General features: G+C 45.6%; 43 protein-coding genes (1 of these 43 running past the window's edge). 16 read left to right on the top strand and 27 right to left on the bottom strand.

Annotation, left to right across the window (positions count from 1 at the left end; all coding sequences use genetic code 11):
• Window positions 1-77: 77 nt before the first annotated feature.
• Window positions 78-560, bottom strand: coding sequence for a MarR family winged helix-turn-helix transcriptional regulator (locus AB4351_RS15740; RefSeq protein ID WP_004737459.1), 483 nt, complete (start codon window positions 558-560; stop codon window positions 78-80).
• 123 nt (window positions 561-683) lie between these two features.
• Between AB4351_RS15740 and AB4351_RS15745 the strand changes: the two genes are divergently transcribed.
• The 5 genes from AB4351_RS15745 to AB4351_RS15765 all read left to right on the top strand — a co-directional run bounded on the left by AB4351_RS15745 (window position 684) and on the right by AB4351_RS15765 (window position 6,507).
• Complete coding sequence (locus tag AB4351_RS15745; RefSeq protein ID WP_372126505.1) at window positions 684-1,577, top strand: DMT family transporter; 894 nt, start codon at window positions 684-686, stop codon at window positions 1,575-1,577.
• Window positions 1,578-1,720: 143 nt separating this feature from the next.
• The gene (locus tag AB4351_RS15750; RefSeq protein WP_372102154.1) at window positions 1,721-2,644 is read left to right on the top strand and encodes a LysR family transcriptional regulator; all 924 of its coding nucleotides are present in this window, start codon (window positions 1,721-1,723) and stop codon (window positions 2,642-2,644) included.
• 171 nt (window positions 2,645-2,815) lie between these two features.
• Entirely contained in the window at window positions 2,816-4,498 is a 1,683-nt protein-coding gene (locus tag AB4351_RS15755; RefSeq protein ID WP_372126506.1) for a hypothetical protein, read from the top strand.
• Window positions 4,499-4,571: 73 nt separating this feature from the next.
• Window positions 4,572-5,225 carry a hypothetical protein gene (locus tag AB4351_RS15760; RefSeq protein WP_372126507.1) on the top strand — a complete coding sequence of 218 codons (654 nt, stop codon included), beginning with the start codon at window positions 4,572-4,574 and terminating at the stop codon, window positions 5,223-5,225.
• Between the two features lie 367 nt (window positions 5,226-5,592).
• Window positions 5,593-6,507 carry a DMT family transporter gene (locus AB4351_RS15765; RefSeq protein ID WP_017061581.1) on the top strand — a complete coding sequence of 305 codons (915 nt, stop codon included), beginning with the start codon at window positions 5,593-5,595 and terminating at the stop codon, window positions 6,505-6,507.
• A gap of 108 nt (window positions 6,508-6,615) precedes the next feature.
• On the opposite strand, the gene AB4351_RS15770 is transcribed toward AB4351_RS15765, so the two are convergent.
• Genes AB4351_RS15770 through AB4351_RS15780 form a run of 3 tightly spaced genes read right to left on the bottom strand, consistent with a single transcriptional unit; the run spans window position 6,616 to window position 9,231 of the window.
• Complete coding sequence (locus tag AB4351_RS15770; protein ID WP_372126508.1) at window positions 6,616-7,797, bottom strand: MFS transporter; 1,182 nt, start codon at window positions 7,795-7,797, stop codon at window positions 6,616-6,618.
• On the bottom strand, window positions 7,787-8,935 hold the full coding sequence (locus AB4351_RS15775; protein ID WP_372126510.1) for a phosphotransferase: 1,149 nt from the start codon (window positions 8,933-8,935) through the stop codon (window positions 7,787-7,789). The genes AB4351_RS15770 and AB4351_RS15775 overlap by 11 nt, the downstream gene beginning before the upstream one ends.
• Window positions 8,936-8,946: 11 nt before the next feature.
• Entirely contained in the window at window positions 8,947-9,231 is a 285-nt protein-coding gene (locus AB4351_RS15780) for a GNAT family N-acetyltransferase (RefSeq protein ID WP_004732803.1), read from the bottom strand.
• Between the two features lie 274 nt (window positions 9,232-9,505).
• Here AB4351_RS15780 and AB4351_RS15785 point away from each other — a divergent pair, with 274 nt between their 5' ends.
• Entirely contained in the window at window positions 9,506-10,252 is a 747-nt protein-coding gene (locus AB4351_RS15785) for a flagellar brake protein (RefSeq protein ID WP_017061578.1), read from the top strand.
• Window positions 10,253-10,444: 192 nt separating this feature from the next.
• Here the strand turns inward: AB4351_RS15785 and AB4351_RS15790 are convergent, their stop codons facing one another.
• Window positions 10,445-12,805 (bottom strand): Lon protease family protein, encoded by a 2,361-nt coding sequence (locus AB4351_RS15790; protein ID WP_017061577.1) that lies wholly within the window; start codon window positions 12,803-12,805, stop codon window positions 10,445-10,447.
• A gap of 240 nt (window positions 12,806-13,045) precedes the next feature.
• On the opposite strand from AB4351_RS15790, the gene AB4351_RS15795 reads away from it, so the two are divergent.
• Together AB4351_RS15795 and AB4351_RS15800 are read left to right on the top strand one after the other, a co-directional pair.
• Window positions 13,046-13,540, top strand: coding sequence for a hypothetical protein (locus AB4351_RS15795; RefSeq protein WP_017068585.1), 495 nt, complete (start codon window positions 13,046-13,048; stop codon window positions 13,538-13,540).
• Window positions 13,541-13,552: 12 nt separating this feature from the next.
• On the top strand, window positions 13,553-15,181 hold the full coding sequence (locus AB4351_RS15800; RefSeq protein WP_372126512.1) for an ABC transporter ATP-binding protein: 1,629 nt from the start codon (window positions 13,553-13,555) through the stop codon (window positions 15,179-15,181).
• Window positions 15,182-15,381: 200 nt separating this feature from the next.
• On the opposite strand, the gene AB4351_RS15805 is transcribed toward AB4351_RS15800, so the two are convergent.
• Window positions 15,382-16,395: a LacI family DNA-binding transcriptional regulator gene (locus AB4351_RS15805; RefSeq protein WP_372126514.1), complete on the bottom strand. Its 1,014-nt coding sequence runs from the start codon at window positions 16,393-16,395 to the stop codon at window positions 15,382-15,384.
• A gap of 96 nt (window positions 16,396-16,491) precedes the next feature.
• Window positions 16,492-19,590: a GH116 family glycosyl hydrolase gene (locus AB4351_RS15810; protein WP_372126515.1), complete on the bottom strand. Its 3,099-nt coding sequence runs from the start codon at window positions 19,588-19,590 to the stop codon at window positions 16,492-16,494.
• Between the two features lie 64 nt (window positions 19,591-19,654).
• Here AB4351_RS15810 and AB4351_RS15815 point away from each other — a divergent pair, with 64 nt between their 5' ends.
• Entirely contained in the window at window positions 19,655-20,602 is a 948-nt protein-coding gene (locus AB4351_RS15815; protein WP_372126517.1) for an aldose 1-epimerase, read from the top strand.
• Between the two features lie 129 nt (window positions 20,603-20,731).
• On the opposite strand, the gene AB4351_RS15820 is transcribed toward AB4351_RS15815, so the two are convergent.
• From AB4351_RS15820 to AB4351_RS15870, 11 genes are all read right to left on the bottom strand, one after another.
• Window positions 20,732-23,146 (bottom strand): GH36-type glycosyl hydrolase domain-containing protein, encoded by a 2,415-nt coding sequence (locus AB4351_RS15820; protein ID WP_372126518.1) that lies wholly within the window; start codon window positions 23,144-23,146, stop codon window positions 20,732-20,734.
• Between the two features lie 93 nt (window positions 23,147-23,239).
• On the bottom strand, window positions 23,240-24,331 hold the full coding sequence (locus AB4351_RS15825) for an ABC transporter ATP-binding protein (RefSeq protein WP_009846155.1): 1,092 nt from the start codon (window positions 24,329-24,331) through the stop codon (window positions 23,240-23,242).
• Complete coding sequence (locus AB4351_RS15830; protein WP_108207057.1) at window positions 24,331-25,680, bottom strand: GH1 family beta-glucosidase; 1,350 nt, start codon at window positions 25,678-25,680, stop codon at window positions 24,331-24,333. The genes AB4351_RS15825 and AB4351_RS15830 overlap by 1 nt, the downstream gene beginning before the upstream one ends.
• 17 nt (window positions 25,681-25,697) lie before the next feature.
• Entirely contained in the window at window positions 25,698-26,546 is an 849-nt protein-coding gene (locus tag AB4351_RS15835; protein ID WP_017077012.1) for a carbohydrate ABC transporter permease, read from the bottom strand.
• Between the two features lie 46 nt (window positions 26,547-26,592).
• Entirely contained in the window at window positions 26,593-27,579 is a 987-nt protein-coding gene (locus tag AB4351_RS15840; RefSeq protein WP_009846152.1) for a carbohydrate ABC transporter permease, read from the bottom strand.
• A gap of 66 nt (window positions 27,580-27,645) precedes the next feature.
• Window positions 27,646-28,893: an ABC transporter substrate-binding protein gene (locus tag AB4351_RS15845; RefSeq protein WP_017083012.1), complete on the bottom strand. Its 1,248-nt coding sequence runs from the start codon at window positions 28,891-28,893 to the stop codon at window positions 27,646-27,648.
• 18 nt (window positions 28,894-28,911) lie between these two features.
• The gene (locus tag AB4351_RS15850) at window positions 28,912-29,919 is read right to left on the bottom strand and encodes a LacI family DNA-binding transcriptional regulator (RefSeq protein ID WP_009846150.1); all 1,008 of its coding nucleotides are present in this window, start codon (window positions 29,917-29,919) and stop codon (window positions 28,912-28,914) included.
• 446 nt (window positions 29,920-30,365) lie between these two features.
• A complete protein-coding gene (locus AB4351_RS15855) occupies window positions 30,366-32,384 on the bottom strand; it encodes a methyl-accepting chemotaxis protein (RefSeq protein WP_372126521.1) in 2,019 nt (672 codons plus the stop codon).
• Window positions 32,385-32,584: 200 nt separating this feature from the next.
• Window positions 32,585-33,925, bottom strand: a complete 1,341-nt coding sequence (locus tag AB4351_RS15860; protein ID WP_017061564.1) for a carbohydrate porin — start codon at window positions 33,923-33,925, stop codon at window positions 32,585-32,587.
• Window positions 33,926-34,298: 373 nt separating this feature from the next.
• Window positions 34,299-36,359 carry a prolyl oligopeptidase family protein gene (locus AB4351_RS15865; protein WP_372126523.1) on the bottom strand — a complete coding sequence of 687 codons (2,061 nt, stop codon included), beginning with the start codon at window positions 36,357-36,359 and terminating at the stop codon, window positions 34,299-34,301.
• An 11-nt stretch (window positions 36,360-36,370) separates the two neighbouring features.
• The gene (locus AB4351_RS15870; RefSeq protein ID WP_372126525.1) at window positions 36,371-37,288 is read right to left on the bottom strand and encodes a LysR family transcriptional regulator; all 918 of its coding nucleotides are present in this window, start codon (window positions 37,286-37,288) and stop codon (window positions 36,371-36,373) included.
• A gap of 234 nt (window positions 37,289-37,522) precedes the next feature.
• On the opposite strand from AB4351_RS15870, the gene AB4351_RS15875 reads away from it, so the two are divergent.
• The 3 genes from AB4351_RS15875 (at window position 37,523) to AB4351_RS15885 (ending at window position 43,845) form a co-directional block, all read left to right on the top strand.
• The gene (locus AB4351_RS15875; protein ID WP_065583580.1) at window positions 37,523-39,217 is read left to right on the top strand and encodes an L-lactate permease; all 1,695 of its coding nucleotides are present in this window, start codon (window positions 37,523-37,525) and stop codon (window positions 39,215-39,217) included.
• A 201-nt stretch (window positions 39,218-39,418) separates the two neighbouring features.
• A complete protein-coding gene (lldD, locus tag AB4351_RS15880; RefSeq protein WP_065583579.1) occupies window positions 39,419-40,558 on the top strand; it encodes an FMN-dependent L-lactate dehydrogenase LldD in 1,140 nt (379 codons plus the stop codon).
• Between the two features lie 431 nt (window positions 40,559-40,989).
• Window positions 40,990-43,845: an FAD-binding and (Fe-S)-binding domain-containing protein gene (locus AB4351_RS15885; protein WP_372126552.1), complete on the top strand. Its 2,856-nt coding sequence runs from the start codon at window positions 40,990-40,992 to the stop codon at window positions 43,843-43,845.
• 121 nt (window positions 43,846-43,966) lie between these two features.
• Here AB4351_RS15885 and AB4351_RS15890 read toward each other — a convergent pair whose 3' ends face one another.
• The 7 genes from AB4351_RS15890 to AB4351_RS15920 form a co-directional block, all read right to left on the bottom strand.
• Window positions 43,967-44,209, bottom strand: a complete 243-nt coding sequence (locus AB4351_RS15890; RefSeq protein ID WP_372126527.1) for a hypothetical protein — start codon at window positions 44,207-44,209, stop codon at window positions 43,967-43,969.
• 152 nt (window positions 44,210-44,361) lie between these two features.
• A complete protein-coding gene (locus tag AB4351_RS15895) occupies window positions 44,362-46,098 on the bottom strand; it encodes an ABC transporter permease subunit (RefSeq protein ID WP_372126529.1) in 1,737 nt (578 codons plus the stop codon).
• A gap of 4 nt (window positions 46,099-46,102) precedes the next feature.
• Window positions 46,103-47,614: an ABC transporter substrate-binding protein gene (locus AB4351_RS15900; RefSeq protein WP_372126531.1), complete on the bottom strand. Its 1,512-nt coding sequence runs from the start codon at window positions 47,612-47,614 to the stop codon at window positions 46,103-46,105.
• A gap of 83 nt (window positions 47,615-47,697) precedes the next feature.
• Window positions 47,698-48,549: an ABC transporter ATP-binding protein gene (locus AB4351_RS15905; protein ID WP_372126533.1), complete on the bottom strand. Its 852-nt coding sequence runs from the start codon at window positions 48,547-48,549 to the stop codon at window positions 47,698-47,700.
• Window positions 48,546-49,304 carry an ATP-binding cassette domain-containing protein gene (locus tag AB4351_RS15910; protein WP_372126535.1) on the bottom strand — a complete coding sequence of 253 codons (759 nt, stop codon included), beginning with the start codon at window positions 49,302-49,304 and terminating at the stop codon, window positions 48,546-48,548. The genes AB4351_RS15905 and AB4351_RS15910 overlap by 4 nt, the downstream gene beginning before the upstream one ends.
• Window positions 49,305-49,505: 201 nt before the next feature.
• Window positions 49,506-50,840 carry an MATE family efflux transporter gene (locus AB4351_RS15915; RefSeq protein WP_372126537.1) on the bottom strand — a complete coding sequence of 445 codons (1,335 nt, stop codon included), beginning with the start codon at window positions 50,838-50,840 and terminating at the stop codon, window positions 49,506-49,508.
• A 246-nt stretch (window positions 50,841-51,086) separates the two neighbouring features.
• Entirely contained in the window at window positions 51,087-51,956 is an 870-nt protein-coding gene (locus AB4351_RS15920) for a GyrI-like domain-containing protein (RefSeq protein ID WP_137002080.1), read from the bottom strand.
• Window positions 51,957-52,071: 115 nt separating this feature from the next.
• On the opposite strand from AB4351_RS15920, the gene AB4351_RS15925 reads away from it, so the two are divergent.
• The 4 genes from AB4351_RS15925 (at window position 52,072) to AB4351_RS15940 (ending at window position 55,618) form a co-directional block, all read left to right on the top strand.
• A complete protein-coding gene (locus AB4351_RS15925) occupies window positions 52,072-53,220 on the top strand; it encodes a PLP-dependent aminotransferase family protein (RefSeq protein ID WP_017100901.1) in 1,149 nt (382 codons plus the stop codon).
• 314 nt (window positions 53,221-53,534) lie between these two features.
• Complete coding sequence (locus tag AB4351_RS15930; RefSeq protein ID WP_017067892.1) at window positions 53,535-54,524, top strand: rhodanese-related sulfurtransferase; 990 nt, start codon at window positions 53,535-53,537, stop codon at window positions 54,522-54,524.
• A gap of 215 nt (window positions 54,525-54,739) precedes the next feature.
• Window positions 54,740-54,997, top strand: a complete 258-nt coding sequence (locus tag AB4351_RS15935; RefSeq protein ID WP_009846137.1) for a YdcH family protein — start codon at window positions 54,740-54,742, stop codon at window positions 54,995-54,997.
• 96 nt (window positions 54,998-55,093) lie between these two features.
• Complete coding sequence (locus AB4351_RS15940) at window positions 55,094-55,618, top strand: N-acetyltransferase (protein WP_102321382.1); 525 nt, start codon at window positions 55,094-55,096, stop codon at window positions 55,616-55,618.
• Here AB4351_RS15940 and manA read toward each other — a convergent pair.
• Both manA and AB4351_RS15950 read right to left on the bottom strand, forming a co-directional pair.
• Window positions 55,615-56,820: a mannose-6-phosphate isomerase, class I gene (manA, locus tag AB4351_RS15945; protein ID WP_372126539.1), complete on the bottom strand. Its 1,206-nt coding sequence runs from the start codon at window positions 56,818-56,820 to the stop codon at window positions 55,615-55,617. The two genes, AB4351_RS15940 and manA, sit on opposite strands and share 4 nt — an antisense overlap.
• 283 nt (window positions 56,821-57,103) lie before the next feature.
• On the bottom strand, window positions 57,104-57,671 hold the end of the coding sequence (locus tag AB4351_RS15950) for an MFS transporter (protein ID WP_372126541.1). 773 nt of this gene lie beyond the right edge of the window; 568 of the gene's 1,341 nt are visible here — the last part of the coding sequence; its start codon lies off the right edge, out of view; the stop codon is at window positions 57,104-57,106.

Here is a 57,671-nt window from a genome sequence, read left to right on the forward strand (position 1 = left end):
CCATGCTCGGCGCACAAAAAGAAAACCGAAGCATAAGGCTTCGGTTTTTTAATGAATCTAAAAAGAGATAAGTGAACCTACTCGTAGGCACTCAACCAAGTTTTTAAAAGTTGGTTAGTGTTTTTCTTCTGGCTAGCCGATAAAGACTTAACCAGCTTTTTCTGCATTTCGACATGCTCAGTCATCATCTCATCAATCAGAACTAAACCATCTTTGGTCAATTTCACGCTGACGCTGCGTCGATCTTCTTTACTGTGCTCACGGCTGATTAACCCTTTAGCTTCCAGTTTATCAAGACGATTAGTCATCGCACCTGATGTCAGCATCATTGACCCAATAAGCTCAGAAGGCGTTAGTCGGTATGGCTTTCCAGAACGTCGCAAGGTCGCCAATACATCAAACTCGCCCAATTTCATGTCGTATTTTTTATGAAGGTCGGCAACTTGCGTCTCCATATACTTGGCAATACGCATAATCCGGCCCATCATTGCCATAGGCTCAGTTTCTAATTCGGGCTTTTCCTTTGCCCATTGCTCTACAACGCGGTCGATAGCATCCATTTGCAATCTAGCTCCGTTATTAGTCTGATTACTTTAAACTAGTTTAACATAAAGATACTTTACAACCACTAGTTCTCAGTATACAGTTCACACGATAGTTATCTTAACGTAAAGATATTTTAAATGAACATATTATTAGCAATGATCCCCGCGTTCTTTTGGGGAACAACCTATGCAGTGACGCAATTTACGCTACAGGAGTGGCCACCATTATTATTGGGTGCTTTGCGTGCGTTACCTGCTGGTTTGTTATTGCTAGCAGTAAAACCAACACTGCCTAAAAAAGGCGAGTGGCAAATCATTTTCACACTGGGCCTTATCAATATCGCGACCTTCTTTGGCTTGATCTTCGTGATGGCGCTAACGCTGCCTTCGGCAATCTCTGGCGTGGGCATGATCTCCGTGCCGGTGTTCGCGATGATCTTCCACTGGGTAGTGAAAAAACAGCGCCCGCATCTGATTCAAGCCCTTTCGGGTATTGGCTTGATCACCTTAGCGTGGATACTGTTTAACCCAAGCCAAATTGCTCTGAACCCAATCGGTTTAGGCGCAATGTTTGCCGCAATAATGTGTATTGTCATCGGCAGCAGCATTACCAAGTCACTGGGTAACCGCATGCACTGGTGGAAGGTATTAACATGGCAACTGATTCTGGGCGGTACGATTTTGTCTATCGCGTCTGGCATTCATGCATTCATCGATCCGCAGCCTTATATTAATGCTGTCACTCATTTCGATACTCGCAACGCTATGGGTCTATTGTGGGTGATTGGACTGAACACAGCGCTGGGTTACGGCATGTATGTGTGGTTGCTACAACGTATGTCGGTGGTTGATTTCACCTTCGGCGGTATTGCAAACCCAGTTGCGGGCATCTTGACCGGTATGGTGTTAATGGGTGAATCATTTACTCCAGTCCAATATTCACTAATGACTGGCATGATCGTGATGTCATTGATGCCGCAGCTTATCCTTGCAGTAAGACAAACCAAACAAGTTAAGCCTGTTACGCAATAGAATTTACATATAGTAACGACCTACACAAAAACCCGCCAAGTGCGGGTTTTATTTTACCGACTTCACATCTATATAATATATCTATTTGTTCTCTAACGACGCACACCTTATTATGAATTCAATCATCAATTCAGGCGTTCGATATGGCAAAAGATCTCTTCTCCAACTTAGACTTAAATCTTCTTCGCACTTTTATCATCTTGCATCAAGAACGAAACATGCGAAAAGCAGCTGAACGTCTCTTTGTATCTCAACCAGCGGTCAGTAAAGCCCTACAAAGGCTGCGTGACCATTTTGACGATGAACTGTTTGTAAAAACACACCATGGCTTGCGCGCGACTGATCACGCGACAATGTTAGCGGAAAGCATTTCACCAATCTTGGATGATCTTTCTTCAGCACTCAATAATAGTAATGAATTCAACCCTAGTGAACTACGCGGGCCCCTCAAGTTAGCGTTATCTCCTTTCCTCCTTAGCTCACTATCAAGTAAGTTATTCAAAGCAATTCGCTCTCAAGCTCCGCATGTTCAAGTTCAGCTATTAAGCTGGTCTAAAACAACGATGGCTGACATCATTAATGATGAGGTGCTGATTGGTTTCAATTATGAAATTAACCACGCCCCCAAGGAGCTCTTACAACAACCGATAGCCCAAGACAGTTTTAAAGGTTACTTGAGAGAAGGCCATCCTTATCAGAAAGATTTTATTGAAATCAAAGATGGCGTTAAGTTTGAGCTAGCTACAGTTATTGCGATAGATTGGAACTCTCATCAAACACTTGCAGAAAAAATAATGAAAATCAAAGGACTAGAAGCAAGAATAGGCTTCCGTTCAGAGCTGCCATCAGCGGTTATTGATGTAGTACAAAACTCCGACATGATGTTCCCTGCCTCGAAATTTTTAGGCATAGAGAAGAAAACCTCCTTACGGGCCATCGACATCTTATTTGACAACAAGGATATCAACCCTATCGTGTGTGCATACTTTCACCACAAACATCGTAACAGTCCTACAACTCTATGGCTTAAGAAGATATTGGATAACCTTCTCAATAATAACCAGTAGTTATCACCCTCTTTACTCTGTTTCATTAATAACTAATCGTTAAGGCCTCTATTCTTTTAAGGAATTAGAGGCTTTTTTATTCAGTCCATATACTTCTCTCATCGGCTAGGAACGCCACATAACACTGCAAGAAGCAAACCTTGTTCCTATACAATTATTTGAGAGTAAACCATGAAACTAAAACTACTAAGCACTGCTATCGCAGCGACATTCCTTGCTGGCTGTTCTTCTTCTGGTAGCAGCGATAACGGTACAAGTCCTGAACCACAGGTTGGCGTTGCTGATGTTATTTACAACGAAGAACTACGAACAGCATATATCATCGGCGATGAAGGTAACAATGCTGTAGTGATTGGAGATGGTGAAGGTAACGCTGTAGTAGCTGTAAATGGTGAAGTATTCACTATCCAAGGTGATGTTGTTGTCGACGCGAATGGCGATATCGTTGGCACAGTGGTTACAGACAATAGTGTTGCGACCGTTTATATCAACGATAAATCATATACATTAGCTGTTGAAAATGGCCGATTGATCATCGAAGGTTCAGTGTTAGACCCAGAATTTGGTGATGACGAATGGGGACCTTCTGCTGGCAATGAATTCTTTGCTAATTACATGATTGTAGACGACCTTGGAATGCCTGTAGCGCTTATCGAAGGTGACAACGGTAACTACATGTGGGTCATCCAAGGAGAGGATGCTTATTACCTTAACATCAACGGTTCAGATGCTAAACCAACTCACAAAATCGTAGATGGTGAAGTGCTAACGATGTCTGGTGAAAGCACTGGGATCACGGTAGAAACTCATCGTACTGATGGTCAAATTACACATTTAACATTCAATACTCCTCGCGGTGAAGAAATTATTATTCGCCATGAAGACGGCCGTTTAATCGCTACTGTTTTTGGCCACGGTCATGAACACGAAGGCCCTGATTCCGCGCCTACTTACGGTGATATAGATGACGTTTTAGGCACAACTATCATTACTCTAGACAACGATGAGACACTGATTTTAAAAGATGGTGTTTTATACCACCCAAGTTCAGATAGCGGAGCTGTGCTCAATGCTGATGGAACAATCACTAATATGGATGGCGAAGTTATCGCTCACGCTAAAATGCAAGAGCTCGGTTTTGTTGTAAGCTTAGAAAATGGCGCAGAAATTACGTTCCGTAATGACGATGGACGCCTTTTCGCTGCAATAACTGGCAAACCAAATATTGAGAACCCAATTGAACGTCCAGCTCCAATAAACCCTATTGAAGGTGAAGCGTCTAACGAATTACCAACTATTGGTTATGACCTCGATGGCAATACTCTTACTGTCACTCTTCTAGATGGTACTGAAGTCGAGATCAAAGATAATGGCGTAACTGGTGGTGTAATTGTTGGGCCAGAAGGAACAAAAACAGTTTCAAAAGCAACTATGGACGCTTATAAACAAGCAGCTGAATTACTATCCATTGATGAGCAAAAAGCTCTTGTTACTGTGTTCTTAGTAAACCAAAGTGGTGACGTTATTAATGACGACGCTCGCAGGGCTCTATGGCAAACTCAAAAAGACTCTACGTTAGCTTGGGCTAAGCAGTCACCAGAAAATACAGCTAAGATGCTACACATCATTGCTATTGAAGTCGATGAATTAGGGAAAGCTCCATACTCTCTAGGTTACTACCTGTTGACCGGCAAGAAACAAAGTATTGATGATATTAAAAACACGGCACAGGATAAAGTAAGAGGCCTTTCAGATATCCAGAAGCAAGAGTTAAAAGGTAAGATTCAATCTCTTTCTCAAGAGCAACGTCAGCAAATTAAACAAGCAGTAAAAGACCGCGCTAACCGCAGCTAATAAAAAATAATAAATATAAAAGCAAAGGAGCCGCTTATTAGCGGCTCCTTTTTATTTGAGAGTTGAGAACACGATGAAACGACTATTGATCACTTTATTGATGCCCTTCGCCATATATGCAAACGACCATCAATTACAAACATTAAGCTACCACGAGCCGAGTTTAAGTTTTCAAACAGCTAAAGCTGGAGACAACTGGATAGGTACAGTATCCGGCGTAATTCAAGCAACTGAAGAAGTGAACATCAGTGCCGAAATAGATTCTGAAGGATATTTAGAACTAGGTACAGGCTATGGCGTAATGCTAGGTGATTACTACACAGAAGCTTTCATCAGCTATGGTCGTACCGATTTTTTTGATATTTATGATATTGGCTTATTCAGCGGAACAGCTCTAACCAACAACATAATGGTATTTGGTAACACATCCCATGAATGGCGAAAATTCCCTTTATTCGATTTAAGTGATGCGAGCCGAGAATGGAAAAGTACCATTGGGACCAGTTACTCTCCCACACAGTTTATGAACTTTGCTTATTCATTCAGTCATGACCGCCAATTAACGGGGTCAAAAGGTTATTACAACAGCCAAGACGTCACTTTTACGCTGAAACCCAAATGGGTGGAACCGTATGTGAAATATACATTCGGTCAAAAGCGCGTTAGTCCAAGTGACCGTACCCGTTCTGATGGCATCGTTGAGCTAGGCTTCAACCTTCGTTTTTAGTTTACCGTTTCGTGTGGTAGCTCTCACCCCTTTATAGTCTGATTAAATAAAGGGGCTTTTTGCCTCGTACTAAGTCTTTAGTACCAATCAAGAATAAAACAATCACCTTAAATAATGTTCTCACTTCGGCCTCAATTTCAACCTTCTATCTCCCACCAACCCCTCAAAAAGAACAATAACTTTAACTCACCCTGCCTTTGTGAAAATAAATTATTAAAAAAGATTACATTAGAGATTTAATTTCTATATTTCATTTCAATTAGAGATAAAAAGACAAAAACTTTCTCCGACGACCTACTTATACTGTGCCACGTCGTTAAGGCGCCACAAGCTTATGATTTAAAATAATTATTAATGAGTAGTCACCATGAATTCGAAGTCTCTAACTATCTTGCTTTTTGTCTCTGTTTGCTTAATTTGGGGAACCACTTGGTTCGCTATGGAAGTAGCATTGCATTCTATCCCACCTATTTTTGCTACTGCGTTACGCTTTTTACTTGCAGCACCTCTGCTTGCGGTATTAGCGAAAGTCTTCAACCAACCACTGCTGTTCCCTAAAGGTAAGCGCCAATGGCTGCTTATTGTTGCGTTGATGTATTTCGCGATTCCGTTTACGTTGATGATCTATGGCGAGCAATACATCTCTTCAGGTTTAGCGTCGATCATCTTCGCCAACATGCCTGTGGCTGTGATGTTGATGTCTGGCTTATTCTTAGGTCTACGACTAGCGAAGCACCAGATATTCGGGTTGATCGCTGCTGTTGTGAGCCTATGTCTAATCCTTGGTAATGAAATGCAGATGGGTGGCGATGACTACCTAATTGGCACGGTTTGCTTAGGCCTTGCTGTTGCGATTCACGCAGTGATGTATGTGCTGGTTCAAAAGCACTGCAAAGGCATTGAAGTACTAACCTACAACGCCGTACCGAGCCTAATTGCAGCTCTATTCTTGTTCGCTGTTTCAGCTATAGGTGAAAACGTGAATATTGAATCTTTCACTTGGGATTCAATCTCTGCTGTGGTTTACCTAGGCTTTGTGGCGAGTGTTGGCGGCATTGTTGCTTACTTTAAATTAGGTCAGGTTTCGACACCTTTCCAAGCATCTATCTGCTTCCTAATCTTCCCAGTGGTTGCGCTGCTGATCTCTTGCTACATCAATGGTGAGGTTCTATCTGAACAGTCACTTGTAATGATGATTCCTCTACTTTGCGGCATCTTACTGACCAAAGCACCAAAGGGAATCTTCAAGCTGCGTACCGAATTAAAAACCGTAAGAAACTGATCCGCGTGAAACCTATTTTGCGGATTAGATATACATATCCCACATAAACAAAAAGCTCCAATATCACTATTGGAGCTTTTTGCTTATTTCATAATATCGAGACCAACATTAACGCCAGCTAAACATTCGCACTTCATTACCTTCTTCAGGTGTCTTAGGAATGTTTAAAGACAACGCCAAAGAAACCGCCGCCATCGCAGCACCAATATAGAAAACCGTTGCAGGAGAAGACAACCAAATCACACCAAACACCACTGGAATAACGACCGCTGCAATATGATTGATGGTGAAAGAGACACCAGCAGTTGATGCCATGTCTGCCGGGTCTGCGATTTTCTGGAAGTAAGTTTTGATCGCCAGCGCCAATGCAAAGAACAGGTGATCGATCACGTAAAGTGCCGCCGCCCATTCCGCGCTTTGCACCAAACCATAACCGACAAACACACCAATCAAGCCAACATACTCGAAGATCAACGCTTTACGCTCGCCAACCACACCGATAAATCGACCAATGCGCTTCGCAAACAAGAAGTTAAATAGGTAATTAACCAAGAACAACAATGTGACGTCGGCAGCCGAGTAACCAAACTTCTCTACCATCAAGAAGCCTGCAAACACAGTGAAGATTTGTCTTCTCGCACCGCTCATAAACGTTAGCGCGTAGTAGAGCCAGTAACGCTTTCGCAGCACCAACTTCTTATTCTGTGGCGTCTTGGTTTGAAATTCAGGGAAACCAAAGGTCATCACCAATATCAGAATAAAACCAATACCCCCAGTAATACCGTACACCCATGCAAAATCGAGCTTGAGCTGTTCTAACATCACCCAAATTGAGCCATAAGTGATTAATGAGGCCAACGCGCCAACGGAGATCATTTTACCCAGCATCTCGGGCGCTTCTTCTTTACTCAACCATTGCAGTGACAAAGACTGCTTGAGCGTTTCAAAATAGTGAAAGCCCGTCGACATTAAAATGGTAGTCAGCAACAATCCAGTGAGTGAGGGGAACAGACCCGTAATCGCGGTGCCTACAGTGAGCATCGCCAGCGATATCAACATGAAGCGTTGCTCACGAATGAATGCCAACACAAACACTACGGTAAACGCTAAGAAACCCGGGATCTCACGCACACTTTGCAGCAAGCCAATATCCGCACCATCAAAGTTCGCCTCCTCAATCACGAAGTTATTAAGTAAAGCCATCCAGCTCGAAAACGCGATCGGTACAACAATCGAAATCAGTAATAAAAAGTTTTGCGGCGTTTTCCAACTCGCGGTTCTATCGAACATTGACGGACTCCTGTTCGTCTAATTGAGTGAGCACTCGTAAGGTCAACTGCTCAGTATAAGGGTTAATCTTCCAATGCTCTGGGCTCCAGCCTTTTACGAAACGTTGGAAATCGGCCCACGCCACGTAAAACATTGGTCGCCATGCTGCTTCTACCTCATCAAATGAAAGGTGTGACTGATAGTACGCCAATGCCTCTTTCAAGTAGTGGAAGTAAGCATCTAGTACTTCTGATTCAAGCTCTGCGCAATCTTGTGGCCTAATCGCGCTGCTCATGAACAAGGCGACGTCTTTCATCGCACAGCCGTAACCCACATATTGGAAATCGACCGCAGCTGCTCGCTCGCTTTCAGAATCAAAACAAAAATTGGCGAGCTTGGCATCGCCATGTACCAAGGTTTGATATGGACATTCTTTTAGTAAACGGTCGATGTGCTTGGCTTGGTTCTTCAATGGTAAATCAGCCAAGGCATTGAGCTCATCAGGACGTGTATCTAGATGCCAATAAGTACCGACTTGCCACAATGATGACAACTGCTCTTGATTGATATTGATATGCTTTGCGTGAAAGTTAGCGAGCCATTTAAGGCAAGCATCGCGTTGTTTTTGCTCTTCTCGTGTGTAACTAGGTGCCTGATAGTCAGAAGCAGCAAGAACATCAAAATGAGAGGTTAACGGAAAACCTATATCCGCTAAGTCTTGCATCACAATCAGCCACTCATTCTCTTCTAGTTCACATTGCAGCCCAACAGGCACAGGGCAACGCTCATCCCATTGCTGAGTGAACGACTGATACCAAGCCGTCTCAACTTGGTAAGAGTGCACCTTTCGCTGATGAGATAATTTGGTATTCCAACCCTTTGGGTGTTCAGCTTTATCTGGCAACGCGACATGTTTAACAATCACACTCTTGAGTTCCGCACTGCTTTCTTGAGAAAAGACTAAGCGAACTAACTCGCCATATCCACCCCATAGGCGTTGAATCACTTGGACATCAAACCCTTCATGACAACCCAGCGAGGTCGCTATTTTTTGATAAAGCTCATTTTGATAAAACTCTTGTTGATAAAGCTCTGGCTGATTTTGACTTGAACCCGCTTCAGGTTGAGCTCGATTATTCGACGATATTGATTGAGACATATTACTCGTTGTTATGCTTTATCGGATAGAAGGTGTGACCACTGTGGCTGCCTATTCATGTAGTGAACCACATAGCTACAAACCGGCACAATTTTGAAGCCCGCTTGTTCAATTTCAGGCAATACCGATTCCATCATCACCTTCCCAAAGCCCTTGCCTTGCAGTTCATCAGGAATGCGTGTCGACGTGATATGTAGTACATCTCCGTCCTTTTGATACTTAACGACCGCGAACTGGTTGGGTTCTAACTCTACCGTGATCTGGTTCACTTCTTGATCCCATTTTACTGCCTGCATTCTCAACTCCTGCAAATAATTGATACGACAAACAATAAAAGTTTGAAGTATGAGTTCCTTGTAATAGACTAGCGCAAGTGCATATAAATAAAACTAAGTACTTACAAACACAGCAAATAATTCAGTGCAATCGGCTTAATATAAAATCAGCAATGATAAAAGGCACTCTATAAATCTATGTGAGTACGTCCACTAAATCTAGCACGTAATAACCCCTTGTTAGCAAGTTACCAATATAACTAACAGACGCATGTTGGCGCATGGAGAACATATAATGAACGCACCCCTGAAGAAGCCTTTGGAGCATAATCAGGCACTTCAAGACCCTCGTAATCGCACCGTTTCCACTATCAATAGCACTGATGCACTGGCCATGATTGAGCACGGCAGTGAGCTGACATTACATGTCTCGACTCCCGTTGGCACGAAGTTTCTCGCCACCACCAAGTTTATCGGAACGCACAGTGATAACTGTATTGTGGTTGAGGTTCCCGAGGTATCCAATGAAGATCTGAACTTTTTCTTTCAAGAAGGTTTTTGGATGACCGCTCGTGCGTATTCTCTACGAGGTGAAGGCGCGCTTATCCACTTTAGAAGCCAAATTCACCATAAGATTGGTGAACCCTTCCCTATTCTAGTGCTGTCTACACCAAGCACGATGCAAGTGACACAGCTACGTAAAGAAACACGCTATGAAGTGAATCTGGCTTCAAGAATCATCTTCAACGACCAGCGAGCAAACTGTGAGATAAGAGACTTATCGAAAAGTGGTTGTCGTTTCGTTACCTCACCAACCTCTCGTGCGATTCAGATTGCCGATCGCGTGTCTATTGAGATAACCCCTGAGAACTACAACGGACCACTGATTCCGCCATTGCGAGGCATCGTCTGCAATCTACAGAAATCGACACACTACGCTCGATACGGTGTCGAATTTGATGATATTGGCCGAGCTAACGCCAAACACTTGTTGGCAAAACTGAAGTTCGATGGCACCAAGCTTTGCTTACGAAATGGGTAACGCCTTTTAACACGCGACTTTCACCGAATACAGCAAGCTGACCAAATACAAATAGCTCACTGGTAAACCAAATCGTAACCAACAAAAAAGCCATCGACTCTAGAATCGATGGCTTTTGCGTTTTAGCTGTTTATCTGTTTGTTTATCTATCTATTTAGCTTAGCTATTAAACTGTGTATCTAGATATTCAAACTATTTGCGCAGTGCGTTCAGTTTAGCTTGAGCGATACCAAATATAGTATCAATTGGATAACTACCCTCATCACTCGCCTCACCTGCGGCTTTGCCTGTGAACAGTTCAATCGCTTCTGTTACATGGTCAATCGCCCAGATATTAAACTCGCCCTTTTCAACCGCTTTCACAATATCGCTACGCAGCATCAGGTTGTGAACATTTGAACGCGGGATGATCACCCCTTGTTCGTTTGAACGCCCTTTGATTTCACACACATCAAAGAAACCTTCAATTTTCTCGTTCACACCACCAATTGGCTGAGACTCACCAAACTGGTTCATCGAGCCTGTAATTGCGATATCTTGACGGTTTGGTTGCTTAGAGAACGCTGACACCACCGCACAGAACTCAGCCATACTCGCACTGTCACCATCGACGCCACCATACGATTGTTCGAAGGTGATGTTAGTGGTGAGCGGGACTTTGGCTGTCTTGCCAAATACGGAAGAAAGGTAAGCCGACAAGATCATCACGCCTTTTGAGTGAATGCTGCCACCTAAGTCTACGTTTCTTTCGATATCAATCACTTCACCATCGCCGTAAGCCGTGGTGGCAGTAATTCGGTTTGGCGCACCGAACATGTGATCGGTGGTGCTTAATACAGACAGAGCATTCACTTGCCCAACCGCCTGACCATCAACATGGATCAGTGTTGTGCCGTTGGTAAACGTCTCCATCACACTGTCTTGCAGTCGTCCGACACGCATCTGTTGGTTAGATAACGCTTGGTCAACGTGCGTTGCACGAATCAGGTTCGATTTTGAGCCTCTCGCCACGTAGTTTGATTCACGAAGCAGATTAGCAATGTGAGCAGAGTGCAGAGACAATTTACCTTGGTCACCCGCCTGACGAGAGCTGTGCTCAATGATGCGAGCGATCGCTTTACGGTCACAATGCAGCATGTTGTTGTCGTGCACGATGCTCGAAATAAAGCGCGCGTAATGCATTTCAGAATCGGGAGTACGCTTCATCTCATCTTCAAAATCGGCCGTTACACGGAACAGTTCACCAAACTCTGCATCGTAGTGTTGCAGCAGTTGGTAAGTTCGGTAATCGCCAAACAGGATGATCTTAACATCCAATGGAATCGGTTCTGGATCAAGCGATACCGCCCCCGTTAAGGTCACCTCTTTTTCTAATGAAGTGAAGCTCAATTGACGTGAACGCAGTGCTCGTTTCAAGCCTTCCCAAACGTACGGCTGCTCAAGTACCTTCACCGCATCCATCAGTAATACGCCACCGTTGGCTCTGTGTAAGCTACCTGCGCGAATCAATGAGAAGTCAGTAAAGACAGTACCCTTGAACGTCGCCGTTTCTACATAGCCAAACAGAGAGTGATAATTTGGATTCTCTTCCACCACGATCGGCAGAGTCTCCTCCTTTTGGCTCACAATCACATTAACCTTGTAGCGACGCGGCATTTTCTTATCCAAAGAGGCCGTTGCAACTTCTGCTTGCTCCGTGCTCTCTTCTAAGAAGATGTCAGCGTTGTCGACAATGTCTTTACGCAGTGCCGTTAGGTACTTTTTGATGTCTGGATATTGGCTGTAATCCTTCTTCAATTGCTTGATGAAGTGCGTGATCACATCTCGCGCCGTATCATCATTCAGCTTTTGAATTTTCTCAGTGTACGTCTCTTCAAGTTCCGTCAGTTCACGAGAGATGGTTCGTAGGCCGACTTCCAATCCATCAATGGTTTTATCGAATTGATCTTGCTCTTCCGGCGAAAGCAGATCAAAGCTCTCTTCGGTATGAAGATCATCGCCATTCATTGCCACAAACTGGTAATCACCCTGAGTGGTGATCGTCAGGTTAATGCCCTTGTCTTTCGCTTCTTGGCTAATGCTTTCTAACGCGGCTTGTTGCTTAGCTGCTAATTGGTTTTTAAGCCTATCAGCACGGCTAAAGTACATCTCGTTATCAAACGCTAGAGGCATACCTTTCAGCAATTTACGCATTAGCTTTTCAATATCTTGCTTTAAGCTGCTGCCAACGCCACGAGGTAATTTCAGTACCTTAGGTGTACGAATATCTTCAAAGTTCGCGATATAACACCAATCAAAAAGCTCCTGCACTTCTTGAGGGTGACGGTTCAGATAGCGCAAGATCATGGTGCGTTTACCCAGACCATTTCGCCCTATCGCATAAATGTTGTAACCCTTTTCCTTGATTGACATCGCGAACTCAACGGCTTTTTGTGCCCGTTCCTGCCCGACGATTTCGTCAATTGGAGCCAGTTCTTTGGTCGACTTACATGGTAGCTTATCTAAATCCGCTACCTGATACAGCTGTTCTGTATTGAGTCTTTGCATCGCCATCGCCGCCTCCTTAGTCCTTCATTACTTGGGTGTAGATAAAATCAGTGTAGATGTAATTTCCTACAAATTTAGTGACTTACGCTACACAGCTGTTCAACTGAACAAATAACACACAATTTAAGCCATTTTTAGGAATAGCTCGTCATTTAATTCACCAACTTAACATGTGAATGATTTTAATTTGCAACTGATAATAAATATCATTAACATTTTCTGATATTATAAATTGAGGATGTGGATATGGAAATTGAACGATGCTGGATGCACTACCTAAAAGCTGAACAGTTAATGGAACAAGGTCACTGGCCTGAAGCACAGCGCCTGTATGGTGATGTTCTAACCTCACTTCCTCATCACATCCAAGATGCAGCATACCAAAGCGATATTAAGCCTTGCCAATTTGCCTGCCTGCTTGCCGGGTTGAGAGACGCAAGTGTCGCTCAATCAGAGATACTCAACCGATTAGGTCAGCATCAACAAGCCTTCGATACCTTGAATCAATCTTACGCTCTGATGCAATTTATCTCTCTGGAGAACACTGAGCTGATTCAACGTACCTTTGGGTTATTAGAAAAGCAGAGCGAAGGTTTGCTCAATCACCTGATCGCTTTTTGCAGCGCTCAGCGCAGTTCGCATTGGATGCTCGAACTAGAACAAATTCAACGTGCTCATCACCATTTTGGGCAACTTAAAACAACGTCAGAAGTTCAATCTTCACCTAATGTCTTAAATTGATAAGGATATATCATGTCGGACCGGGCTCTTCTTAAAGTCAATAACCTCTCCGTTAGCTTCAAAACCAACGATGGAATCGTTGATGCGGTGAAAAAGGTTAACTTTACCCTTAAATCCAGCGAAACCTTGGCCATTGTTGGTGAATCAGGTTCTGGTAAATCTGTGTCTTCCAACGCGCTTATGCGCTTGCTTCCTGATAACGCGATTATTGACGCTCAATCTGCAATAGAATTTGAGGGCCAGTCGATACTTGAAAAGACCGAGCGTGAAATGCAGTCAATTCGCGGCGACAGAATTGGCATGATATTCCAAGAGCCAATGACATCACTGAATCCATACCTGCGAGTGGGAACGCAAGTGGCTGAAGCCATTATGTGTCATCGTAAGGTATCAAAATCAGAGGCAAAACAACGAGTGCTCGAGCTGTTTGAGCTTGTTCACTTACCTATGCCAGAGCAGGCTTACAGCAAATACCCGCATGAATTTTCGGGCGGTCAGTTACAGCGCATCATGATCGCGATGGCACTGATTAATGAACCTGACATTCTGATTGCTGATGAACCAACCACAGCATTAGATGTAACAGTTCAGGCGGAAGTGCTCTCTTTAATCAAAGAGATTCAAAGCAAGATGGGCATGGCGATTTTGTTCATCACCCATGACCTTGGTGTAGTGAAACACTTTGCTGATCGCGTACTCGTGATGTGTAAAGGTGAACTCGTCGAAGAAGGGATCACTCAAGCCTTGTTCGAAAACCCTAAACACGATTACACACGTATGCTGATTAACTCGATTCCGAAAGGCGCTAAGATTCCTGTCCATGAATCAGCCCAAGAATTGTTAAACGCTGAAGACATACGGGTCCAATTCTTGGTTAAATCGCACTTTATCAAAAGTAAGAGTCAGTACTTCGAAGCTGTAAAAGGCATCTCATTGACCCTTAAACAAGGTGAAACGTTAGGCATTGTGGGTGAATCTGGCTCAGGCAAGTCAACACTGGGACGAGCGTTAATCGGTTTACTACCAAGTACCGGACGCATTGTTTATAAAGGCCAAGATGTCAGTTTATTAACCGACAGAGAACGTCATAAGCTCAAGAAAGATGTACAGATGGTGTTCCAAGATCCTTATGGTTCTTTATCACCACGCATGACAGTTGGGGAAATCATCACCGAAGGCTTAACGGTGCATCAACCTCATCTATCCAAGCAAGAACGTTTAGAAAGAGCGCGCAAAGCATTGATTGAAGTTCGCTTAGAGCCGAATTCAATAAACCGTTATCCACATGAGTTCTCTGGCGGGCAAAGACAACGTATCGCGATTGCTCGCGCACTGATTCTAGAGCCCTCTTTCATTTTGCTGGATGAACCGACTTCAGCACTCGATCGCTCAGTACAACTGACCGTGATTGACCTGCTGAAAGACATTCAAGCCAAGCACAATATCGGCTTCCTGTTCATCAGCCACGATCTCTCGGTAGTGAAAGCACTGTCGGATCGTGTTTTGGTGATGCAGAAAGGGGAAGTGATGGAAGAAGGCTCTGCGGAAGATATTTTCAACAACCCGAAAAATAACTACACCAAAAAACTCATCGCTGCGTCATTCGATTTAGAAAATAAATCTAAAAAAAATGCAGCGTAAAGGGAACTAATCAACATTAACAGCGTCTTATAACTACATTCTGAAAAAGCATCTAATGGATTGCAATCTAGAATGGATATAGCAAAACTGGTTTGGCCGCCAAAAGAAAAATGTCGCATGGATGCGACATTTTTCGTTTCTGAAGGGAAATAATTCATCTCGAAGTGTCATTCCCTGGCATCAAATCACTTCATGGCATACTAACGATACAAAGACTTGGTCGACTCTCTCACAATCAAATCAATCGGTGGCAATCGAGCCTCATGCCTCTCGCCAGATAACAAGTTCAAGATCGACTGAGCACACACTTCACCAATCTCTTCAATCGGCTGTCTCAGCGTCGTCAGGGCTGGCGTGAAATACTTAGAGGTCGGCAAATCATCAAAGCCAATCACAGACACATCTTCTGGCACTTTATAACCGTGGTCAGACAGCGCCTTAATCGCACCGTAAGCCGTTTGGTCATTTGCAGCAAACAAGGCGGAGAAGTGAACCTTAGATTCAATCAACTCTACCGTTTTCTCGTAGCCAGACTCACTACTGAAATCACCCTGTTTAACGAGTTTTGGCATCACTTTTATGCCCGCCTCTTGAAGTGCTTTCTTATAGCCTTCAAAGCGATTTCCCGAATCAGGTTGACTTGAAAGCCCCTTAATATGAGCAATATTCACATGCCCTTGTTGCAGTAAATGTAAGGTTGCCATGTAGCCGCCCAACACGTTATCAATGTTGATGGAGCGGACGTTATTCTCAACAAAATCGTAGCCAACCATCACGATAGGAATGTCTTGTGCATACTTGGTAATCTCTTCTTGAGTAATGCTTCCTGTCACGATGATCATGCCATCCACGTTACTTTTTGCGAGATACTCCAACGCGTGCATTTCTAACTTTTTTTGCCAATGCCCGGTTGCTATCACTAACGAATAGCCTTGAGCTATCAGGGTTTTCTCCATGTCATTGAGAATACGGCTGGTATAAGGGCTGTCAGGGTGTTGCACCAACACACCAATGGTGAGTGAACGTCGGTTGGTGTTTTCTTGCATTTGGAAGTTAGGTTTGTAGCCCGTGTCTTTAATGGCTTGCTCAATATTTTGGCTTTTATCGTCAGACACATAAGTGGTTCGATTAAGAAAACGAGAAACTGTGCTGGGAGAAACACCAGCCAGTTTTGCTACATCGTATACTGTTGTTTTTTTTGTTTTAGTGCGCATCTCGAACCCCTAATCAAGTGACATTCGGGGAGCTTTAAGCTCCCCATCAGTTTCAACCTGCATACCACTGCTTTAGCTGAAAATCGTGTCATTAAGTTAATACAAGTAGGCGAAGATCATCCCCGGTCTAAAGTAACGACCAGCCGTATATTTCAAGCCAGTACTCAGTAACCATTTGTGTAAGCCTGCCAGCTTTTCTAACGGAATTTCACCGCTCACCATTTTAACAAAATTATCAGTATCTTTCGTCAATGTTGGATTGATCCGACCGTCAGACAGCACACAGTTTTGACATTTAAGTACACTTAGCCAGTTTTTCGCATCATTTTGCGTCAATTTAAAGGCTTCTATAAGATATTTCTCATTGACAGACACAGAGCAATTGAACCCTTCTGGCGCTGCAAATGGAATTTTTGAATAGTCATAGAGTGCGGTATACACGGTATCCATCAATGTTTCTGCTTGCTGGTTTTTACCTGCCAGACTCAACGCCGTTGCGACACTAAACTGCACACCAATCCATACATCTTGAGCCTGAAATGCCTCATGCGGCGAACCATCGGCCAACGTCATATTCGCAACCCCAAGCTTAGGGCTGTTAATTTCGAAGTTATGCTTATAAACATAGTCTAGTGCGCGTTGGATGTTCTCTTGCGGGAAAATACCTTCTAAACCGATGAGCTTTAGGTAGCTGTCAGCCAATAAAGCATCGCCAAAGCTGTTGTCTGAATCAGGTACTAAATCTAAGTAGTCTTGTGTAAAGGCTTGAGGCGCGGTCTCGCTCAATAAGCGCTTCTTAGATACTCTTTGAGACACCTTGCTGATGTTGATGGAGGTATCGGTCTCATTGAGATAGGTATTGAGCGTGTTCTTATCGGCAATCGCATCGCCCGTCAAAGTTAGGCCTAAGGTTTCCAGAGCTTGGTAGCCTTCACCCGTTAGATGCTTGGCTTGAACTGGCGTCACGAAGAAGTGGTAGTAACCCTCTTTGTCATCCCACAAGCTTTGCTCAACCGTGGCTAACGCCTTTTTAGAACGCGTTAAGTAACCGCTAGCTCGCTCGCTTTCACCCATCAATTGTGCAAGTTCGCTCGCGGCTTGCAGGCCAGCAACCCACAGGCTCGCACAATAAATAGAGATGCCGTGAGAAGCTAGGTTATCAAAGGTATCGTCTGTGCCTCGGGTTAGTGGTAAATCGTCACCCTCAGCGATCAAATTCGATAAGAAATCGATGCATTCAGTTACCGCTTGCCAGCACTCATTAACCACAGAGAGATCTTGGGTGTTTTGATAATGGCGGTACACCATCAGAATGTATTTCGGCGCTAAGTCCTTCCACTCTTTCACATTGTGCCAACTGTAAGCATCGGGCTGAATGTCGAATGGGCTGCCTAAGTCGTGGATTACCGCACCTCGAATAGCACGTACACCTTGGTACTTTTCATCAATCAATTCGGCATTAGGCGTCGCTTCGTATTCCCAGTAGCGGCGCTGAGTGAAGTCTTCCGCCAAAATGGCCTTCGAGAACGCTTTCATCACGCAGCCATCAAGCTCAGGCAGCAGATAAAGCAGCGAGAACGAGCCGTAGAAATACACATCCAGAGAGTTAAAGAATGGGTAGTCGACACACTCTTTAACCAAGAATTTATCTTCTTTATCCCATACCGTTGATTCGGCTAGGAAGGACAATGAGTTCATTGCCATCGTCGCATAACGCAATGCCGATTCTGGCTTCGATATCTTGCTTTGAGCTTGCTTTAGGAAAGCCGTTTGTTGCTCGACGATCTGTTGCTCAATCGCTTCTAGCTCTGGTAATACATCTTCTAACATCGGCAGAGCTGGCTTCGCTTGCGGGTAAAACTGCGTGTAAGCCTTATCTGAATGCCAGCCATTAAGCATGACTTTGCTGTGAGCCATCACCTGTGCAAAACGCAGGTCAACAGACTCGCCAGGTTCCAATTCAACCTGAACCACCACCAATGCGCTCAATGCTTCACGCCCCGTGTAAATTCCTGTTTGGAATTCCGCGTTGGTACGGCCTGTTTTCAGTGCGAACTCTGTTTGCTGAGCTGTCTTAGAGGTATAAAGCGTTGGTTTGACAGAAATCGAAACCTTACCAGATTCAGTCAAATGGTTATCTGCTTGAACACCAAACACCACTTCGCCTTCAATATCACTTTGATAAGGCGATTGGCTAGACAATTGAACACCCGTAAAGCTGCCGCTTTCACCCTTTAAGTTAACCACTTCATGCTGCTGAGCAATCGGATTTTGAGACAAGGTACATGCCGAATCCTGAATGCCATCACGGCCTTTTTGGTAGGTAGAGCCAATCAAGTTTTGTAGCGGCTGAGCAAGCGTAATCACGCGTGGTTGCGATGAGTTATTGGTTAATTCGAAGTGATTCCAGTGCATCGGTAAAGAACATAGGCGTTTGTTCTCTTTAACGATCGGAGAGACTACCTTACGCTTTATATTAATATCTTCGAAGCTACTGTATTTATATTCAGCCAGTGGATACAAAGCTTGATATTCTATATCCTTGCCATTAACACTATCTATATCACGGCCATTGATATTATCCATATCATTATTATCACCCGCAGTAAGTGATAATAATCTCGTTGTATCATTTATTAATAAACCATTAAAGAAATCTAAGGCTACATATAATTGACAAATAGTTGAACCTGAATCTTCTTCAATCAACAATTGAGTCTTATTTGAAAATTCAACGTTCCATTTTGTAAAGTTAGTTTTATTTTCTTGGTAGAAGCGACCATTTTTTAATGCTGTTTGAATGAGACTAATCGCATTCGACATTTCTCTACTTTCAATCTTTTTTCCATCGAACAAAGCCGGATAAAAGTTCAGGTGAACGCTTAGCTCTTGTTCATTAAGAACTTGCAGCGTGTCGATGGTTGGCACATTCATCACTGACGCATAAAAATCATTAAAATTAATAACTTGCTCTGAACAATCGACAAAGATTCCCGGAATAAAGCTGAAGTTAGGCGTGTTGCCGTTTGGTGTGAGTGTAAATGTGTTACCAATTCCGCCGACCGCCATACCGGTATTTTCTGGTGTAGTCGAAATTGGCGTGTACCAAGGTTGAATAAATTCAACTGCATCACCTTTTTTACACAAGTGTTCTGAATTTCCTGAGTAGCTCGTATATGGAATTTTATTATTCATTTTAAAACCGCCATTGAATATTTTTTTCTTCTTGTTAATATCTTTTAAAAATGGAGACATCAACATGTTTAAAATTATAAATGAAAAATTTGGAAATATTGACTCTGTCACATTAATAAACCACCAACATGGTATAGAACTTCAAATAATCAATGGATTTGGTGCTGTTATTAATAAGTATATCGTAAATAACAGTCCATTCTCTTTTATTTGTGGTTATCAGAATTATGATGAACTGATCAACCAACATCCGTTCTTTTCCCGCAGTGCTAAATTATTCCCTTTTCCAAATCGTTTAAACTTAGGTCGCTACAGTTTCGACAACCAAAACCATCAACTCCCAGCTAACTTCCCTTGGTCTGATCACGCCGTACATGGCTTGCTCTACAACCAACCTTTTTCAATCAAAAACAGCGCAGCCAATGAAAAATCAGCCAGTGTGACGCTGCAATATCAGACATCATCTTTACACCCTGCTTTCCCGTTCGCTTTTAACCTTGAAGTCACCTTCACTATCGACACAACGGGTAGACTCTCTTCCTCAACGACCGTCTCTAATCTGGGTGATTCAGCCTTCCCATTCGGTGATGCTTGGCACCCTTACTTTTCACTCGGCACTGAGCTAGCACAATGTGGACTCGCTATGTCGCCTTGCACTGAGGTCGTACATGAGAACGACCTACCCAATGGTGAAAAACAGGCTTTTGACCGTTTGTCTTTGGGTGACTCCCTGACCAGTCAAAGCCTAAACCACTGCTTTGAATTTGATTCGAAGGCAACCAACCAACTGACTTTGACACACTCAGATTCATCAGCCGCAATTCATTATCAACAAGATGCAAGCTACCCATTTGTTCAGCTATACACGCCGACGAGCGAACAAAGTATTGCAATAGAACCAATGACTTGCCCTGCTGATGCATTCAATAACCAAATAGGCTTATTGACGCTTAGCCCGAACCAATCTCAGACCTTTACTTGGCAATGCCAAGCCACCTATCAGCCAACATAAAGAAAGCAAACTAAAGCAACTGCTGTATGCGAAATCAGCCCCCAGAGAACGCATTGCTAACGAAACAACTGCAACGAAAGAAGCAAACTAAAGAAGCAATAAAGGGCGCATAAAGCGCCCTTCTCTTTGTTAACCTAAAATCACCTCGATGGTGTGCTCACCAGAGGTAAACACTGGCGCTTTATTACCTGAAATCAGGTCACCATTGACCTTCATCTCAACCACGCCCTTACATACGTTATTCGGGTTCGTGACATGAATATAATAAGTCGCACCACGGAACTGACGACGAACTTTGAACTCTGGCCACTCTGCCGGAATACAAGGGTCCACCAGCAAGCCATCAATTTCAGGTCGAACACCTAGAATCCACTGCGTACCTGCCACGTATGTCCAAGATGAAGTACCCGACAGCCATGCATTACGACCTAGGCCGAACTGTTTATGTTCGTCGCCCAAGATGTTTTGCGGGTAGCAGTATGGCTCCGATTCAAAGGTATCAATATCGTCGTTCTTAGAAGCCGGATTAATTTGACGGTAGTACTCATAAGCACGCTCGCCGTTGCCCATTTTCGCTTCCGCGATCATCACCCATGGGTTTGAATGCAGGAAGATACCGCCGTTCTCTTTCGCACCCGGTGGATATGTCGAAACGCCACCAAGTTGTGGATCAAAGCCGTTGTAGCCTGGAGTTGAAAGCTTGATACCATTGGTCGTGTTCAGCTTGTTGTAAACCGAATCTAGCGCTTGTGTGGCACGTTCTTGTGTCGCGAAACCAGAAATCACAGGCCAGCTTTGACCGTTAGTGTAGATCTGCCCTTGTTCATTCTTGTGAGAACCAATTGGCAGGCCTTGCTCATCAAAGTAACGCACAAACCATTCGCCATCCCAACCGCACTCATTCACTGTGCTCTGCATTTGTTGGTATTGCTCTTTGAACTGAGCGGTCAGCTGTTCCTCACCGCGTAACTCACAGAGGTCGAGCATATCAAGCAGGGCTTTACCGTACATGTTAGCGACCATCATCGACTCAGCACCCGTTGGCAGGTTCACCGTGTCATTCCAGTCTGCAAAACCTAATAACGGTAGGCCGTGCTCACCCGTATTGGTGTAGGTAAACTCGATCGCGCGACACAAGTGATCCCAAACGGTGCCTATTTCCACAGGGTTGCCCGCTTTGTCTTTTTGATAGAACGGAATCACTTTGTTCAAGAAATCAGCATTGCCTGTCTCTTTCACATATTGAGTGACTGCGTAGATGATCCACAGATGATCGTCGCCGTAGTAATCCGGACGATCTTCCTCTTCACGTGAGTCACCCGCGTTCGCTTCCATGGTTGATGGGAAGAACTGGTGCATCGCAGAACCATTGATGTTTTGCACTGGTAGTAAGCGCTCAATGAACTCACGCGCCTCTTCTGGCATATGAGTAATCACGCCCAACGTATCTTGCGAAGAATCACGGAAACCGATGCCACGTGCGCCATAGCCAAGCTGGTACAGAGACAGGTAACGAGACCAGTTTTTAGTGGTGTGACACTGACGTGGGTTATGTACGTTAAGCATCGAGTTCATAGCAGGGTCTGGCGTTTCAACCTGAACCGCTTGTAGGTAACCATCCCAATGTTCAGCCAGTTCAGCGAAAGCTGAATCAACCACTTGATGGTCACGATATTTAGCCAGCAGAGGAAATGCAGCTTCTAGGCTCTGTTCTTGCGCGATTTGTACGACCGTACGTTCTGTCTGCTCTGGAGATAACCAACCCAAACGCAGGTTCAGTGCGCCAATGTTGTCGCCACGCAAACACTCGGTGTTGCCTAATTCATCATTGTTTAGTGCTTCTGGCGCTGCCCATGTGCCGTAGCCCAAATTACCTAGGAACGATTGGCGATCACCATCAAAAGACGTTGCAGGGCGATCCGCTGTCATCAGATTTACCGCGTAGTCACGCTTCATGAAAGCATACTGCTCAAGCACGGTGTGACCCGATTCTTGTTGGTGTGCTTTTAGCGTCATGGTTTGTGGAACCCAGTCTGCATTGAGTAGTTGCTTAAGTGCATCGAAGTGTGTGAATTCGTACACAGGCACCACATCAACATGCAGTGCTTTGTCTGAAATGTTGGTGACTTTGATGTCTTGTAGCAGTACTTGGTCAGCTTTTGGTACAAAGAAAGTCGCTTCACAACGCACACCAAAAGCTTCTGCAATGATGGTGGTGTAAGACAAACCGGTGTGGTTTTCAAACTTATCTAACGGCTTTAAAGTTGGCGTGTAGAAAGGTGAAAACACCTCTACATTGCCCGCTTCATCACGTACCTTGAGGTACATCGTCGAGCCTTTGAAGTCTGAGTTTGGCAGTTGAGCAATGTACTTAGTGATACGGTTGAGTGCAGGATCGCCCTTACACAACAACACGCCACCGTTGCTATCAACAATGCCACCGAAATCTAATGTGCCGACATAGTTACACCATTTGATCGGCGTACACGGTGTGGTTGCTACGTATTCTTTGCTTTTATCGTCAAAATATCCGAATTTCATCATCACTATCCCTAGCCCCTCCCAAATCAGGAGGAGCCAAAACAATTTGTCGTAAGTTGGTTGGTGTCAGCTCAATGACTGATTTAAATTGATTGGCTAGCTCGCTAGCGAGTTCTCACTCAGAGCATCGAACAAGTGGAAAGCATCCAAATCCAAGTAAAGCGTCAGATCTTTTACATCCACTTCAGCCGCTTGGGTTTCAACCATCAGCGGTTGACCGCCAATTTCTGTTTTCAGAAGAATGCTTGCGCCCAGTAATTCCTTGTCTTTGATTTTCACAGGGAATGGCAGCACGCGGTCGTGGTCAACTTGCTCGGCACGTAGGTGAATGTCTGTTGGACGAACACCAAAATGCAGCGCTAGGTTTTTAGACGCCAGAGACTTAAAGCGCTCAGGCAGTGGGATATGAACATCGCCAATTTCAACGAAGTACTCGCCTTCTTTTTCAATCAGTTTTGCTTCCAACATGTTCATTGACGGGTTACCAATGAATTGCGCGACAAACTTGTTTGCAGGACGCTGGAACACCTCGGTTGGTGTACCAACTTGAGCAACATAACCGTCTTTCAGGATCACGATGCGATCCGCCAGTGTCATCGCTTCGATCTGATCGTGGGTTACGTAGATCGTGGTGGTTTTAAGCTCGCGGTGTAGGTGTTTGATCTCTTCACGCATCACGCCACGAAGTTTTGCATCTAGGTTAGATAACGGCTCATCAAACAAGAAAACCTTAGGCGTGCGAACCATCGCACGGCCCATTGCCACACGTTGACGTTGACCACCAGAAAGCTCTTTTGGCTTGCGGTTCAGTAGTGGATCAAGCTCTAGCATTTTCGCCGCTTTTAGCACTTCTACGTCGATTTCTGCTTTTGGCATGCCCTTCAGTTTTAGCGCAAAGGCGATGTTCTCGTACACCGTCATATGTGGGTACAGAGCGTAGCTTTGGAATACCATCGCCAAGTCACGGTCTTTCGCATCGACTTTATTCATCAACTTGCCGCCAACCACGATGTCACCAGAGCTGATGCTTTCAAGGCCAGCTAGCATGCGTAGCGTTGTCGATTTACCACAGCCAGATGGGCCAAGGAAAACCACGAACTCACCGTCTTCAACCGTAAAATCAAACTCTTTGACGACTTCAACATCACCGAATGATTTTTTGATGTTCTTAAATTCTACTTTAGCCATTATCTGTTCTCCTCAGCGCGCTCTAGCAGCATATTTCGGTACGCAATTGCGCTCTGTTTCAATGTTCTTTCTTGGGTGGTGTAGTCAACATGGACAATGCCAAAACGCTGGCAGTAGCCAAATGCCCACTCAAAGTTGTCCATCAGGCTCCAAGCGAAGTAACCATCAACTTTCACACCCGCTTCAACCGCGTTGTGAACCGCTTCGATGTGACCTTGGAAATAACGAACTCGTTGGTCGTCCATCACTTGTCCATTAACGCGCTCGTCGTTGCCTGCAGCACCGTTCTCGGTGATGTAGATAGGTGGCATATTTTCGTAACGAGCATCCAGTCTTACCAATAAATCGGTTAAACCTTGTGGGTTAATTTCCCAGCCGATGTAAGTGTGTTCAGCGTCAGTCTGTTTTACTGATTCAATATCCCCGTTCTCGTTGAAGCGAGCGACATTGCGTGTGTAGTAGTTGATGCCGATGTAATCGACAGGTGCGCTGATGATGTCTAAATCACCTTCAAGGATCATCGGCATGTTCATCGCTTGGCGCTCAACGACCAGTTGTGGGTATTCGCCCTTCAATACTGGGTCGATGAACCAGTGGTAGTTCTCCGCTTCGCAGTAATCTGCTGCCCCTTGATCTTGTGGCGTCAGCGGGTAAGCCGGGGTCGCGTTGAATACCACACCATGCTTCGCGTGAGGTGCATTCTTGCGAAGGATCGGCATTGCCAAACCGTGTGCCAGCATTAGGTGGTGAGACGCTAGGTAGCCCTCTTTTTCGCCCTTGATACCTGGCGCATGTTCGCCCCAGCGGTAACCTAGGAATGCAGACACAAACGGTTCATTCAGCGTGGTGTACACATCGATGTTGTCACCAAAGTATTTACTCACCACTTCTGCGTATTCTGCGAATTTGTAAGACGTTTCGCGGTTTAACCAGCCACCTTTATCTTCAAGGTATTGCGGAAGATCCCAGTGATACAGCGTCACATATACCTTCATGCCACGAGCATGACACTCATCGATGATCTGACCGTAAAACTCTAGGCCTTGCTGGTTCACGACACCGTCTTGCGGCAGGATGCGCGGCCATGCAATAGAGAGACGGTAAGCATCAACGCCTAAGCCTTGAATCATCTCGATATCTTGTTTCCATAAGTGGTAGTGGTCACACGCCACATCACCATTGTCGCCGTTATCGACCTTACCCGGCGTCTTACAGAAAGTGTCCCAGATAGACGGTGTACGACCGCCCTCTTCAACGCCGCCTTCAATTTGGTATGAAGATGTCGCGACACCGAATACAAATTCCTTACTGCGTAACTTTGAATCACTTGGAAGTTGATATTTATTCATTGTTATAACCCTTAAACCTAACCTTTGACTGCGCCGGACGTTAAACCACTGATCATCTGTTTCGATGCGAACAAGTAAGTAATCACGAGTGGTAAAATAGAAATTGTGGTGCCTAGCATTACCGCGCCCCATGGCGTATTCGGAATACCTTGAACACTTCGAAGCGCTTGCGTAATAACATAGTTATCTGGGTTGTTTAGCACCACGAGAGGCTGCATAAACATGTTCCAGAAGAAAACGAACTGAACGATAGCCAGTGTTGCTAAGGCAGGCTTCATCAGTGGCAATACCACACTCCAATACGTTCTGAACTCACCAGCACCATCCAATTTCGCTGCTTCAAGTAGCTCTTTGGGAATCGATGCAATCACGTGCTGACGCATCAAGAAGATACCAAATGGTGTCGTGGTGAACGGTAGCCATACCGCCATGTGGTTATCCAGCAAGCCTAAGAATTTCACGATCATGAAGTAAGGGATCAAGCTAAGTACCGGCGGAATCGCCATTGAGCCAACCAGCATGCCGAACAACACGTTCTTACCGCGGAACTTAAACACAGCAAACGCGTAGCCACCCATGCTACAAAACAGCAGCGAGATGGTGGTGCCTAAGAAAGCCACGTAAATCGAGTTAAACATCGCTTTCCAGAACGGCATGATTTCAAGCAATTTGGCGTAGTTAATCGCCAGGCTATCGCCAATCGCAAAGCTAATGCCCGTGCCGAAAATTTCAGAACGGTCACGAGTTGATAGCAGTGCCGACCATACAAATGGAAAGACTGTAATCAGCGCTGAAACAACCAGTAAGATGCCTAACATGACCATCAAGATCTTAGTCAGAATGTACATGCTGCGTTCGCTTGGCATCAGTCCACTTAGTGGTGAGGTATTTGTCTTAATTGATGTCGACATCTTAATGTTCCCCTAAGCCTTTCTTACCGAAGAGTAAAAATTGAACCAATGTACAAGTCGCGATGAGTGCAAACAGTAACCATGAGATAGCGGATGCTGTGCCCATTTCTAGCCATTCCCAACCCACTTTGTAGAGGTACATCGAGATAGTTAAACCAGATTGGCCAGTACCGCCTGTACCACGTGTTAGTACGAACGGTTCTTCAAACATTTGCAGGTTACCGATGATGGTCATCGTGATAGCAAAGAAGATGAATGGACGAATCATTGGTAGTGAAATGTTCCAGAAGCGGCGGAAGGCATTGGCACCATCCATACGTGCAGCTTCTAAGATGTCTTTAGGAATCGTCATTAAACCTGTGGTGTAAAGGACGATGTTAAAACCGGTGTATTTCCAGAAAACCATGATTGCGATAGACGGCTTCACCATAGTGGCATCGTCTAACCAACGGATGGGTTGGAAATCGTTAACCCAAGCGAATGCCCAACCAAACAGCGTGCTATCGGCTAGTGCCATTAGCGTTTGGTTAATAATTCCTGAGTTAGGAGAGTACATATTGAAGAAAATCAGTGACGCTGCGACCGTTGATGTAATAAACGGTAGAAAGTACGCCGATGTTAGCCAGTGACGCATACGGTCACCCATTGAAACCAACATGTAAGCCACTGGAATAGCGACTAAGTGCTGAGCCACGCCTGAAGTGATCGCTAGCCAAAGCGTGTTCTTCAATGAACGCCATAGCCATGGGTCCGTTAAAGCAATGTGATAGTTCTCAAAACCAACGAACTCCATCGCATCCATGCCTCTTACCGGGTTCCACTCGTGGAACGACAGGTAAACAGAGAACAACAGCGGGAAGATCCCAAATACAGAAAAAATGATCAGAAACGGCAGAAGAAATCCATACGGTGTAAGCGCTTTCAAATTTAGACGAGAAAAAAGGCTTTTGTCCGCAGGTTCTATCGTTGTGCTCGCTGTATGATTCATAGTAACGACCTCTTAAAAAGGAAGCGCGTTATCCACGCTTCCTCACTTACTTAAAGTAAAAACAAATTAAAGATTACGCGTGCGACGCTTGATTAGACGCTCTGCCTCTTTAAGCGCTGTCTTGATGTCTTTGCCTTCATCAAGTACTTCCATCAAAGCGTTCTCTAAGATAATAGAACGTGCAACGTGGTCGCCTTGTGCTGGAGAGACGGGTTTGATGTTTTGCGCCACTTCAGCAAAAAGAAGACGGGCTTTTTGTCCACCGAGGAACTCCATCTCTTCTTGGAAAAGCTCATCGTCATACGTGGTGATGTTCGCTGGGAAAGCAGCAATCGTTTCGAAGTGTTTAAGCTGTACTTCACGATCCGTCGTCATGTATTCAATAAGCGCCCAAGCTTCATCTGGGTTGTCTGATTGAGTTGGAATTGAAAGGAATGAACCACCCCAGCTGCCGTAGATACCATCAGGTAGGTTTTCTACTGCCCACTTGCCTTTAGTTTCAGGTGCAATCCAGTTGTTTAGGTGACCAAGAAGCCAAGCGCCAGAAAGTTGAGTTGCAAATGTGCCGTTGCGGAAGCCTTCGTACCATTCGTTAGACCAAGCCAAAATGCGGCCGTCTAAGCCTTTGTCGCGAATCTCTTTTGCTACTTCAAAAGCGTGAACAAAACGCTCTGATGTCACCACTGGGTTGCCATCTTTATCGAAGTACAGACCTTCACCTTCAGGAACCGTCGTGAAGATGATCGCTTGTGCTACGTCTGCCGCTGAAGCAATAAGTTGTACGTTTTGCTCTTTCAGTTTTTCACCAGCAGCGATGTATGAATCCCAATCTTTGATTGCTTCTTCTACATCAATGCCCGCTTTTTCGAATACGTCGGTACGGTAGTACATAACACCTGGACCTAGGTCGACAGGAATGCCGTACATGTCGCCGTCAGCGCCTTTACCTTGTGCCCATGCGTATGGTGCGAATCGTTCTTCGTATTTATCTGCACCGTAGTTTTCAGACAGGTTAACTAGGCCGCCAGATCCAACAAATGGACCAATTTTCTCAACGTCGACAACAATCACATCACCGGCACCAGAACCCGTTGCAAGGTTCGTTGTGAGTTTCGTGTGGTGGTCACCGTGGTTGTTCATAAGGTAATCAACTTTGATACCCGTTTCCTTTTCGAAATCAGGCAGTAATACCTTCAGGCTGCTATCGAAATCAGGGAAACCGTCGAAACGAATTTCTTTGTCTGCTGCATTTGCAGCTGTTGTACCTAATCCTAAAGCAACCGCGCATGAAAGCGCTAAGGTCTTAAATTTCATGTTCTATCCTTAATATTTTTATAGGGTAACTGGTAAATCCGATACCGAGTTTCTAGTGACCAACGTCGGCAGCAATTTAAAGTTCACGTCATGTTTTATTTTTTTTAGCTTCTGTAGAGTGAGCTGTACTGCTTCAACGCTCATCTCTTCAATAGGGAAATTAATGGTGGTCAAACTAGGGGTCAGATAGCGCGCGAAGATGGTGTTATCGAAGCCCACCAGTGATACATCTTTCGGAACAGACAGTCCCTCTTGATGCAACACCTCGAAGGCGCCAAATGCCATGTGATCGTTTGAAGCAAATACCGCCGTAAAGTGGCATTTTCTGTTGATCAACTTCTTCATGGCGCTGATGCCTGTCTCTTCAGTAAATCCCGCCTCAGAGACTAAGGCTTCATCGTATGGCACACCGGCTTCTTCCAGTGCCTTGCGATACCCCTGCAAACGCCCCCTAGCGTCGGCTTTATCTAAAGGCCCGGTAATACACGCGATATCTGTATGTCCCTTTTGCAAAAGATATTGAGTAGCGAGTAGCCCCCCGACTTCGTTATCAATATCAATGCAACTCATCGCCATTTCTGGGATGAAGCGGTTAATTAAAACCACAGGGGTCCCCTGTTCTTCCAATTCAATTAAATAGTCATCACTGAGCAGTTGAGTATGAAGAATCAAAGCATCGACACGACGCCCCAACAGAAACTCCACCGACTCGCGCTGCCCTTGTTCGGTGTTCGAACCCGCTGTAACCACTGCGTGGTAACCGAAGCGGCGTAGGTTTTCCTCTATGCAATGCAAGATGCCTGAATAGAAAGATCCGCCCAGTTCTGGAACAACAACACCCACACTTCCGGTACGACTTGAAGCCAAAGCCTGAGCGATAGAGTTCGGGCGATAACCCAGCTCTTTGATCGCCTTTTCAACCTTTAACTTCTTGTCGTGGCTCACTCTACTGGTGCCGTTAATCACTCTAGACACTGTCGCTTGAGACACACCTGCATGCTCTGATACGTGTTTAATTGTTGCCACTCGAACCTCGATACTTCATTAGCTTGTAACCGCTTACAAAACGATTATTAAGAAATTACGTTTTAGTTGAAGTGAGTGTCATCACACTAAACTTGGAGGTAAAAAGGCTGGATTTGGAAATCTTGAAAGCGCTTACAGATTCACTTCACACCATGAAACTGTTTCATGAGATTCTTGCTCACCTTATCAAAACAGCACTCGGTTACTTGCTCCCAAAGTGCTAACAAGCATGCATAAACTCCGTTTTCAAAAAGCACGATTCGGTGATGAACCCGCAACAGGCGGTAATATACAGAGCAAAATTGACCCTATTATTTCAGTGGCTATGCGAAATTGTATGGGAACATTTCATAGGCACTTCTAATTCTCTTTCCAGAACCCGAAACTTGAAACAACAACGCCCAGCAAAGGCTGAGCGTGAAACATTGAAAAACTTAGAGTCGCCTTTAAACCTCGTTTTCTGATTGCTCCGCGAGCTTAAACTCTTGAGTTAGTGAGAACTGCTGCTGCGACATGGTTTCAAGCTGTTGACCATGAGAAAACAAAACCTGAGATCGTTGTGAGTTATCTTCAGCCAAGATGTGTATCTGGCTGATATTTTGAGTGACTTGAGAGGCAACCACTTGATGCTCTATCGTCGCGGTCGCAATTTGATGACTTCTTTGCTCTACTTCGTTGAGAAGATCAGACACCGTCGATATCGAGTGATTCACTTCGCCCGTTTGCTCAACACATTGAACCATCCCCACCACACATTGATTGATTTGTTCAACCGCCAGTTTAGAGCTAGTTTGCAACTGCTCGATCTTGTTGTGTATCTCTTGCGTCGAGGCATTGGTTTTCGCTGCTAACACTCGAACCTCATCCGCAACCACAGAGAAACCACGCCCTTGCTCTCCAGCTCGCGCCGCTTCTATTGCCGCATTCAACGCCAGTAGATTAGTTTGCTCAGAGATCCCAGATATCACATCCAAAATGGAGCCAATGCTGGCACTTTCGCTTTCGAGCTGGCCAATGGTCGCTGTTGATTCTGCTAACTTACGCTCTAAACTGCCCATTAACTCGACGCTTTTATCCATGGTCTTCTGACCAGCACAGGAACTCGACACCGCTTCGGTTACAAGCGTTAGCGTTTGATTAGCGGCTTGAGTTATTTCGGTCACCGAGCACTCGATCTGCTCCATAGCTGTTGCCACCATCACGGTCTGATTGGTTTGGTCTTGCATCGCCTCGCTCAATGAACGGCTCGTACTTTGATTCTCTATGGACGCCTCTTTTAAGCACGTCGACGAATAACGCATGTTCTCAATCATTTGAGTCAGATGACTGATCACTAAGTTGACCTTGTCGCTCACTGAGCCAAACTCATTATTGGCTTGATACTGCACCATCGCGCTCAAGTCTTTATTGGCAACTTGGTCGAGTGCACTTTGTAGCAGCTTGCTTGGTTTACGGATACCTTTGGCAATATTCAACCCGATCAACAGAGCAATAAGCACGGAAGCAAGTGCAATAAAACCCTGCATCACAAGGGCTTGCTGTGAAGAGCCCATCGATTTGTGATACAGGCGTGTCGCGGTGTCTTCAGCGTACATTGAAAGCTCATCAAAGTGACTTAACTGTTGATCGATTAGCTGTTCAATTTCCTGCTTTTGAAGGGAGATAGACTCATCGAGTTTGACGGTTTCTTTATGGGTAGCGACTGAGCCACTGGCTGAAAACGCGTGTGAAGCGAGCAACGATAAAGACTGTTTACTGCGGCGCAGCAAAGATGAATCCAGATTATCTAAACCTGCGACCGCTTGTTCGAATCGCTCTTTGCGACTTTGTAGGCGACGCTCTACCCCACGAACCTCCGAAGATGTTTGCAGTGAAAACGCTTCGTTGGCTTCCGCGGCAATCAAACTCAATTGCACCAACAAAGCTTCGACTGCCTTTTGTGTCTGCTCTGAATCTGCACTCGCGAGTTGATTCACCAAAGTATTATTGAGCTGTCCAACCACAGATTGAAATTGCGCTTGTCCCATCGAACCGAGATCTTTGCTATCCAAATACTCAACATAAAGCTCTAATACCTGCTCTATCTTATCGATAGTCAACAAACCTGTTTGAGTGATGTTGTTAAGCATGGCTTCCATTTGTGAACCAGCTACGCCCTTACCTTCGAACCAGTTCAATTGCTGCTGATATAGCTCGATGTTGTTTAAGACGGTTTGTTTCAGTGGCTCAAGTTCATCAATATAGTTAGCGGATAAGTAGGGTGTGGTGCTGCGATTAATGTCCAGAAATCGGATGGTTAACGTTGAAGATTGAAGTATTAATGGCGTAGCTTGCTGGGTGATGTTTTCGATTCGAGTGGTGATGTCTTTATTGCTACTGATGCTTAACCATGCAGAACCCAGCATGATCACAATCAGTACGAAGAAACCTAAATAAACTCGAGACACGATGGAAGAAAGTCTCATAGTAAATCCCTGATCTAGTGGCGAAAAAAAGGGCACAAAAATGTGCCCAAGAATGGAGTTAATTGAAACGTGCCCTAATCAATCTGCCTTTAGGGCTAAAATGGACAGTATTTACGTACTATTGAAAAGCATGGATATTCGAAAGCATGGCTCTTTGAAAATATGCCGAATTCAAAGAGCCGCTCTTTCTATATCGGTGATTACCACCAAGCTTCAAACATTGCGCCGAACGACAATGTGTCAACATTCGTTGTCTTCACTGTGTTGCCTTTGGTTTCTACATCACCCACGGTTGTGTAGAAACGAAGCATTGGACGGCTCCAAGGTAAGCCACCTAGAGAAACGTTTTGAGAAAGCGTTACTTTCCATGCGTTCTCTTCACCGTCGTCATCGTAATCAACCATGCCGTAGCCCGCTTCTAACCATGTAGAATGAACATCATCCCATTGGTACTGTGGACGAACGATACCCGCGTATTCAGTATTCTCACGATCTAAGTCTGAGCCAGAGTTGTCTTTGTAAGACACTAAGTAATCAATGATGAACTGTTCAGATGCAGCGTAGCTACCCTCAACACTTGCATAAAAAGTCTGGTAATCACCTTTAAGGTCATATACCGATGAATCGGCACCGTCACCGTACTTAACAACCAACTTGTTAGACTCACCCAAGCCTAATGTTGCACCTACTAGGTAGGCCGTTTCATCACTGACTTTTTGTCCTTGAGTCACGACAGGCTGCATTGAATCTGTCACTGGATCGTATACGTACTCAGTCGTCGTAGACGTATCCGCTTCGCTCGATGCAAAACCGTAGTTCGCGTAAAAATCCAGATTACCAATACCTGCGTCAATACTGTGTAGCTTCGCTGTCACGGCGTATCGGCCATTGTCATTTACGAGGCCGCCTTTCACTTGGCCAACAAAGCCCATATCTAGCTTGGCACCGCCGAAATCTAGGTTGTTAAAACCAGCACCTTGACCATCGTGTGTCATCCAGAAGTAATCGTTCAAACCTTGTTGCGGACGTTGATGGAAGTCACGACCAGCCCACATGTAAAGCTCAGGCTGGCTTTCAAATACATTGGTTACACCAGCGTACATTTTTTTCATGCTCAGGCCACCGTCATCAGCCCATGCGTCTGCTTCCCAGTGGTCAGCCATGAATACGATGTCCCAGATAGCGCCGTTGTCAGCTTGGAAAAGCTTAGCTAACTGAACTTCACCACCATTCGCTTCGTTACCTAAACGACCAACAGAGCGGCCTGTTGTACCGATGTCTACATAACGCTCATCACCACTTTTGTAGTGAGCGCCGTAGCGAGCGTAACCAGAGAAGACGATACCGTCTGGCACAGTTGTTTCTGAAGTTAGAACCGCTTGTTGCTGATCATCAACATACTTGATGTCCCCAACTTGAGATTCCAACTCTTGGATTCGTTGCTCGAGAGCAGCAAGATCCGTTTCTGCAGCAAAAGAAGAGAGTGAAGCAAGCGAAGCCGCCACTGCGACCGTTATTGGCAAAAGCTTAAATTTTTGCATTGTAATTCCCTATTATTTTTTTGAGTTTTCATCGAACAGGGAAATATTAAGCAATGAAAGCGTTGAAAAGTTGGTCGCTGTTCACACTGATAAATTAGGTCGAGAGCCATGAAACTTTTAGAAAAGTCATACCCAAAACTATTAATTTAATATCAGAAACTTAGGACGGGAAACGCGTGAAATATCAGCTTGAAATCGCTTTCATTTCATCAGTATTGGTGGCGGCTATCACGGAAAACAGTGTGTGAAAGTGAAGGAAATATGACGCAGTTTTGATTGGTTTTCATATATATGAAAAGCCTCAAAATCTAAGGTAGATTTTGAGGCTTCTTGGTCTGAGTAAAATACCCAGTTATCTAGAATCAAGCATTCGTTAAAGTGAATCTAGAGACGCAACCCCCATATTGAACAGAGTAAATGCGTAGATATCGGCGGTGAGATCGATCGCTTTGCTGAGCGGCATTCCGGCGCCATGGCCCGCATTAACATCAATACGAATCATCACGGGCGCACTACCTTCATGCTTATCTTGCAGCTCTGAGATGAACTTATAAGAGTGAGCAGGCACTACGCGGTCATCGTGATCAGCGGTCGTCACCAATGTTGCTGGATAATCCGTGCCACGCACCACATTATGAACCGGAGAATAGCCAAGCAGATATTCGAACATCTCTCTGTTCTGCGCGGATGTGCCATAGTCGTACGCCCACCCTTCGCCAGACGTGAATGTGTGGTAACGCAACATGTCCAACACACCAACCGCAGGTAAAGCCACTTGGAAAAGCTCTGGCCTTTGAGTCATACAAGCGCCTACCAGCAAGCCTCCGTTAGAACCGCCGCGAATCGCCAACTTATCGCTACTGGTGTAGTTTTCTTCAATTAAGAACTCGGCAGCAGCAATGAAGTCGTCAAAGACATTCTGCTTTTTCTGCTGAGTTCCCGCTTTGTGCCACGCCTTACCATACTCACCACCGCCACGCAGGTTCGGCACCGCATATACGCCACCCAGTTCTAGCCAACTGCCAACCGTGCCCGAGAAAGAAGGCGTTAGGCTAACGTTAAAGCCACCATAGGCGTACAACATGGTTGGATTATTGCCATCTAACACTAATCCTTTCTTATAAGAGATAAGCATCGGAACCTTGGTGCCATCCTTCGAGGTATAGAAGACTTGTTTAGACTCAAATTGATCCGACTCAAACGGAGACTCAGAGCGTTGGTAGATTTCAGAATTGCCTGATTCGACATCGAAAGAGAAAATCGTTGGCGGCGTTACATAGTTGGTAAAGGTGTAATAAAGCTGAGTTTGCTCGTTTTTTCCACCTAAGCCACTGGCCGTTCCCAGCCCAGGCAAATGAATTTCACGAACTAGGTTACCTTGGTAATCCAACTGCTCAATCTTAGACACCACATCCACCATGTAGTGAGCAAACAAGTGGCCACCACCCGTGCTGATATCCAATGGCTGTGGCTTTTCAGGGATGATTTCGAGCCATTTCCCATCGCGAGTACCAAAGCTCACCACCTTGCCATTAGGCGCATCAAGATTCGTATATAGAATGAAGGTCTCATCTTGGTTATCGATGAGATAAATGTCGCTATCCACATGATCAATCAGCGTGTTCAGCTGTTGTTCTGGTGAGTTTAAATCGATATAGAACAGTCTATTACCCGATGTCGACTCTCGCCCTAGAATGATCAAGTAACGGTCGTCTTCGGTGGTATAGCCTGATACATAGCGGTGCTGCTCAGCGTTGTTCTCACCAAAGATAACTTTGTCGCTAGCTTGCTCTGTACCCAACTCATGGAAGTACAGCTTGTGTTGCTCAGTACGAGCAGAGAGTTCACTGCCGTCTGGCTTGTCGTAACTAGAGTAATAAAAGCCGCGATTACCCAACCAAGAAATACCAGTAAATTTGGCGTCAGTGATTTCGGCTTCAAGCTGCTGTTTAGTCTCGGTATCAATCACGAAGATCTTGCGCCAGTCGCTACCACCTTCAGAAATGCTGTACGCCACTAAGCTGTAGTCTTTAGAAAACGACACCGAGCCTAGAGATGTGGTGCCGTCTTCCGAGAAGGTATTCGGATCTAGGAATACTTCAATCGACTGACCTTCTTTCTGACGATAAAGAATACTGTGATTCTGCAGTCCATCATTCTTATAGAAATAGGTGTAATCACCTCGCACAAACGGCTGTGAGCTCTTTTTGTAGTCTTGCGCTTTCGCTAATCGCTCTCGCAGTTCTGCGCGATACGGGATTTGAGCGAGGTAATCAAACGTGATTGCGTTTTGACTCGCCACCCACTTCGCGGTCTCGTCACTTCTGTCGTCTTCTAGCCAACGATATGGGTCTTCGATTATCTGACCAAAGTAGTCATCGCTGACGATCTGTTTATTGGTGATTGGATATGGATACTCTTTTAAATAGCTCATCGTGATCCTTATTAAAAATAGTGAGAAATCGTCAAGTAGCGCGTTCTGATATGTTCAATCAATAACTTAATCTTGTTTGGTGGCTGGCGAGTAAAAGGGTACACCGCATAAATTCCCAACTTTTTGCCTACCAAATCAGGGAAGATATCCACCAGCTGACCATTGCGAATGTCGTGATAAACCAGACAACGTGGTACGTACGCCACACCATGCCCACCCAGCGCCGCTTTTCTTAACGCGGTCGCATTGTCAGTCGAAAAAGAGCCCGCAACACGCACGATATATTTGTCATTGTCGGTACAGCCATCTTTACTATGCAGAAACTGCCATTCGCTAGCACCCGTTGTTTGATAGGCGTATTGCAAGCAATTGTGCTGCACTAAATCTTTAGGCAGCATCGGCTTACCGTTCTTAGCAATATAAGACGGCGAAGCGCACACCACCCATTGTGAATCCAATATATGACGAGCAATGAGGCTTGAATCTTCCAAGTAGCCGGTTCGAATCACCAAATCGAGACCATCCTCAACCAAGTCGACAAAGCGATTATTCAGAGACATATCGACCGTTAAACCTGGGTGCATATTACAAAACTCGGCCACAGCGTCTGCGAGAATCAAATCTCCGGAGATAGTAGGCACTGACATTTTGATATGACCACTGACATTTTCACCATAGCCTGAAACTGCGTCCATAGCCTCTTGAGCTGCCTGCTTCACATTTTTGGCCCCGTGTAACATTGCCTTGCCCGCCTCAGTCAAGGTCAATTTACGCGTGGTTCGATATAATAATTGCACGCCAATCTCTTCCTCTAAACGCGCAATTCTTTTACTAACTACCGAATTTGTAAGGTTATTTTGCTCTGCCACCTTACTGAAGCTGCCTAGTTCTACCACCTGTGAAAACAGGATCAAATCGTCTGCTCGCATCTGATTATGCCAATTTTGGAATTAATTATTTTCATTATTTCCCTATATCAATAAAAAATAAAGGGGTAAATTCACGCCAAATTAACAAAACAATTACAAAAACAGTCATTCCAATTACAAGATTCGCCTAAAGAAGGTTCCCGTTTAGAGGCCAAAGCGATTCAAATAATGACAAACCATAACGTGATCTTTACTTCAAACATGAACGTTTGAAAACAGTACGAGGAAGTACCCATGAGTGAAACTCTACTAGCCCTATTGGCATTTTCACCAATAGTTGTTGCAGCGATTCTGCTGGTTGGCCTTAACTGGCCTGCAAAAAAAGCGATGCCTGTGGCATTTGCCTTAACCGTTGCTATCGCCCTACTTGCTTGGGACATGTCTGGCACTCGCGTGCTGGCTTCTGTATTCCAAGGCTTCGGCATTACAGTGTCGGTTCTCTGGATTGTGTTCGGCGCCATCTTCTTATTAAACACTTTGAAACACACCGGAGCTATCACCACCATCCGCAACGGATTCACTGATATATCCGCTGACCGTCGTGTTCAAGCAATCATCATTGCTTGGTGTTTCGGTTCATTCATTGAGGGCGCATCTGGCTTCGGCACACCCGCTGCAATCGCCGCTCCCTTACTCGTTGCAATCGGCTTCCCAGCATTAGCTGCGGTACTGATGGGCATGATGATTCAATCTACGCCGGTATCGTTTGGCGCGGTTGGTACACCTATCATTGTTGGCGTAAACAAAGGTTTGGATACGCACAACATCGGTGAAAGCCTGATTGCCAATGGTTCAACATGGGATGCTTACCTACAACAGATCACATCAAGTGTTGCGATCATCCACGCCTGCGTTGGTGTGATGATTCCTGTATTGATGGCGATGATGCTGACTCGCTTCTTCGGTAAGAACAAAAGCTGGACTGAAGGTCTTGATATCCTGCCATTCGCACTGTTCGCAGGTGCCGCTTTCACCATTCCTTACGCACTAACGGGTGTTTTCCTAGGTGCTGAGTTCCCATCACTGATTGGTGGTTTGGTTGGCCTTGCGATTGTTGTAACAGCAGCAAAACGCGGCTTCCTAGTACCTAAATCAAAATGGGATTTTGAGAGCGAAGACAAGTGGCCTGCAGAATGGCTAGGTTCTCTGAAAATCGACCTTGACGACAACAATCAAGGCCATAAGAAGATGAGCATGGCGATGGCATGGGCACCATACGTGCTGCTAGCGGTGACCTTGGTTGCGAGCCGCGTGAGCCCTGAATTCAAAGGCCTACTGAAGAGCGTTAGCCTATCGTTCAGCAACATCCTTGGTGAAACCGGTGTGAGCACTGCGATTCAGCCTCTGTATCTACCGGGCGGTATCTTGGTCTTCGTCGCGCTGGTTGCTGTTCTCATGCAATCTCGCAGCGCAACGCCACTGGCTAAAGCCTTCGGTGAATCGAGCAAGACTCTGATTGGCGCAGGCTTTGTGTTGGTGTTCACCATCCCAATGGTTCGTATCTTCATTAACTCTGGTGTGAACGGCGCAGATTTAGCAAGTATGCCCGTAACCACGGCAAACTTCGCAGCTGACCTCGTTGGTAGCGCATTCCCAGCATTGAGTGCAACGGTTGGTGCGTTAGGTGCCTTCATTGCAGGTTCGAACACAGTTTCAAACATGATGTTCAGCCAGTTCCAATTCGAAGTAGCGCAGACTCTGACTATCTCTAGTGCCGTGGTTGTTGCTCTACAAGCCGTTGGTGCAGCAGCAGGTAACATGATTGCGATTCACAACGTGGTAGCGGCATCAGCAACTGTTGGCTTGCTAGGACGCGAAGGTGCAACCCTACGTAAGACAATCATTCCAACGTTCTACTACTTGGTGATGACAGGCATCATCGGCCTAGTGGTTATCTACGGATTCAAAATGACCGACGCACTTATGTAAACCATAAGTCGTTCAAAAGCACTTGGCGTTAATACTCAATTCCCCGACAGCGACACCGTCTAATAAGACAGTTGATGAGTTCCGGGATGGATACTAGAGCACATCAACACCCATGGGTATTAACGCCATTTTCCCGAATTAAAGCAGCCCAAACCAAGCTCTCAAAGAAGAGCAACATCCCAAGAATTTAGGACTGAAATTATGATCATATCCGCATCGACTGATTACCGCGCCGCAGCAAAAGCGAAATTACCACCGTTTCTTTTCCACTACATTGATGGTGGCTCTTACGGAGAACATACCCTACGTCGCAACACCGCCGATCTTGCAGAGATCGCGCTCAAGCAGCGTGTCCTCAACGACATGTCGGACCTAAATTTGGAAACCGAACTATTTGGCGAGAAGCTAGCGATGCCAATCGCACTGGCGCCTGTTGGTTTAACGGGTATGTACGCAAGACGCGGTGAAGTACAAGCAGCAAAAGCCGCCGACAACAAAGGCATCCCTTTTACCATGTCGACCGTGTCGGTATGTCCGATTGAAGAAGTTGCACCTAAGATTGAACGCCCAATGTGGTTCCAACTTTACGTGTTAAAAGACCGTGGCTTCATGAAGAACGTTCTTGAACGCGCTAAAGCCGCTGGCGTCACAACACTGGTCTTCACCGTGGATATGCCCGTACCCGGCGCTCGCTACCGTGACATGCACTCAGGAATGAGTGGTCCAAATGCAGCAGTACGCCGCGTATTCCAATCTATGCGTCATCCTAGCTGGGCAGTTGATGTCGGCTTACTGGGTAAACCACACGACCTAGGCAACATCTCTACTTATCGTGGTTCTCCTACCAAGCTGGAAGACTACATCGGTTGGTTAGGTGATAACTTCGACCCGTCGATTTCATGGAAAGATCTAGAGTGGATTCGTGATTTCTGGGACGGTCCAATGGTCATCAAGGGCATTCTTGATGAAGAAGATGCAAAGGATGCGGTGAGATTTGGCGCAGACGGCATTGTGGTTTCAAACCACGGCGGCCGCCAGCTTGACGGCGTTCTATCAAGTGCCAAAGCGCTGCCTTCGATTGCTGACGCAGTTAAAGGCGACACCAAAATTCTGGTCGACTCTGGCATTCGTACTGGCTTGGATGTGGTTCGAATGATGGCATTGGGCGCAGACTGCACCTTGCTTGGCCGTTCTTTCGTTTACGCATTAGCAGCGCAAGGACAAGCCGGCGTTGAGAATCTACTCGACCTTTACGACAAAGAGATGCGCGTTGCGATGACATTAACAGGCGCGAGGACAATCAAAGACTTAACTCGTGAATCTTTGGTGGGGTTAGATTAAATCTCCACGATTCAGACTCATGCTTTGGTCTACTTAGGCTGAAGTTCAATCGGTGTCACAGCAATTCCACTACCGTTGTGACACCGTTTAAGCACTGGAAAATAAAATAAAAAGCTAGGGCGTGTTGATCTTTCGAGCTGATTTTTGCAGCGAGTTGCTGGGTATTTATACAAGGCAGAGGCGTCGATGTGTAGCTAGCCTACATGAGAAGCCGATAACGTAGTAGAAATGGTCAGCAAACGCTGCCCGAAGGGTTCGAGCTGGGCGCCCCCGCAAAAAGCGTTTTACTCTTTGTTGAGGGGGATTTGCTTAGAGTGACTAGGCTACTTCCCCTTCGCCGCGATTAAAACGCTTTTATCTCGAACAAAATTTAACCGCGAAAGTTCAACACGCCCTGATCAGTGCCAAATAAGAAGCACAAGGAAGCAATGATGGAGACAAACACATCCCATGAGCGAGTAATAGACGCACAAGCTTATCAGCAGCTTGAAGCGATACTGGCTCAAAAAATAGAAACGGAACGCATTGTCACGCAAGAGGCAAAGCGATTGGCCTACGGCACCGATGCGAGTTTTTATCGCTTGGTGCCGAAAATGGTTCTAAGGCTTAAAAACTTAGACGAAGTGATATTCACCATTCAAAGCTGTCGCGAACTCGGCATTCACTTTACCTTCCGCGCCGCAGGCACCAGCCTGTCAGGACAAGCGGTTTCAGACTCGGTGCTCATCACCCTTACCGACGACTGGCGTGGTCATGAAATTGTCGATAACGGCAATCAGATCATTCTTCAGCCCGGTGTGATTGGTGCTGATGCCAACAAATACCTCGCCCCTTTCCAACGTAAAATCGGCCCAGATCCAGCTTCAATCAATACCTGTAAAATCGGTGGCATCGCGGCGAATAACGCCAGCGGCATGTGTTGTGGTACTGCGCAAAACTCGTATCGCACCGTTGAGAGCATGAAAATCGTATTGAGTGATGGCTCCCTGCTTGATACGGCTGACAACGCAAGTGTTGAGGCATTCAAGCAATCACATAAAGACCTGTTTGAAGGCATTGTCGAATTACATCAACAGACAGCGTCAAACCAAGAACTTGCAGACAGAATCCGCCACAAGTACCGCCTCAAAAACACCACTGGCTACGCTCTGAATGCCTTGGTCGATTACCACGATCCAATTGAGATCATCAAACACCTGATGATTGGCTCAGAAGGCACGCTAGGCTTCATCGCAGAGATCACCTACAACACCGTTATCGAACACCCGAACAAAGCTTCGGCTCTGTTGGTGTTTGCTGACATCGAACAAGCAAGTAAAGCCGTTACTACGCTATCAAAAACACCAGTTGCTGCCGTTGAATTGATGGATGGCAGAGCACTGCGTTCAGTGGCTGATAAACCGGGTATGCCCGCCTTTATGCCTAGCTTGGATTTAGAAGCCGCGGCTATTTTGGTTGAATCACACGCCAGCTCCCAGCAGGACTTAGATTTACAATGTAAATCAATTTTGGATGCATTGACTGAATACACAATTGTTGAATCAGTCCCTTTCACGTCCGATCCGAAGACAGTCGCGACTCTGTGGGGCATCCGAAAAGGCATGTTCCCAGCAGTTGGAGCCGTTCGTGAAGTTGGCACAACCGTTATCATCGAAGACGTGGCTTTCCCTGTCGAAAACCTCGCTAACGGTATTCGAGAGCTACAAGAGCTGTTCGACAAATACGACTACAGCGAAGCGATCATTTTTGGTCACGCCCTCGAAGGCAACCTGCACTTTGTATTTACTCAAGGCTTCGACAGTCAAACAGAAATCGATCGCTACGGCGGTTTCATGGACGATGTTGCCGAGCTGGTTGCGGTGAAATACCAAGGTTCTCTAAAAGCAGAGCATGGTACTGGTCGTAACATGGCGCCTTATGTGGAATTGGAATGGGGCAAAGACGGCTATGCCTTGATGCAACAGATCAAAGCGCTGTTTGATCCAGAAAGACTGCTCAACCCCGGCGTTATCATCAACGACAACCCGAATTCACACATCACCAATTTGAAGCCAATGCCTGCTGCCGATGACCTTGTCGACCGCTGTATCGAGTGTGGCTTCTGTGAGCCTGTTTGTCCGTCTCGTACCTTAACTCTATCGCCACGCCAACGTATCGTGCTGTACCGCGAGTTACAACGCCGCCGAGCTGCGGGTGAAGAGATAGAAGCAAGCGAACTAGAGAAAACCTTTGAATACCAAGGCATTGATACCTGCGCCGCAACCGGCCTGTGTGCCGAACGTTGTCCAGTGGGAATCAACACCGGTGATTTGATTAAAAAGCTTCGTATTGCCAAGTACGAGAAATTTACGCCAATCGCTAAGTGGACAGCGGATCATTTCTCGACCACCACTAAGCTGACCAAGGCTGGCCTCAAAACCAACCAAGTGGCGAGTAAGGTTCTGGGCGCCAACACGGTCGGCAAGCTTACCAATGGCCTACGCTCAGTGACCAAAGGCGCGACACCGATTTGGATGCCAGAGATGCCGCAATCCAACAATCACTCCCTCACGGCTTCACCAATGACAGCCGAAACATCGAACAACGCGAAGAAAGTGGTTTACCTCCCTTCGTGTGCCAGTCGAACCATGGGGCAACAAAGTGATGCGGGCGACCAACGTCCTCTTACTGAAGTGACCATGTCTTTGCTCAACAAGGCAGGATTCGAGGTAATTCTACCGAAGAAGCTAGATGACCAATGCTGTGGTATGCCTTACGACAGCAAAGGAATGACCGACTTAGCACAGTCGAAGGCTCAGCAGTTGGAAGAAGTGCTATGGCAAGCCAGTCGTCAGGGTGAATACCCAATATTGATGGATACCAGCCCATGTGCTAAACGCAGTATTGAACAGTTCACCAAGCCATTAGAGGTGTTAGAGCCAACAGGGTTTGTGAATCAATATTTGCTTGAACATCTGACGCTTGAGCCGCTACAAGAAACCGTGATGCTGCATGTCACGTGTAGCTCTCGTCGAATGGGCTTAGAAGGCGCGATGTTAAACCTTGCTAAAGCGTGTACCGAAGAGGTGATTGTTCCAGAGCATATTCAATGTTGTGGTTGGGCAGGTGACAAAGGCTTCACTACACCAGAGCTGAATGAGGCGGCGGTACACCCACTCAAGGAACAAGTGCCGAGCAACTGCACTCGTGGCTTTAGTAACAGCCGAACCTGTGAGATCGGTTTATCACACCACAGTGGCATTCCGTATCAATCAATCTTGTACTTGGTGGACGAAGTGGCGCAGTAGATCCACTCATACTGCGAGCAACGTGCTCTAGCTTAAAACGAAAAATGGCAGCCCAATCAGGCTGCCATTTGTTTATTCGATTTAAAACGTATTACCGAGCTAGATATTGCTGAGCTAGCGGCTACTGAGCTAAGCGCACCAACTCTTCTGGCGAGTAGTGTTCTGCTTCTGCGCCTTTGGCGATTAAGTCGATCACTTGTAACTCGTTCATGTCACCAAACTCTTTGGTTAAGTAATCACGAAACGCTTTTTCATTCGGCCATTTTCCTCGCACGATATAGCCATCTTCTTTGTCGAAATCTTCCGTCTCAAAGAAAGAAAAGTCGGTCATACCAATATTGTGGCAATACAAAACGAGATACATGTTGAATCCTTTACACTTAACTAGGGCCTGTTTAACTTTCGAGCCGATCAAAAAGCGTCTCTAAAAAGCAGGGCTAAGGTTACAACATAAATGCTAAATCGAATACCCAATCGGATCGTCAATTTAGAAACCTCAGCGACCGGATCTTTACGTTAGTCATCAAACATCATGTTAATGGCTGCACCCAACAAGATCAGCCCAACAATTGGCCCCATGACTGCTAATGGCGCGCGCTCAATGTATGGAAGGTTCTCTGCGATCATCAAACCCCATTCAGGTGTTGGTGGCTTTGCCCCTAATCCGATGAAGCTCAGCGAGGTCAGACTTAGAGTGATAACCGGTAGCCTCAACATCGCGTGTCTTAACAACGGTGGCAACACATACGGAAGTAAGTAGAAACGGAAGATTCTAAGCTTACTGGTGCCCCATAGTGGCGCGAGGTGCGTATAAGGTTGCGCCTTGGCTTCTACGATCAAGCTTGAGCAGTGCGCGGCTAACGGCGCCCACGACACCAATACAATCGCGATTAATGCGCTGTTCGGATTCATCCCCGTTAAACCTGCAACAAGCAAGCCTGCAATGATGTATGGGATACCCTTAGTGATCTCGATAAGGCCTTGGCTAAAGCGGGTGTTGAAACCCATGATGATGCCCGTCACCAAGCTCAAGAACGTTGCCAATATGCCGGCTTGGAAGGTCGCAATCATACCAGAACCAATTCTCGCCAGTAGGTCTCGACCAATGCCATCTGCGCCCAAAGGTGCTTGCCAACTCGGTGATGCCAAGCGTGCGAATTGGCTAGTGTATGGGTCTCGGAATGCAGCCCATACAACGATAGCAATTAGGAAAGAGAAGATCGCAAAAGCAGTGACACGCTTTGCGCGGTTCTGGGTAAAACGAAACGAAGAGTGGCTACTGATGAGCTTGCCGCTTTTCAGGCTGTGGCCAAGAATCAATTGCTGAACAAACAAGCTCATGCTGCTCACGGCAATTGAAAATAGCAGCAACACCAATAAGCCGCCTTGCAGCGTTGGTAAGTCTTGCGCCTTGGCTGCACCAAGAATCATGCGCCCGATACCAGGGATCGAGAAGATAAGCTCAACCGCGACTGCGCCACCAGTTAAGCCAATCACGATCATCGCGATTTGCGGGATCAGACTGCTCAGCGCTCTTTTCAGCGCAAAGCGAATAATTTGATTGGAATGAACGTTGGCACTGAGCCAAGTGATCACCCAAGGTTCATTGAGAACGCGTTGTAAACTGTCTCTGAGTAGGCGACTAAACAAGCCACTTGCAGGCAGTGCAAGCGCTAAGCTCGGTAGCCATATGTCTTGCCAACCTTGCCAACCATACGGTGGTAGCCAACCTAACCAGATAGAGAACACCAATATTAATACCGAGGCCACCACATACTCTGGTAACGATATTAATACGGTGCTTAAACTGCTGTAACTCTGCCCTAGTTTGCCCTTCTTCCAACTTCGCAAGGTAGCCAGTAAACCTGCACCGCACAGTACGAAAGTCATCACCAATGCACTAGACATTAAAAACAGAGATGTAGACGCTGTTTTTTGAATGCCTAATGCAACCGAAGAACCATCAATCCAAGATTTACCTAGGTCCCCCGAAAAGGCACTTCCTATCCATTCGATCAGACGTTCGCTCGCCGAACGGTCAAGCTGAAGATCAGCACGTACCGCCGCTAAAGCTTCAGGCGTAAGCAGGTGTTGTTGCCCCGCCCTAGCCCGCAGAATAGATTGGCTTGGATCGATGCCTGCAATGTCAGGCATCAAACCAACAAGAATCACCACCACAATCAGTGAGGCGATTCTTGATAGCCAAGGCGTCAAGATAAATAGAGTTCGACGCAGAGTCTCAGCAGATAACATTTATTTAGTTAGCCTGTGTTGCCGGGTTAACTTGTGTCGTTTGATCAACCAAGCGACGTTCACTTGGGTCACGAACTACATTGCTTACACGCTCACTTTCACCTTGAATCACACGTTCGTGAAGCAGCGGGATAGCCGCGAAATCGTTAAGGATTTTTTGTTCAGCTTCGATGATCGCTTGGTGACGCAGCGCACCTAGCGGTTGTAGGTCAGCGTGATTCAGTGCTTTATCTACCTCTTGAGAACAGAACTGGCCAAGGTTGAATGAACCCTTACAACCAAAGTCGCTCATCATGTAAGCCACTGGGTCACCCGAATCTAGAACCGTTGCACGAGAAAGGATAAACGCGTCGAACTTACCAGATAGCGCATCGTTCTCGATCTGAGCATATTCACGAATATCCAGCTCAACCTTGAAACCAGCCGCTTCAAGTTGTTGCTTCAGTAGCGCTGCCACTTCTGGAAGCTCTGCACGGTCGGTAAAGGTACCAATAACAATGCTTTCGCCGTTCGCTTTTAGCGTTTTGTCAACTGCCTGACCTTCAGGTCGAATTGGTTCAGCCCAAGCAAGTGCAGGACCTAATAGGCCTTGCGCGATATCCGCGTGGTTTTCATAAACAGTATTCACGATCTGCTCACGGTCTACTGCAGCTGCCGCTACCTTACGCAGTTCAATATCGCTAAATACGCCTGACTTGTTGTTCAGGTAAAGCGTATTAGTACGAGGCATTGCCACTTCGTAAAGTAGGTTCGGATCAATGGTCGCGATTTGTGAAACGGGTACCGCTTCAACGACGTCAGCCGTGCCGGTTCTCAGTGCTGCAGCACGAGCAAAACCATTAGGAACGTATTCTGCAATTACAGATTCTACTTGCGCTTTTTCGCCCCAGTAGCCGTCAAAACGTTTCAGTTTCGCGCTGGTTGTGCCGTTGATTTCAGTCAGCTCAAACGGGCCAGTACCTGCGCCAATTGGACTAACACGACCATCTTCTTGATAAGCACTTGCTGCTAGGATCGCTAATTGAGGGCTTGATAAACGGCTTGGTAGAAGAGGGTCATCAAAGCTGGTTTTAATCTCTACACGGTAGTTGTCCATCGCTTTCACTTCTAGCTCTACGCCATCTAGGATGCGCGGCTTAGGTGCTGCTTCAAGCGCTTTTTGTAGAGAGTTCACTACAGAGTTTGCCGTTAATGTCGAACCATCATGGAATTTAACGCCTTGGCGAATCGTGAACTGCCAAGTCAGAGGATCAAGATGTTTCCAATCCGTTGCTAGCATAGGTTCTGCTTCTGAGGTTGGGCTCAAGTTCACTAACGTTTCAGCCGTGCTCCAACGTGATAGTTTGAACGCATCATCAGAAAGTGGCGATAGGCCCGTTCTTGGTGGCTGCATCATCGCAACACGAATTTCAGATTTGACCGCCGCATCGCTCGACTCTGGTTGAGAGTCAAAACAGCCCGTCAAAGGCAGAGCCAACGCAAGCGCGCAAGCCAGTTTGATTGAATTAAAACGCATAGTTATTTTTCTCTGTAAGCAGTGTTGTGTTAATAAGCAGTATTTCGTTAATAAGCAGTATTTCGCAATAAATAAGGTTGTGTTTAACAAGTAGATTTCGAAAGTGGCTGAGATTCGATCAGCAACTGAGTCGCAGGGTGAGCAGGTGTGCTCATCACTTGAGGTGTCGGTCCATGCTCCACCATCTCGCCATGGTCAAGAACCAGAATTTCTTCACAAAGCGCCTTTGCCGCACCGAGATCATGCGTCACCAAAACGATTCGCATGTCACGCTTATTTTTCAGTGAGTTAAGTAAATCCAGCAACCTTTGACGGTTCACAGGATCAAGGCTAGCAGTCGGCTCATCGGCCACCAACACTGCGGGTCTAACGACAAGAGCCCGAGCGATAGCCACACGTTGAGCTTGGCCTGTAGAAAGTTGATTCGGTTTCAGTGATAACAAAGTGGCAGGTAAGCCCACGTCCAATAGCGTCTCTTCAATAATGCTTTCATGATTACCAGAAACGTCTAAGTTGCTTAGCGGTTCGGCTAAGATCTGTCGAACGGTATAGTAAGGGTTGAGACTGGTATGAGGCTCTTGTGGTACCAACTGGATCAAGCGACACACCCTTGCCTGCGTTTTGCTATTGCGAATCGGCAGCGAATGGCCAAATAGGCTGATTCGGCCAACAGTCGGTGATTTTAGGCCAAAGAACAGCTCAATCAGTGTCGATTTTCCGGCACCAGAACGGCCAACAATGGCTAAGCTTTTGTCTTCAACATTAAGGTCTATGTTCTGTAGCGCTTTGAACGCCTTACCACCCAGCCAACTTGGCACTGAGTAATAATGAACTCCGACATTCTCGAACTTAATCTCGATCGGTGTTTGTGTTTCTGAATCTATCACTGGCATTAACGGCGAGACTTCTGAATTTAGTGGTAAGGTCGGGCTCATTCGATTAAGTCTCTCAATGAACAACAGAAAGCGTGAGAGCTTGATTCAAGCGCATGTTTTGGTGCGCCGTAAGCCACCACTCCACCATCATCGATGACCAACAACTTGTCACACGCTAATGCGCTGCGCAGGTCATGAGTAATCAACAAACCACCGATTTGTCGCTGTTTAACATTGTCTCGAATCAGCTTAAGTATCTCTTGCTCTGTCACCGGATCTAACGCGCTGGTTGGTTCATCGGCGATGATGAGATCGGCGTTACTCAGCAAGCCAATCGCAATACAAATCCGTTGGCGTTGCCCTCCCGAAATTTGGCTCGGATATAACGGCAATATAGTTTCAGGGTTAGGAAATCCAAGCTGCATTAACAATTCAGTGAGTTTGATCTTGTCTTGTGATTTAAGCTTAGTGCGCGTCCCCGTCAATGCCAAACTGAGTTGACCTTCAATGGAAACCAGAGGATTTAATGCTTGAAGCGCATCTTGAAAGATAACTGCGGGGCGCTGAGCTGCGGTTCTTTGCAACATAGGCAAGCCACACACGGCATCGCCAGAAAGAGAAATATGGCCTTCAACTTCAACCGTCTCTGGCAGAAAACCCGCAATCGCGCGTGAAAGCATCGACTTACCAATGCCTGATGGACCCATGATCGCCAACAGCTCACCTCGATATACATCGAAATGAATATCTTGAAAAAGTGTTCTCGAAGAGGTTTTGATCGTTAATTGGTCAACAGACAGAAGTGGGGCGTTCACGCAGATACTCATAAATGGATGTTATAACATAACAACTCTATCATTAAGCCTACATGATGAAAAGCGAACATTGAACCGTATCGCATTTTATTGGCTGTTTGATTGACCATTTTTACTAGGTCATTAGATAAAAAAAGCGCCCTTAGCATAATGCTGTCTGGCGCTTTCAAAAGTACTGGCAATAACGATTGTGTTTCTAACCTAATGACACGCCGCGGATGCACCTTCTGTTGGAAGGCACTTCTGCTTAACTTGTGCGATGAACGGATACAAGAAGGCAATACGTCCAAGATAAAACAAGGTAAACGCCAACCACAAACCATGATTGCCCCACATATCGATTGATAATGCCTGTACCGCTAAGAAAACCAACAAAGTAGCGATGCTAGAGTCTCTAACCGGACTCGTGGTACCCGTTCCGGTAAAGATGCCGTAAACCGTTAAGCCAAAGCCAGACACCAGCGGGAACACAATCAGCCACGGAGCCATATCTTGGTATAGAGCAACAAGCGTTGGAATATCGGTAAACAAGAAAACAATGCTGTCTTTAAATACCAAGGTCAGTAGCGTTAGCGCAGCAATGAAACCTGCCGTCCACTGGAAGTTGAGCCTTAACACACGGTCAAGCATTGAAGGATTTTTCTGGCCGACAGCTTTGCCAGCAAACACACTTGATGCGTTAGCAATGCCATCAAACATGTAACTAACAATAAAGGTCACCTGCATCAGAATCGCGTTAGCGGCCAGAACATCAGTACCCAGTTTAGAACCAGTACGCGCCATCATATTGAAAAATACCAAGATACAAATTGTACGCAACAGTAAGTCAGTATTCGAAGAGATGATTGTCGACAGGTCTTTCTTAGTCATCTTCGAGCCTTGCAGGAACTCAGAGACCGTGATGTTGCTGGTCTTCATCACCAGCGTCATACCAATCGCAAAAGTAGTGATTTGTGCAATCAAACTTGCGTAAGCTACACCAGCCACACCCAAATCGAAATAGAGCACGAACACCGCATCTAAAACAATGTTCAACACGTTACCAAACACTTGTGTGTAAAGGACTTCTTTGGCTTTCGCCTGCCCCATCAACCAACCAATAATGGTGTAGTTAAGCAGAACAAAAGGTGCGCCATAAATCAAAACACTAAAATAGATGTGCGCGTGCTCGGCCACGTTCGCTTCAGGCTCTATGACCCACATTGCACCTTGCCAGATCAGCGGTTGTATCAAGATAAAGATTAAACCTACCAAACCAGACAACACAAATGGACGCATCAAGCTGCCCGCTAACTCAGAGCGATTTCCTCTACCCAATGCCATCGCACTTTGCCCCGTGGTGCTGACACGGAAAAAACCAAACAGCCAATACATGGTGTTCATAATGATAGTGCCGATCGCCACGCCGCCAATCAATTCAGCAATGCCAAGTTGCCCAATTACAGCGGTATCGACAGCGCCAAGCAGAGGCTGTGTCACCGTAGAGATGATGAAGGGGAAGGCGATTTTCAGATAATCTTTATGGGTAATGGTCATATATTCTATCGAGTGATATTAAGAATTATTTGCAATTAGAGCGAAATGCTATCGTTTAATCCGTACGTTGTCATCATTTACTTAGAGTCGTTTATCAACAAGCTTCTCTCCTATCGCACCATCAACATAAGAGGCCTTTCTGTCATTGAGCGAGCAAATTAGCCACAACAAATGAGTAAAATCACGCTCGACAAAACACAACAAAACCAATTACTGAGCCAACTCAATGGTTAACCTAGTAAAGGCTCAGTAAAAGCTCACGGGAAGGTAGAAATCGAGCTCGAATATTTCATCACTATTAAGGAAGTGATTCTGATGATAATGCACATACGCAGGAGTCGAGCGCTGTTTGAAACCAGATGTGGGTAGCCACTTTTCTAACACCATACTGATCTGTGGTAGCAGCTCACCATAGCGGCCATTCAGTCGAAACACCGCATGCAAGCCTCCTGGGATCACCATCTGGTTCACGATACTGCGATACTTAATCGGTTCATCAATCGCGATACACGCGACATAACGACACTGATCCATCTCAACCCAAGCAGGGTTTGAGTGATGCAAACCAAATTGACTTGAAAAATCACGCTGTTCGGAATTCGCCCACGCTTTCAATATCAACCACGCATTGCGAATAGAGCGGTTATAACCCGTATGTCGAACATAGGCCGCCATGCGTTCAGGCACTTCAACGATCTTGGGTTCGGGCAATACTCGCTGCGCCACATTCAAATAGCCCGCCGCCACTTCGGGATCTTTCAAATAGGGTTTTTCTGCTACTTGTAAATCGTGTTTACGCCACTCGCCCGGAGACATATTAAAGGTCGCTTTAAATGCTCGACTAAACGAAGACACCGAGCTAAAGCCACATTTATGGGCGATCTCAACCACAGACGAACTGGTATCAAACATCAATTGGTTGGCTGCATACTCCATTCGAGTTCGTCGGATGTATTGATGCAACGATTCCCCGACCACACTTTTGAAGGTGCGATGAAAGTGCTGTTCTGAATAGGCCGCTATCTCAGATAACTCTTTGGCAGACAAAGGCTGACTGATGTCTTGGTGAATATGGAACAGGACATCATTGATTCGCGATATGTGTTGACGTGACATCGTTTAAATAGCATAAATGGACATGTTTAAGAGCATAAACGGACACGCTAGTTTTTACAATTGCCGTGTAATATCAAGCGATAGAATAAAAACGATAAACGACGAGACACAACACATGGAAATCGCACAGTCATTACAACAGATTCAATCTTCATACATTCGGGAGATCCTCGCAGCCGCAAGTGATCCAAATGTCATCTCATTGGCCGGTGGTTTACCGGACGAGAAAACATTCCCTATCGATTTAATGAAGCCAACGCTAGAAAACCTAGCGAACATGCCTGAAGTTTTCCAATACGGTTCTACTGCCGGTTACGGCCCGTTGCTTGACCACCTAACACAAAGCTACCAATTGCCAGAATCACACACGGCAATGATTTGTACTGGCTCTCAGCAAGGTTTGGATTTGATTGCGCGTGCGTATGTCGACCCAGGTGATGTGGTTGTGATGGAAGCGCCAAGCTACTTAGGTGCGATGCAGGTGTTTGGCCTAGTTCAAGCAAACATTGCGACCGTGTCTCAAACTGAATTTGGCCCGAACCTAGATGAACTGGAAACGTGCTTTGCACAGCAATCACCGAAGATGTTCTATGCCGTGCCTGATTTCCACAACCCAACAGGTGTGTGCTGGGCAACAGAAACTCGTCAAAAAGTGGCTGAGCTGTGTATCAAGTACAACGTAGCCTTCATTGAAGATGCGCCATACCGTGAGCTACGTTTCACAGGTACGGAACTGCCATTGGTTTCTTCGTTCTGCCCTGACAACTCTATCGTTCTTCGTTCATTCTCTAAGATTGCATCGCCAGGCTTACGCATTGGCGCGGTAACAGGTAAACGCAGCTACCTTGAACCACTGATCAAAGTGAAGCAAGGCGCTGACTTACACTCAAGTGTACCCATGCAAGCACTGCTTGTTGGTCTTCTAAAACATGAAGACTTTGGCGTACACATGGAGAACATTCGCACCCTGTACAAGTCTCGTTATGAAGTGCTGTTCTCAGAGCTAGAGAAACAACTGCCTGCAGATTGCGTGTTAAAAGCCGTAGATGGCGGGATGTTCATTTGGGTAGAAATCCCAGAGTGCGATACCTTCGAACTGGCGAAAACCTTGCTATCGAATGGTGTGGCGGTTGTACCAAGCCCAGTATTTTATCCAAAGGCCGATGAAGCAAAAGCCGCACTGCGCTTAAACTTCACTAACGCCAACCCAGAAGAATTAACAGAAGCGGTGAAACGCTTAGCGGAAGTACTTAACCAAGCGTAATCGCTGATTAAGTCAGACAGATTCAATACCAAGGCCCTGATGTATTTTTACAGCAGGGCCTTTTTGGTTTGGGAATACGTGTTGTAATTCGAACCAGATAAAACGGTTTCATTGCATTTCTTAGTCCAAAAGCCACACTAATAACAATGCTAAATAGCCCTACTTTTGGTTGGTTTTTGTCCTTCCTTGGCTTGGTTATACTGCGGCGGATTTTAATAAGCCAATATGGGCAAACCTGAGTAAATCAAACTCAGTATGTATCATAAAAGGCAACCGCTCTGGATTTACGTTCCAGCTCGCAGAAAGGAAAAACCATGTCTCAATATGTTGTATGTGCTCTGTATAAATTCGTAGCACTTGATGATTACCAAGAAATTCGCCAGCCACTCACTGACGTGTTAGAAGCCAACCAAATCCGCGGTACTTTGCTACTTGCGAGTGAAGGTATCAACGGCACCGTTGCAGGTAAGCGCGAATCTATCGACGCTCTTCTTCAATGGTTCAAACAAGATTCTCGTTTGGCTGATGTTGTTTACAAAGAGTCGTTCAACGAAGAACAACCATTCAACCGCACCAAGGTTAAGCTTAAGAAAGAGATCGTAACCATGGGCATTGAGGGTATCGACCCACGCCACGTTGTCGGCACTTACGTGAAACCAAACGAATGGAACGCTCTGATTTCTGATCCTGATGTAATTCTGGTTGATACTCGCAACGACTACGAAGTCGATATTGGTACATTCAAAAATGCTGTAAACCCAAACACAGAAACCTTCCGTGAATTCCCTCAATACGTTGAAGACAACCTTGATCCTAAGAAGCACAAGAAAGTTGCGATGTTCTGTACTGGCGGTATTCGTTGCGAAAAATCAACAGCCTACATGAAAGAGCAAGGCTTTGATGAGGTTTATCACCTTGAAGGCGGCATTCTTAAGTACCTAGAAGAGGTACCTGAAGAAGAGAGTATGTGGGAAGGCGACTGCTACGTATTTGATGGTCGAGTTGCAGTAAACCACCAGCTAGAAAAGAGCGGTTACGATGTGTGTAACGCGTGTCGCCTGCCAATCACTGACGAAGACAAAGCCTCTAAACACTTCGAGAAAGGCGTAAGCTGCCCTAAGTGTATTGATAAGCACAGCGACGAGCAGAAAGCCCGTTTCCGTGAACGTGAAAAGCAAGTTCAACTGTCGAATGCTCGTGGCGAAACCCACGTAGGCGGCGAAGCTGCTCACCTTATCGAGCAACGCAAAAAAGAGAAGCTTGCACACAAAGAGCAGCAACGCTCTGGTAAGAAAGCAAAGTAAACTTTCTGCTTTAAACTCTTATAGTTCTAAACATATAACTATAAATAGTTAGCTATAAATAGTTAGCTATATACATACAAAAGGGCGCAAGTTCGAGGATAATCCTACGAGTTTACGCCCTTTTTTGATCGCTTTACGGCTTTGTGTTTTGAACCACATTTCTTTCGAAAAATTACTTCTATACTGTTAATAATTCGACTAGAGAGGAAGTGCCAATGCTCAATGAAAACCATGCCTTTATCTTAGATTTCCCAGATCTTAAATTAGACATTGTTCAGCTCAACCACGACGACGAAAAATTCAAAGCAGACATGCAGAAATACCACCAACTCGACTACGACATCCGTCAGCTAGAAATCTCTGGCAGCCCTATCGATGACGACAGCATGCACAACCTCAAAGTAGAACGCATGGAGCTCAAAGACTCGCTACACAAACAGCTCACGCGCCATCACGCGCTTAAGATCGTATAGAAAAATCAATCCAAGACTTTATTCTTAGCCATGCATCACGCATGGCTTTTTGGTTTCATCACTTCGCAAATCTAAGCTAATTCGGCTTCTTCAATTATGTTACTGTTTGCTTATTCAAAGGCGTTTGATAAGGAAGCGGTAAAAGTGGCAATGAAAGAAGAGAACATACAACTCCAACTCGCTTCAAATTCTGAATTCGATGAACTGTTTGCGTGTGTTAAACAAGGTATCTTCATACACGTAGATAGCGTTTTCGGCTGGGATGACGACTTTCAACGTCAACGACTTTTAAACGAATACCATCCATCTTGGTTTCATTGGGTATATCGCGAAAATAAAAGAGTGGGGCTCGCCTGCTTTAAACCTTATGACAACGCATACCATATTCATTTGCTGATCATTTCCCCCCAGTACCAAGGTCGTTCGCTTGGCAAGCAAGTCATGACTCTCATACATAAAAAAGCTATGGCAGAGCAACTTAGTCAAGTCACTCTATCGAGTTTTAAAAGTAATGCTCGTGCTATTAACTTTTATCAATCGCTTGGCTATCACGTTGTTGATGAAGGAGATGATGATTTTGTGGGGATGGAGCTCAATCTATACCACAAACACCATCTCTAATTAAACGCCCTAGCCACTCGCCCATTACTGCTCAGTACATAATGACCAATATAAGCTGGGATAAATACCGATTGCCCTTTGGTGAGTGTTAGGTGTTCACCTTTCTGACTCATTAACGTTAAATCATCATCTATCGCCATTAAAATTTCAGCACCGCTTGTGATGACTTCTTCTTGCTTTGGGCGATGAAAAATATTGAAATCAAAGTCACTAACTGGGATATCATAGCGATCACATTGACCTAACTTTGAAGGTGCTAACAACAAGCGTTCGAACGGAATTGGCGTGAATTTTGTGCAGGCGACTAACTCAGCGACATCAATGTGTTTTGGCGTTAAACCGGCTCGGAGCACGTTGTCTGAATTTGCCATAATCTCAAGCCCGGTTCCCTTAATGTAAGCATGCGGAGTGTTCGCATTCAAATACATAGCTTCACCTGGCTTCAGTGTGATCAAGTTAAGCAGAAGAACACAAAACAGACCGATATCGTTCGGGTATTGCTGGCTAAGCTCAGTAACCAAAGAAAACTCAGCTTGGTCTTGATGAGATGCTGCATAAGTCAGAAGTTGCTCTAATGCACGGTGTTTACGTTGGTCATTCAACGTTAATAAATCACGGAAAAATGCCTCTAAACCTAGAGAATCAAGGTGGTTGCCAAACTCTTCAACCAAACCAGCCAGCTCGCTCGAATCCAACGTTCTGAACAGACCTAATATTTCATCGAATTCTCGAAAGCCATTCATCGCTTGGTATTCAGTGATCGCGTAAACCAATTCAGGTTTGTGGTTAGAGTCTTTGTAATTACGGTGTCCTGCGGTCAGAGGAATGCTTGCCTGTTCCTCTCTCGCAAAGCCAATTTCAGCTTGGCGCTTGTTTGGATGGACCTGAACAGACAACGCCTTTTCTGCTGCCAAGATCTTAAACAAGAACGGTAGCTCACCGAACTCCTGCGCAATATCGCTTGATAGATAAGCGGGTTTATTCTTGTTAATCAATTCAGATAGAGGCACCAAATGCTGGTCCAACTTGACCATTGAGCAACCTTTTGGATGCGCTCCCATCCAAACTTCCGCTTGCGGCTCTTGTGACTCATTTTTGAAGCCAAACAGCTCTCGTATCGAAGAAATGCTTCCCCATGCATAATTTTGGATGGTGTTTTCCATTGGGAAAAATGAGTGTTCTGAGAAATGGCTGAGTGACATGGCGCTTTCCGTAATGAGCCCTTTGAACACAATTCAGAGAGCTGATTTCTAATAACGTAAATAATTAGAAAGACTACAGAGCTCGGCTAGAACCCACATGAGATGAGGTCTTAGACGCAATAGGAAAAATTCTTAGAAACAGGTGAGAATGATGAAAAGCGTGAAAAGAGTCACATTTGAATATCACGTTTAGAAAGCGCCGAAAATAAGATAGCGGCTTGTATCGCACTGGTTACAGCAGCGATACAAACACCAGCGACTATCTTATTATCGAGAAGGATTCTTAAAAGCCAGAGCGAACCTCTGCACTTTTCTGAGGTGATTGAGCTTGCAAGAAAGGCAGTAACAGCAAGCCAATAACGGCCGCACAAGTAGAGATGGTAATGAAGAACCCACTCCAACCGTAAGTTTCTAGAACCAGCGCTAATGGGTAACCAGAAAGTGCTGCTCCCATATAAGCAAACAAGCCAACAAAACCTGTCGCTGCCCCGGCAGAGTCTTTATGTGAACATTCAGCCGCCGCCATGCCAATAAGCATTTGAGGGCCAAAAACAAAAAAGCCGACACAAAAAAGCCCAGCCGCTTGAAACACAAAATTGGTTAAAGGCATCAACCACAATGCAGAAACTGAAAGAAATATGCCGATGGCAAACAAGATGTTCATTGGACCGCGGTTGCCACCAAACAGCCTATCCGATCCCCACCCAGCAACAAGTGAACCAACGAAACCGCCAATCTCAAACAGAGACAAGGCAGCGTTGGCGTTTATCAAACTGTAATTGTGTTCTTCGGTTAGGTATAAGTTACCCCAGTCGTTGACCGCCGTTCTTACGATGTAAACCAGCACATAG

Origin of the sequence: Vibrio sp. 10N.261.51.F11 (genome assembly GCF_041471665.1) — a bacterium.
Lineage (GTDB): Bacteria > Pseudomonadota > Gammaproteobacteria > Enterobacterales > Vibrionaceae > Vibrio > Vibrio crassostreae_C.

Coding starts and splice junctions, on each gene's coding strand:
- AB4351_RS15740 (WP_004737459.1), bottom strand. CDS start 560: ATGGATGCTATCGACCGCGTTGTAGAGCAATGGGCAAAGGAAAAGCCC.
- AB4351_RS15745 (WP_372126505.1), top strand. CDS start 684: ATGAACATATTATTAGCAATGATCCCCGCGTTCTTTTGGGGAACAACC.
- AB4351_RS15750 (WP_372102154.1), top strand. CDS start 1,721: ATGGCAAAAGATCTCTTCTCCAACTTAGACTTAAATCTTCTTCGCACT.
- AB4351_RS15755 (WP_372126506.1), top strand. CDS start 2,816: ATGAAACTAAAACTACTAAGCACTGCTATCGCAGCGACATTCCTTGCT.
- AB4351_RS15760 (WP_372126507.1), top strand. CDS start 4,572: ATGAAACGACTATTGATCACTTTATTGATGCCCTTCGCCATATATGCA.
- AB4351_RS15765 (WP_017061581.1), top strand. CDS start 5,593: ATGAATTCGAAGTCTCTAACTATCTTGCTTTTTGTCTCTGTTTGCTTA.
- AB4351_RS15770 (WP_372126508.1), bottom strand. CDS start 7,797: ATGTTCGATAGAACCGCGAGTTGGAAAACGCCGCAAAACTTTTTATTA.
- AB4351_RS15775 (WP_372126510.1), bottom strand. CDS start 8,935: ATGTCTCAATCAATATCGTCGAATAATCGAGCTCAACCTGAAGCGGGT.
- AB4351_RS15780 (WP_004732803.1), bottom strand. CDS start 9,231: ATGCAGGCAGTAAAATGGGATCAAGAAGTGAACCAGATCACGGTAGAG.
- AB4351_RS15785 (WP_017061578.1), top strand. CDS start 9,506: ATGAACGCACCCCTGAAGAAGCCTTTGGAGCATAATCAGGCACTTCAA.
- AB4351_RS15790 (WP_017061577.1), bottom strand. CDS start 12,805: ATGGCGATGCAAAGACTCAATACAGAACAGCTGTATCAGGTAGCGGAT.
- AB4351_RS15795 (WP_017068585.1), top strand. CDS start 13,046: ATGGAAATTGAACGATGCTGGATGCACTACCTAAAAGCTGAACAGTTA.
- AB4351_RS15800 (WP_372126512.1), top strand. CDS start 13,553: ATGTCGGACCGGGCTCTTCTTAAAGTCAATAACCTCTCCGTTAGCTTC.
- AB4351_RS15805 (WP_372126514.1), bottom strand. CDS start 16,395: ATGCGCACTAAAACAAAAAAAACAACAGTATACGATGTAGCAAAACTG.
- AB4351_RS15810 (WP_372126515.1), bottom strand. CDS start 19,590: ATGAATAATAAAATTCCATATACGAGCTACTCAGGAAATTCAGAACAC.
- AB4351_RS15815 (WP_372126517.1), top strand. CDS start 19,655: ATGTTTAAAATTATAAATGAAAAATTTGGAAATATTGACTCTGTCACA.
- AB4351_RS15820 (WP_372126518.1), bottom strand. CDS start 23,146: ATGATGAAATTCGGATATTTTGACGATAAAAGCAAAGAATACGTAGCA.
- AB4351_RS15825 (WP_009846155.1), bottom strand. CDS start 24,331: ATGGCTAAAGTAGAATTTAAGAACATCAAAAAATCATTCGGTGATGTT.
- AB4351_RS15830 (WP_108207057.1), bottom strand. CDS start 25,680: ATGAATAAATATCAACTTCCAAGTGATTCAAAGTTACGCAGTAAGGAA.
- AB4351_RS15835 (WP_017077012.1), bottom strand. CDS start 26,546: ATGCCAAGCGAACGCAGCATGTACATTCTGACTAAGATCTTGATGGTC.
- AB4351_RS15840 (WP_009846152.1), bottom strand. CDS start 27,579: ATGAATCATACAGCGAGCACAACGATAGAACCTGCGGACAAAAGCCTT.
- AB4351_RS15845 (WP_017083012.1), bottom strand. CDS start 28,893: ATGAAATTTAAGACCTTAGCGCTTTCATGCGCGGTTGCTTTAGGATTA.
- AB4351_RS15855 (WP_372126521.1), bottom strand. CDS start 32,384: ATGAGACTTTCTTCCATCGTGTCTCGAGTTTATTTAGGTTTCTTCGTA.
- AB4351_RS15860 (WP_017061564.1), bottom strand. CDS start 33,925: ATGCAAAAATTTAAGCTTTTGCCAATAACGGTCGCAGTGGCGGCTTCG.
- AB4351_RS15865 (WP_372126523.1), bottom strand. CDS start 36,359: ATGAGCTATTTAAAAGAGTATCCATATCCAATCACCAATAAACAGATC.
- AB4351_RS15870 (WP_372126525.1), bottom strand. CDS start 37,288: ATGCGAGCAGACGATTTGATCCTGTTTTCACAGGTGGTAGAACTAGGC.
- AB4351_RS15875 (WP_065583580.1), top strand. CDS start 37,523: ATGAGTGAAACTCTACTAGCCCTATTGGCATTTTCACCAATAGTTGTT.
- lldD (WP_065583579.1), top strand. CDS start 39,419: ATGATCATATCCGCATCGACTGATTACCGCGCCGCAGCAAAAGCGAAA.
- AB4351_RS15885 (WP_372126552.1), top strand. CDS start 40,990: ATGGAGACAAACACATCCCATGAGCGAGTAATAGACGCACAAGCTTAT.
- AB4351_RS15890 (WP_372126527.1), bottom strand. CDS start 44,209: ATGTATCTCGTTTTGTATTGCCACAATATTGGTATGACCGACTTTTCT.
- AB4351_RS15895 (WP_372126529.1), bottom strand. CDS start 46,098: ATGTTATCTGCTGAGACTCTGCGTCGAACTCTATTTATCTTGACGCCT.
- AB4351_RS15900 (WP_372126531.1), bottom strand. CDS start 47,614: ATGCGTTTTAATTCAATCAAACTGGCTTGCGCGCTTGCGTTGGCTCTG.
- AB4351_RS15905 (WP_372126533.1), bottom strand. CDS start 48,549: ATGAGCCCGACCTTACCACTAAATTCAGAAGTCTCGCCGTTAATGCCA.
- AB4351_RS15915 (WP_372126537.1), bottom strand. CDS start 50,840: ATGACCATTACCCATAAAGATTATCTGAAAATCGCCTTCCCCTTCATC.
- AB4351_RS15920 (WP_137002080.1), bottom strand. CDS start 51,956: ATGTCACGTCAACACATATCGCGAATCAATGATGTCCTGTTCCATATT.
- AB4351_RS15925 (WP_017100901.1), top strand. CDS start 52,072: ATGGAAATCGCACAGTCATTACAACAGATTCAATCTTCATACATTCGG.
- AB4351_RS15930 (WP_017067892.1), top strand. CDS start 53,535: ATGTCTCAATATGTTGTATGTGCTCTGTATAAATTCGTAGCACTTGAT.
- AB4351_RS15935 (WP_009846137.1), top strand. CDS start 54,740: ATGCTCAATGAAAACCATGCCTTTATCTTAGATTTCCCAGATCTTAAA.
- AB4351_RS15940 (WP_102321382.1), top strand. CDS start 55,094: ATGTTACTGTTTGCTTATTCAAAGGCGTTTGATAAGGAAGCGGTAAAA.
- manA (WP_372126539.1), bottom strand. CDS start 56,820: ATGTCACTCAGCCATTTCTCAGAACACTCATTTTTCCCAATGGAAAAC.